The sequence below is a fragment of the Corynebacterium sp. c25Ua_47 genome, assembly GCF_039907205.1.
Classification (GTDB): Bacteria; Actinomycetota; Actinomycetes; order Mycobacteriales; family Mycobacteriaceae; genus Corynebacterium; species Corynebacterium hiratae.
In genome coordinates this window covers 1-57042 of sequence record NZ_JASBOH010000001.1, presented here as the reverse complement: position 1 = coordinate 57042, position 57042 = coordinate 1, and the positions used below count along the sequence as shown (strand labels likewise).

The following is a 57042-nucleotide window of genomic DNA, read 5'->3' as shown; positions in this document are numbered from 1 at the left end:
CAGACGCTGTCAGGCAACATGTGTTCATCCGCCGCGACGACGGTAGTGGGCATGTCCCGCGGGACATAAAACTCAGCCTCCCTGGTGATTTCCACCAAAGCGAAATCCAGCTGGTGCGTTTCCGGCGCGCTGAGATCGGAGTAGATAATGGTGCCGACGGGCTCTGCCGGGTAGACAAATTCACCGTCGGCAGCGCCTGCCCACACGGTATCCCCCGGCTCACCGCAATGGGAAGCGGTGACGGCGATGGTGCGGGCGTCGTCAAGTACGAAGCTCCACGCCACCGTGCACAGGTTGAAGTCAAAGGCTTCGCCGGGCACGGGCTGCGTGGTCGAAATATCCAACGCCGCGCCCGGTGGCACCGGGGAGGCATCCGGCGAATGCACCTGCGGCTCAGCTGGCGCCACGGTGGAGTAGACAGCTGAGCTGGAGGCTGCCTTCTGTACGGGTCCGGCTCCCATCGGCACGGTGCACCCGGCCAGCGCCAACCCCGCTGTGCTCAGTATCCCAAGGAGGCGCCGGCTAGTCTTCCGTCGCGGATGCAGCCTCACCCGAGTCCGCCTTATTCTCCTTATTTTCTTTCTCCATCTCAGCGACCTGCTTCATGTCGCGGATGAACTTCTCCGGATCAAACTCGGTGAAGTACTCCGGGCCCGAGAATTGTTCCTGTCCCATTGTCTTAAACCTCCGTGTTGCTGATGTACTGCGTGATGTAGTCCTTCACCGCCGCTGCATCATTGGGCAGATCCGTGACGTAGCGCTCGGCCTCCAGGATGCCGGCGAAACGCTCCGGCACCTCCGGCTCGCTGCCGATGGCCTCTTTGATGGTCTCCGCAAACTTCACCGGCAGGGCGGTCTCTAGGCAGATGATGGGGGTGTCGACCCCATATTCTTCCTGTACCGCGCGGGCGACCTTGATGCCGTCCGCGGTGTGCGGATCCACCAGCACGTCGTAGCGTTCGTGGACATCCTTAATGGTGGCGAGGCGATCCGCGTGGGTGGAGGAACCGGACAGGAAACCGTACTCGGCGTGGGCGGCGTCAAGTGCCTGCTTATCGACGTTAAAGCCGCCTTCCTTCACCTTCGTCCCGAACAGCTCCTTGATCTGTGCGGCATCGCGGCCCAGCAGATCGAAGGCGAAGCGCTCGAAGTTGGAGGCGCGGGAAATATCCATCGACGGCGAGGAGGTCTTGTGGGTTTGCTCCGAGGAGCGCGGGCGGTAGTTGCCGGTGCGGAAGAACTCATCGAGCACGTCGTTTTCATTGGTTGCCACAATGAGGCGGTCGATGGGCAGCCCCATCTGGCGAGCGATGTGGCCGGCGCAGATATCGCCGAAGTTGCCGGTCGGCACGCTGAAGGAGACCTTTTCGGTGTTTTCCGTAGTGACCTTGAGGTAGCAGTTGATGTAGTACACCACCTGCGCCATGAGGCGGGCCCAGTTAATGGAGTTCACCGCACCGATGCGGTTCTCGGCCTTAAAGTTGGCGTCGGCCGATACCGCCTTAACCACGTCCTGGCAATCATCAAAGACGCCATCGAGGGCGATATTGCAGATATTCGGGTCATCCAGCCCGAACATCTGAGCCTGCTGGAATGGCGTCATGCGCCCAGCCGGGGTCAGCATGAAGACGCGGATGCCCTTGCGCCCGCGCATGGCGTACTCCGCCGAGGAACCGGTGTCACCCGAGGTAGCACCCAGAATGTTGAGGGTTTCGCCGCGGCGGGCCAGCTCGTATTCGAAGAGTTCGCCCAACATCTGCATGGCCATGTCCTTGAAGGCGGCCGTTGGCCCCTCAGAGAGGTGGCCAATGTAGAGGCCCTCCCCCAGTTCGCTGACTGGGACGATCTCCTCGTGGTCAAACTTGGGGTAGGTGTAGGCGCGCTGGGCAATTCCTTCGAGGTCTTCTGCGGGAATATCATCCACAAAAAGCTTGAGCACTTCCGCAGCCAAGGCCGCGTAGCCACCCTCCGCCAGGGTCTGGCGCCAGTTAGTCAGGGTGGCGTCATCGATGCGGGGGTAAGTTTCCGGCAGGTAAAGGCCTCCATCAGGGGCCAGACCTCCGAGGAGGATATCCGTAAAGGAGGCGGGCTGGCGGTCGGTATCGCGGGTCGAAATGTACTTCACCCCCTGCATCTTAGTTGGTGACGCGTAAAGTATCAGCCATGTCGGTTCCTCATCCTCGCAATGTAATTACCACTAAGGCTCTCTCCGTGTGGGTAGCTGCGGTGTTGGTCTACATCGTGGCAATTACCGGCCGCACATCTTTTGGCGTCGCGGGGCTTGAGGCCATTGATCGCTTCGAGGTCGATGCCTCGCGCATTGCTGTTTTCACCTCTGTACAACTGGGCATTTATTCACTGGCGCAGATCCCGACGGGCATGCTTATCGATAAGTTCGGCCCACGGCGCTTGCTCGTCATTGGCTCCATCATTATGGGTCTCGGCCAGGTGCTTCTCGGTTTCACGAGTAATTATTGGGTAGCCATCGCCGCCCGCCTGCTCATCGGCGCGGGTGATGCCACCGCCTTCCTGTCGGTGATGCGCATCCTGCCTTACTGGTTCCCGCTGCACCGCACCCCCATGTTCACGCAGGTCACCTCCTCCCTGGGACAGCTGGGTCAGTTTATCTCTGCCCTACCTTTTGCCATGCTCCTGGGCTGGGGCGGATGGACCTTGGCCTTCGTTACCTTGGGCGCGGTGGGCATTCTCATCGCTGTCGCCGCCGCGGTGGCAGTTGCTGATTCCCCGGAAACGCTCGGAATCGTAAAGAAGCCGAAGGAAAAGCCGAACGCGCAGCCAGAGAGCATGGGCGCACTGCTCTCCCAGGTTTTCCGTTCACCCGTGGCCTGGCAGGCATTCTTCATTCACTGGGTCGGTCTTGCCGCCACCAACGTGTTTGTCATGCTGTGGGGCATGCCCATGATGACGGCGGGCATGGGATTTTCCAAGACCAGCGCCGGTTGGGCCCTGACGTGGTTTACCGTGTGCATGATTCTGGTGGGCCCTGTACACGGCAGGCTATCTTCTAGGACGCGAGGTTTCCGCCCCTGGCTCGCCTTGGGGTTTGTGGCTATCCACTGCGCGGTGTGGGTCCTGTTCTTCCTCTTCGGCGGCAGCTACCTCTCACTGATCATCCTCATCAGCGTGGTGTCCTTGTGCACACCGGTGGCAAATTATGGATTCGACATTGTCCGCGAAAACCTCGACCGTAAGGTGGTCGCCACAGCAACGGGCCTGGGCAACATGGGCGGCTTCTTGGCCACAGTCATCGGCGCCCAGCTGGTCGGCGTAGTACTAGACCACTTGGGCAATGGGCCGAATTATCCGTTCTCTGATTTCCAGCTTGCCGCTTGGGCAGTCTTCGGCGTGTGGTGCATCGGCATAGCAGGTGTCCTCATCACGCACGTCCTGCGCAGCCGGGGCGAGGAGGACGGCCCGCACGCCAAAATCATCCAGGTGAGTTAGTACAAGGCTGGGCTACTGGAGGGACAGGGCGCTCAACGAAGCCTCAAGGGGCACCCCGTTGGCCACTTCGAAGACGCCCAGCCCGCCGCCGATGGGAACGAGGATGGCGATGCTCACTCCCACTGCGGTCCTGAGAAGCTCGCGCAGTTTTCGTCGTTTCTCCACTTCAACGCACCAACCTTTATCGTTTCGTTATCTGTGCGTGTGAGCTTAAGAGCCATGGCTGCAAGGCAAATCCTCGTTGACTGCGCATCTCCTGCCAGTCCCTGTGACTTCAGTGCCAGCGTTGCCAGCTGGGACTATTCAGCCGGGGTCGACTCCACGAAGATCGGCCCCTCCACCGGGGCGACGATGCCAGCGTCGAAGGCAGAAAGCGCCCCCTTGGCCTCTTCCTTGGTGATGGCGCCCGCCTCAACGGCCTTGTCCAGATCGGCTTCGAGGACCTGGCGGGACCTGTACCTATCCGATGCCACTGAAAGCAGGCCACGCGGGACCGATTCCGACGGGATCCCCAGCGCCTCCGCCAGGGCCACGATGCGGTCATTTTCGGTGGGGTCGAGGTGGGCATTCACCGACTGATCCTGCGGCACGCCACCATTGACGACCTGCTCCACCGTCAGTGCTCCCTCCGGTACGTGATTCCTCTCCGTGACCCACCAGCCTGCGCCGACGACGGTGATGACGGCCGCCACCACGAGGACCCATACGGCGATGATCTGCTTGGACTTCACGGGCATAATTCTAGGCTTCCCTATAGCTCATCGGATTAATCCACGCTCGGCCCAAACGTGCCAAAGGAGGTCCCGTGCGGAGGGTGTGGTGGATCGAGGCGCTCGGAAAGTGCATCGATGATGGAGCGGATGGTGGACTCCGCTGCGGAGCGGTCAAGGTTGGTGCGGCGTGATGTATCAGGTTTCGAAACGTCGGGGCGGACGTGGGGCTTGGCGACGTCCACGTGCATCACCGTCCCCTCCACGCTCAGCGCGGCTGCGGGATCGCACCCAGCAGCGCGGGCCGCGGCAAGGAAAGCTTCGAGGTCCGCGAGGGTGGCATCGTTCAGGTCGAGGGATAGGTTGAGGCTCATAGTGTGCTCCTTTGAAGGCTGGGACGGTAACTGCTGCCCAGGCTATCGGCTTAGCACCGGTATGAACAGGGCACGGCACCAAGATCAGGGATAGATCCGGGTAGGCTCAGGGTCCGGCTAAGGGGGTAGGACAGCAGCTCTTAGTCGTGCTCGAAGGATTCCGCCTCCCCCCAGAACACCTCATCGACCACCTTGCGGGCGTGGCGGGTGATCTTGAGGTAATGGTCGAGAAAATCCTGGTTATGTTCGGGATCCCACCCTGCAGCGCCAGCCACCTGCGCCAGCTGCGGCCCCGGTGCCGGCAGCTGGTCCACGCGCTTGCCGCGAACCAATACCAAAGCGTTTCGGGCATCGGTAGCCAGGAGCCAGGCTTCCCGCAGCTCCTGTACCTGGTGCACGGGTATGACTTCATTGTCTTCGAGGGCATCGAGGACGCGCAGCGTGGACGGCTCATGCAGCGCCGGTACCTCGTGGGCATGCATCATTTGGAGCAGTTGGACTGTCCATTCGATATCCGTCAACCCACCGCGCCCCAGCTTGGTGTGGGTATTGCGGTCCGCGCCGCGCGGCAGGCGCTCATTGTCAACGCGCGCCTTCATGCGACGAATGTCACGAATGGTCTTCTCGCTCACGCCCTTCGGCGGATAACGGAAAGCATCCACCATGGTGAGGAAACGCTGGCCAACGTCCTCATCACCCGCCACAAAGGCAGCGCGGAGCAGCGCTTGCATCTCCCACGGCTCGCCCCACTGTGAGTAGTAGCGCTCATAGGACTCAATGGAGCGCGCGACCGCTCCCGAGCGCCCCTCTGGCCGCAAACCTAGGTCAACGTCCAAGGGCGGATCGCCGGACGGTTTTGCCAGGCGGCGGCGCAGCTTCTCAATGATGCCGATGGCCCAGGGCAGCGCCTCCTCTTCGGGGTTGCCTGCAACTGGCTCCGCTACCACGATGACATCGGCATCCGAACCGAAACCCAGCTCCATGCCACCGAGCCGCCCCATGCCGATCACGGCGATGCGAGCCGGTGGTTCGTCATTGTCGTTCTCCAGCCGCCACGCCCTGACCTCGGCGCGGAGCGCTGCCTCCAACACCGCATTCCAGATGGTGGACAGCTCGTAACAGACTTGCTGAACCGGCAAGAATCCCAGAAGATCCGCTGCGGCAATTCGTGCCAACTCCGCGCGGCGAAGAGACCGCGCGACCGAGACGGCCTTGTCCGGATCCGCATGACGCTTGGTGGAATTGACCAAAGCAGAGGACACTTGCTCGGGTTTGGTTTCCAGAAGCTTGGGCCCCGCCGCGCCGTCGGAGAGCTGCTTGACGACGTCTGGCGCCCGAATGATGAGCTCCGACGTAAACGGCGAGGTGCCCAGGATTTTCATGAGGCGCTGGCCGACGACGCCTTCGTCGCGAAGCATGCGCAGGAACCAGGTACGGTCGTAGGCTGCTTCCGAAAGCTTGCGGTAGTTCAACAAGCCCATGTCTGGATCCGCGGTGTTCGAGAGCCACTCCATCAACGTGGGCAGCAAAATGGCCTGGATGCGGGCCTTGCGCGACTGGCCCGCGGCCAAAGAAGTGAGATGCTCGAAGGCTCTGTCCGGATGGCGATAGCCCAGCGCTGCCAGCTGCAGGAGGGCCGCCTCGCGTGACAGCTTGAGCTCGTCCGCCGACATCGATGCCACGGAATTGAGCAGCGGGCGGTAGAACAAGCGCGAGTGGAGCTCAGAGATAAGCAGGCGAATCTTCCGGAGATGGATGTTCATCCGATCTGCCGCCGACTGGTGGCCCTGCGGGTGGAAACCCGAGTTGATGGCCAGCCACTCGAGCGCCGTGTTGTCATCCTTCGCCGGCAACGTATGTGTTCGGCGGAAGCGCTCCAATTGGAGGCGGTGCTCCAGCAGACGCAGAAACTCGTAGGCCTCAATGAGCTGGGTGCCATCCTCGCGCCCTACGTACCCGGCGCGCACGAGAGCGGCGAGCGCATCGACCGTCGCGAGCGTGCGCAACGATTCATCCGAGCGACCGTGCACCAACTGGAGCAATTGGACTGCGAACTCTACATCGCGCAGACCGCCCTCCCCCAGTTTGAGCTCTCGAAGGCGCATCTCTTCCGGGACGTTCTCGAGCACGCGGCGGCGCATAGCCTGTACGTCTTCAACAAAGGACTCCCGTTGCGAGGCAGTCCACACCATGGGCCCGATCTGGCTCACGTAGTCCTTACCTAGGGGCAGGTAGCCGGTCTGCGGTCGCGCCTTCAGTTGTGCCTGAAACTCCCAGGTCTCCGCCCACCGCTTGTAGTAGGCCACGTGCGAATCCAGAGTTCGGACGAGAGCGCCGGGTTTTCCTTCCGGACGCAGGTTGGCGTCGACCTCGAAGAAGCAGGCAGAGCCGATTCGATTGAATTCCGATGCTAGGCGCGTAACCTTCGGCGTCGCCTCCGAGCCCACGAAGATAACGTCCACATCGGAGATATAGTTCAACTCCCCCGCGCCACACTTGCCCATCGCGATAACTGCCAGCTGCGCATCGAGGGGCTCATCGCCATAGACCACACGGACCGCACCCGCGAGTGCGGCCGTCAAGGCGGCATCTGCGAGAGCCGTCGTCAGCCTGGTGACTTCACGAAACCCCACTCGTGGTTGCGGCCGCGACTGCCCCTTGCGGGAGTGGAAGGTACCGGCGAGGTCATGCGCGGCGATGCGCATCATCAGCGTCCGGTATGCCACCTTGAGAGATGCTTTGTGGTCACCAGGGGATGCGCGGTAGGTGCCGGGCGATGTCAGCTCGGGGTTCGCCGTGTCTGGGCGGTCTGGTTGCTCTGCGTACGTCGCCGGTTCCGCCCCCACCTCGCCCAATAGTGTGTTCAGCATTTCCGTTGGGGTAGGCAACGGGCGCTGCAGTTCTTGCCAGGTCTCCGGGTGGGCGGCGAGGTGATCACCGAACGCCGAGGAGCCGCCCAATAGGGCAAGCAGCCGAACTCGAAGGGTTTCGTCTTCACGCATCGCCGGCCCAATCTCGGGCGCTCCCTCGAAAATCCTCATCAAGGTATTGAGGGCCATGTCGGGATCACCGGTTCCGGCCAGTGTCCACAGCAGCTCCAGGGATTCTGGATTATCCCACTCGAGACGGGAAAGATCCTCCGCAGCAGTTGGCCGGGTAAGGCCGAGAGTCGCCGGGGACGGTACTGACGCTGGACGCATGCTTCTCCTAGAAATCCAGGTTGTTGCGCAATTCGAATGCGGTGATCTGTTGCTGATACTCATGCCACTCGTCCCACTTCGCGCGCAGGAAGTATTCAAAGACGTGCTCGCCGAGGACCTCTGCCATGAATTCGGAGCGTTCAAACTCCCGGAGTGCTTGGTCCAAGCTGCTGGGCAGGTCCTTGTACCCCATTGCACGGCGCTCACGGCGGGTCAACTGATGGACATCGTCCTCGGCAGGATCACCGAGCTCATAGCCTTCCCTGATACCGCGCAATCCGGCGGCCAGCAGAACCGCATATCCCAGGTAGGGGTTCATCGCTGAGTCTAGAGAGCGGATCTCCACCCGTCGCGACATTTCCTTGGACAGGCGGTAGGTCGGTACTCGGACGAGGGCCGAGCGGTTGGACACGCCCCAGGTCACCGACCCCGGGGCTTCGCTGCCAAACATCAGGCGCTTGTAAGAGTTGGTCCACTGGTTGGTGATCGCCGTCATTTCCACTGCATGCTCAAGAATGCCGGCGATGAACTGCCGTCCCGTACTGGAGAGGGAAATCTCATCGTCGGGGTCGTGGAAGGCGTTGGAATCGCCTTCAAACAGGCTGAGGTGGGTGTGCATTCCCGATCCCGAGCGGTCTTCGAAAGGCTTGGGCATGAATGTGGCATGCACGCCCTGCTGGGAAGCCACCTCCTTGATGAGGTAGCGGAACGTCATGATGTGGTCTGCCATGGACAGCACATCAGCATGGCGCAAGTCGATCTCCTGCTGCCCGGGTGAGGTTTCATGGTGGCTAAATTCCGTAGCGATGCCCATGGATTCCAGCGCATACATCGACCGGCGGCGAAAACTCGGGGCGTTATCGTGGGTGGCTTGGTCGAAGTAACCGCCGTTGTCGGTGGCAATGAGGTTGTTGATATCGCGCGCATCCTCAAGGAGATAAAACTCGATCTCCGGTGAGGCCTTACACGTGAACCCTTCATTGGCCGCCTCTGTAACCTGCCGGCGCAGGATATGGCGTGGATCCACCAGGGAAGGGTGCCCATCGGGCTGGGTGATGTCGCAGAACATGCGCGCTGACAACAGCTCTGGCTCTTCCTTATCGAAGGGCATGATTTGGAACGTTGAGGGATCCGGCATGGCGATAGTATCGGCCTCTGAGATACGGGAGAATCCCTCCACCGAGGAGCCATCGAAGCCAACACCTTCCTCGAAGGCAGATTCCAATTCGGAGGGGCTCATCACCACAGATTTCAACGCCCCCAGGATGTCAGTGAACCAGAGGCGAATGAAGCGGATATCGCGTTCTTCAACTGTACGAAGGACGAATTCGTGTTGGCTGTTCATGTTTTAAACCCTACCGCCGCGCACCGAAGCCGCGGCTGGGCGTTTGCTCTTTTGCCCCCGCAGCGTCACCTATCGGCCCAGTTGGCAAGAGTATCTCGGGGGCAAATTTTTTCGACCTTCCGAACCCTTGTCGCTATCACATGCTTGAATGGCCCCATATCCAAACTGATGTACGAACAAACATAGGAATGTGATTTCCATGAACACCAACCACGCAACACTGAGCAAGCAAGGACTCGACCTCATTATCCGAGCGGCCCAGCGAGGATGGTCTCCTAAGGATCTTCTTCACGTCGTGGGCAACTTTTGCCACCCACTCATTTATCGTGCCGCCGGCCAGGTGCCCGCACAGATTAGTTCCACTGCGTTGCGCAAAGAGTGGTTAAGCCTCACTCCGCCTGCTTCGATGACGATGTCCACCGATGAACTGACGCGACTCATCGAAGCAACCATGTTGCTTCCCTTACTTCGTGACGTTGACGTGCTCGTGCCTGAGAGAAATAGCTCCCAGTCAGCGCATGGCAGCAAGGAGGATAAAATCCGCACCAAAATCTCCCACCTTCTGCGGAAGGCCGAATCCACTCCCTACGAGGAAGAAGCCAGTGCACTCATTGCCAAGGCACAAAGTCTGCGGCAACGACACCGGATCGATGGCGCTCTCGACGCTTCGCCCAGCTGCGTAGTTTCCACGCGCCTTCATATCAGCGCCCCCTATATCAAGCACAAGACCACACTTCTTAGCGTCATCGCGGATCGCAATGGATGCACTGTGCTGCAACTTCACCCCAAAGGGATCATCACAGTCTTCGGCGCTAAAGAGGACGTCCACCATGTCACCGACCTCTTCGCTTCACTTCTTCGGCAGTGTGAGTGGCACATGCACCACGGAGAACACGCGAAAAGCGCACGCCAGATCGGCAATGTTGCAGCTTTCCGCCGAAGCTTCATTTTGTCCTTTGCCACCCGAATCGGTCAGCTCTTAGATGAGGTAAACACCACGCTGGGGCCACAAAGTACAGACGCGACAGGTTCCGCAGCACGCAATCCGGGGGTTGGGCAAGATGCAGTAGTCCTTGCCCACCAATCTTTATCAGCGGTGGAAGATCGCCGGCGTAGCGCAGAAGCGGTAGTAGATCAGCTCTTTCCCAACGCCCGCACCATATCTTTAGCTATGGGGAGCCGAGCAGGCGTGTCCGCCGGGGCATCCGCTGCGGAAAGGTCTCACTTAAGTGGTGATTCCTCAGGGCTGGCAGGACGGGCCCAACTCACTCGTTAGGGCGGGCTCAAAGGCTGGCACAAGTGCTCTAATGACTAGGTAAACTAGATGGAAGTGTAGAGGTTTTGTGCCTCCTCTTTAAATTTTCGCTCCCCGACGAAGGTGTGTACATGTCTCCGAAGACGTTCCTTGAAATCGAAGCCAAGTTCGCCGTGGATGAAGCCACGCCGGCGCCCGATCTCACCAACCTCGACGAGGTTGCCCGAGTAGCAGAAACCCGCCACCAATCATTGTCGGCGATCTATTACGACACGGAGGACCTTCGCCTTACCCACGCCAAGATCACGCTGCGCCGTCGCACCGGTGGAAATGATGACGGTTGGCACATCAAGATCCCCGGTGCCGAAGGCCGCACCGAAATTCGTGCCGAACTCGGCGAACCAATTGATGGCAAGTACGAGGTTCCCGCCGAGCTTCTCCACCAGGTTCGCTCAGTGATCCGCAATCATCCGCTGGAGCCCATTGCGCAGGTCGACAACAACCGCACCGAATTGCTCCTTGTCAACGCCGATGACCAGCCGGTCGCTGAGTTCTGTGATGACCATGTCACCGCCTTCTCCTTCCTTCCGGGTGGCTCCCAGAGCACCTGGCGTGAGTGGGAAGTCGAGCTCGCTGGGGAGCTCCCTGGATCCAAGGAAGGCAGCGCTCTACTGCGGCACGCCACTTCCCTACTCATTAGCTCTGGGGCTCGGGTTTCTTCCTCGCCGTCCAAGTTGAAGTCGGCATTGGGTGAATCCGTCAACAATGTCGAGCTTCCCCCGTCACTTGCCACGTCCAACGTGGAGCCGGGCTCGCCCGCGGCAGCGGTTGTGGACGCATTGAAAGCCAACCGGGACAAGCTCGTCGAATATGATCCACGGGTTCGCCGCGATGAGTGGGATTCGGTTCACCAGATGCGCGTTGCTACCCGTGAACTGCGCAGCCACTTGCAGACCTTCCACGGCATTGTGGTGGGCCCCGAAATCGAGCGCATTGAGTCAGACCTGAAGGAACTTGCGGCCATGTTGGGCGTCGCCCGTGACGCCGAGGTCGTGGAGGAACGTTGGCAGAACCTCCTCGCGTCCGAGGATTCCGACGTCCTTGATGAAGCCACCCGCGAACACATTGCTCACGACATGGGCCGCGCATACCGCCGCGCGCATCGCCGAGTCATCGCCGCGCTCGATTCCGATCAATACTTGGCTCTGCTCGATGCATTGGATGCCTTCCTCTCCGACCCGCCGGTTGCTGGTGAAGACACGCCCGCTGACGCCGACAGCACCTCTGCCAGCGGCGAGGCGGAAGACTCTGCGGTCGACGATTCGGCGTCTGCTGCCCCCACTGAAGAAAAAGAGGAAGAACAAGAGTCAGCAAAGGTCTACGAGCCGAAGCACGCCAAGCCAGATGAGGACGAAGAGCCCCACGATCTTGATACGGTGATGGCCCTGCACCTCAAGCAGGCTTATGACAAGCTGGTCAAGCGCCACAAGAAGGCAGTCTCCAACTGGGATAATACCGAGCTGACGCTACATGAACGTGAAGAGTACTTCCACGATATGCGCAAGGCAGCAAAGAAACTGCGCTATGCGGCGGAGGCAGCTGGTTCCGCAACCTCGTTGAAGACGAAGAGCCTCTACAAGGCCTGCAAGCAGATGCAGTCAGTCTTGGGAGACTTCCAGGATTCGGTGACCTCTCGCGACAAGCTGCTCGAACTGGCAGAGACCGCACGACGCCGAGGCGAGGACACCTTTGGCTATGGTCTGCTCTACCAGCGTGAGCGCGCCATCGGTTTGGAAGCGCTCAACGCCTACTCGGAGAGCTTCAAGGCCATCAAGTCTGCGTTCAAGCCGCTGCGCAAGAAGCTGCGCTAATTCCTCCCCGCTGGGCGCGCTGCAACGCCCGGCAGGTGGAACAAACATTTCAACGGCCCACTCCGTCGCAATTCTCGCGAGGGAGTGGGCCGTTGACTTTGATTTACCGCCGCTCAATGGGGCGTCCTGCAGGAGTCCTGCAGGACTTTAGTAATCGTCCTCAGCGGCGTCCTCGGCATCAGCCGCAGCAGTGCGGGCTTGCGCGATTTCGATGGCGCGCTCGGCTTCCTCGCGGGAATCATAGGGGCCCATGCGGTTCTCCCAACCAGACACCTTGCCCTGGGTCACCTCACCGGTGGACGGGTCGTAGAACCACTTGTTATCAGCCTCGGCCATTGTTTTCTCCATTCTTTTAGGCGCTAGATCAGTGCACCCCACACTACAGACCGCCCATCGACTACGCCCGTTAGAATAGATAGGTCACCTACCTCCTGCCCCGTTTACGGGCAGGATCTCGCCACCAGCAAAGGAGAACCTTCCCGATGCCCCTGTGGACTGCCCCTTCGACCCCGGCCGTCGACCGCGTTCGCGCCGCGCACAGCGACAACATCGGCGCAGAGCCGGCGCATGTCGCCAGCGCCCCAGCCACCTGGGCACTCATCGGCGAGCACATTGACCACTACGGCGGCATCACCATCATGGGCCTGGCTGATCTCCGCGCAGCGGTAGCTGTAAGCCCTCGCAGCGATGGCATCGTCAACGTTCGCCTCGAGCACACCAACGGCGAGACCGTTGAGGACCAGATTTCGCTAGAGAAAGTCTCCTCCCTCGCCGCGGAACAGCAGCCCGGCGTCGATTCCGAAGGCCAGCCCATCGAGCCCCCAGCGCCCGAGGGCGCCATCGCAGCGCGCCTCGGCGGGATCATCTACACCATGATCAACCGCCAGCTCCTCACCCGCGAGACCGCCGGCGCCGACATCACAGTGGTCAACGATATCCCAGATTCGGCCGGGCTCGGAGCCGCCGCAGCCATCGATATCGCAACCGCTTTGGCCTTGCTCGGCGGCGCGGACGATCTCCACGACGCGCCTCTTCGCGCCCGGATCGCAGAGGTATGCTCCCAAGCTGTCGGCACCTTCGCCCGCTTCCCTGCGCTGCGCGCCCGCCACTCCGCCGCACTGCGTGGCGCGGGTGACTCCATTACCATCATCGACTACGCCGACGGTTCCGTCACCCAGGCACCGCACGTGGTCAACAAGGACATTGCAGCTTTTGCCCTCGCCGTCCCCGGTGACTTCGATTCCGCTGAGGCTGTTGCCGAAATCCGCGCCCGCGAGCGTTTCATTGACGCCGCCTGCCGCGCCTTCGGCACTGCATCGCTGCGCCTCCTGCCGGATGCGCCCCAGCGTGTCCTCGAGTGGCTCGCCGCCGTCCACAAGGTGCACGGCCCCGAAAACCAGCCCACCATCGACCAAGCCACAGCATGGCTCACTTTCTACTCGGAAGAAACCGAGCGAGCCGAGAGAATTGCCCGCGCCTTGCGCTCACGCCGCGGCACCGAGCTCTTCCCGCTGCTGACCCAATCGCAGTCGGCCTTGGCCACGGTCTATGGCTTCAACTCTGCGGAAAAACTCGCACAACTGGCCACCGCTCGTGGCGCCGTCGCCGCGCGCTCCGCCCACGCCGGGACTTCGACCGCGGTTATTGCCTACGTCCCAAGCACCAAGGCCCCGAACTTCGCGGCCGACCTCGCCGAGGACGGCCTGCTTGTCGTCCCCCTATCGGCCGGTGCCCCCGCCATTACCGAGGACTAGTCCGCCGGCCACGCAAAGAGCACGTCGCGCTCGGCAACATCGGCCTTCACCAGCGAGACGGTGGTCTCACTGCCGGTGGGTGGTTGCCCCACGGCCATTCCAATCACCGGCGGATCCAGCACGACGAGGCGCGCTTTCTCGCGCTTTTCTCCGCCGTCGACAACCACGGCCTCAAAGTTGGTTCCTACCCACGGCTCCAAAACCGTAGCCTCCGTAAGGTTGAGACACGCCTTATCCACTTGGGAAGCCAGCTGCGAGGTCGAACGCATCGTGGAAATGACATCCCCGGCGCGCTCGCGTACCCACTCCGGCACCTCATAGCCACCGCTCAGCGCCAAGCACACCTCCGTGGCAAATCGGTCGATGAGGCGGCGCAGCGGGGCAGTCACGTGCGCATAGTATCCGCCGATTCCCGCATGCACGTCCGCCTCACCGTCCTCCAGCCACACGTAGTCCGCCCCGCGCAATAGGCGCTGGGCCTCGCGCATCACCGCCATGCCACGCGGTGAATCCGCGTCCACGGAATGGAGGAATTCCGAAATGCTGCTCTCCCCCAACTCAAAGCCCAGAGCCTCAGCCTCGGTGCGAAACGTTGCCTCAGCTTCCGGCGTGGCCGCGGACAGCGTGCGCAGGAACCCCACTCCGTGTTCTTCCATGAGGCGCCCGGCACACATGCCGGTAAGCAACGAGATTTCGGAGTTATAGTCCATCACCTCATAGCGCGGCTCCATCACCAGCTCGTAGTGCCCCTTCTCCGCATCTTTCGTCTCGGATACGCGCTGCGAGGGAAGGCGCAGGTTGATCGCCTCGCGGCGCAACGAGGAGGCCTGGCGCAGCTTGCCCACCTCCGGCAGCAGGGCGATAGAAGAATGCAAAGTGCCATTCTCCAAGTCCGCATGGGCCTGGTCGTAATCCAGCCGGGCGCGGCTGCGCACGAGTGCGCGCTCCACCGAGAATTCCTCGACCTCACCCGCCGAGTCCAGGTCGAAGGTCCACAGGACGGCGGGGCGGTCGACGTCGGCAAGCAGCGAGGCCCGGTCCTCCGAGAGCTCCGCCGGGTGCAGCCGCGCCGGCTCGTCGGGCAGGTAGATAGTCTGGCCGCGCTTGAGGGATTCCTGCTCGAGCTCGGAGCCCGGTTCGATGAAGGCAGCGACATCCGCGATGGCGTACAGCACACGGTAGCCGCCATCGCGCGCCTCGATGAAGACGGCCTGGTCCAGGTCCATGGAGCCGGCCGGATCGATGGTCACAAAAGGGATGTCGCGGGCGTCGCGGCGCTGCTCGGCATAGTGGTCCTGCGCGGAGGCGGCCTGAGCGGTGACCTCCCCTGGGAAGTCAGTGGGAACGGAGAATTCCTCAGCGATGGGCCGAAAGTCCAAGGGCGCGGCATATAGCTTCATGCCGTCCCATTGTTCCAAAAAATAAAAATGTGGGCGCGAATGAGCCAATCTATAGCTTGACTTAGGCTATGTGGTCGGGTGAGCAAACATCACTCTTAACATTGTTACCTGGTGGTTTTCGTCGGCGGGAAGAGGTTTTCCGCACTACGTGAGTAGTGCCGGGGTGTTCAGTAGTCTGAATTTTGTGAGTGGGCCTCCCTTCACCCGGTCCGCCACCAAACTTTCCAGATAAGGGGAGCGTGCATTTAAGAGGCTAAGCGCCTATTGAGTGAGGCTGCATGCTGCGGAATTTCTTCCATCGTCAGCATTGAGATATTGAGATCGCCACAGAATTCAAGGAACTGCTGGTAGTTCTTCTTCTGTGCTGACGAGTTCGGAGATGTGGTAACAGCGACGATATCCAATTCGCGAGGAACAGAGATTAAAGTCTCACCAGCAGAAAGCTCACCGCCCGCCTGCTGCAACTTGTCCACCTTGAGCGTCCAAGAATCAATGGCCGCGCGCGTGATATTCGCATCAGAAGACCGGAAGTTAAATGCCTGATTAAGTTCGATAACTTCCTCATCATCGACAACCGCCAAAGTTAGATCCAGTTCGCGTCGGGCAACTTGGACCTCGGCGTCAAAGATGGTTGCTTTTTCCAGGCTTGGGAGTTGCTCGTATTGTCTGCGGATAAAGCGTCGTACCTGTCTGACGTCTTGTTGATGCTTGCCGGTGGGGGCTTCGCCAATGAGGGTCGAAAACAGTAGGTCGGTAGCCTCGTTGAGGTTTGCAGCGTCCATGCTTTGCATGGGGTGAACTTTGATGAGGTTGTTCCAGTGTCCGCTAGTGAATTCGAGATAGCTCGACAACGTGTGTTGCCCGTCAAGGTTGAGCGGCTCGGTTGTCGTTATCAGCTTCTTGAGGTCGGCTTTGAAATGTTGCAGGGCTCGCCGGATGGCCTCGGGAAAGTCGGAATCGTGGTGGATACCGCGGTTGATGCGGAAACGGTTCTTTGTTTCGCCTGTTGCGGCATCGATGACGATGACACCGACGCCAATCCTGGTGATGCCCATGGGGCGGGGAACCACGCTTACGGTCCAGTAGTCGAATCTCATGTCATTGTCCTTTGCGGTGTTTGTACGAGCGTAGGAGCTCCCGAGCGTAGTCCTTGCGAGAGAGGACGTAGTTCATGAGTTTGTCAGTCTCATGCGCAGGTATTGCCCATTCTATTGGTAGTGCTTCTTGCAATTCTTCTCGTAGGGTGGTGTCGAGGTTGTCGAGTGCGTTGATGGCTTTGTCCCACGAGCTGTTGGGAATTTCGGTGCGCAGTAGAGGAATGCGTGCAGTGCCGCCTGCGCGTTCTGGCGGGGTTAGTTGCCAAGGGTAGGGCTCCGAGTCGAACCAGAGCCCGTGGTCGATGGACCAGATGGAGTTATCGTCATCGTTGTCCGTGAGGATTTGGAGGTCTTCCTGAACATTGCACAACAACCACAGTGCTATCAGCTTTGGGATGTGGTTGTAGTTGGCATCGTCGTTAACGTACGGGATGACTCCGAACCCTTGGTGCAGTGTTGCGGTGTGGAGATTGAGTGAGCCGAAGAGCGGAGTTCCGGTGAGCCTGTATCTCCATATTGATTCTCCGATCATGTGTCCGTGTAGTGACTCGGGGACGTAAATAATTTTCCATGGGCGGATGTGGGCGCCCAGGCGCAGGCCGACGATGCTTGCAGCTACTTCGTTGACTACGGCTTCGCGCCCATGGTCACTTTCTATGCGTTTGCACCAGTATTCGTTGCCGTCGTCGGCCTTGCCGAGGAACGGACGGGTGCCAGTGCGTAAGGCGACTCTTCCGGGGATTTGTAGGTAGGTCTTTTCTTCACGGTTGCGTCGGGCATCGATAGAGATGACGTTGTTGGTGTTCATTGCAAAACCTTTACGAGAGGGAGAGCGGAGTACAAGCCTGCGGGTCTAATGGGAACAGGAAATCTGGGCGTAGTTGCCTATTCGGGGATTAACCGTGTCTACCGCGGCCGTTTTGTGGTCGTGAGGTTTAGAGCGCCAGTAGTGGCGGCTACGACCGATGGGATGAGGATTAGGGCACTCAGTTCCGTAGTGAGGGTTAACCTGAACGCGACAATTCCAGAGACGATGCCAAGGGCTAGGAGGATAACACTGTAGATGTCGATGACCTTTTCTGAGCGCGGTGAATCGGGGTTGGGCCTATTCACCTGAGTCCGGTTCTTGAGCGTCACGGGTCCTTTCCTCCTTTTGGATTTTCAGAATAGTCCACTTTTTGTTGGTGCGACCATTCTTTGTGACTTTGTCCTCACGGATTTTGAGGTCGTATGAATCAGTTCCATTGAGGTTAAGACCTTTACTAACTTCCGTTAGAAAGTCCTCGTCTTCGACTGTGGCCACACGTGTTTCGAAGGCAGTCTTAATTTTCCACCGGTCTGGGTCGTCGAAGTCTATAGCTGAGAGCTGGCCTGTGGTTTCGAAAATGTCAAAGTCTTCTTGTTCATCTTCACTTGGCTCTACTGCTTGATAATCTTCCTTTGTGAAACTTGCGAGTGGTTCATCGTTGAGGTTTGAACTGTCTCGAGCCTCTAATGAGGTGACACGTCCATCTTCAAGAGGGCGCATGATCTTGCGGAGCTGCTTTTTCCTTCGTCGTTCACGCTTATTGAGTTCGGCCCAAACATCAGCAGATACCTCGGAGGCAGTGCCGTCTGTCCAGTTAATCTTTACGTTGCCATCGTCGAGCTTTTCGAAATCTTTTACTTGGTCCTTGAAGATTCGAATTGCAGTCCATACGATTTGTCCGATTGTTGGTACTCCTAATGCCGTTGCCACTCCTGCGGGGTCTTCGGCCGCGGCTTCTGCGAGCGGACTATCGACAATTACTTGGATGAGCTCGATTATGAAGGAGCCTTCTTTGGCAGGTCGGACGAAAAGATCCCTGTTGTTGGGGCCTGCATTGTGAAAAGCGCCCGCTTTATCGAAGTCCTGGACCAGTTCTGATATTCCTTCTAGGACATCGGAAACGTGCTCTGCCCGTAACTCGTGAAGGGTTCGTCCATGTGGGTTGCTGCCATTGAATCGGAGCGTCAGGACTTGCTGTTCTCTGATATTTGCGCCTGGTTGGATGAGGGCGTCGTTGTATTCTTCGGAGTTCATTTCTTCGTCTTTCTCTGGTTGGGGTAAAGGGGCTCTCTAATTCACGCGATAGATATGCTCTGATCTGGCTGTCGTAAATGATGTTTACACCGATGTGCTAGCTCAAGTGCTTAAAGTGGTTGCCTGGGTGCTGTCACCGGAGCTCGTGCAGTCGGTTCCTGGCTGCGGGGCCGCGGTGGTGAGCGGGGAGAAGCTTTTTCATAGGTGGTTCCTTGGAGTTGGTGAAAGGTTAGAAAATCATGCAGCTGTAGGGGCTGTGAGGTGGGATTCGGCCGACTCCGTAGAGATGCATCCAGATTCGTAGTAGTCATGGGGTGTTCCCTGGCTCGGCGGCGATGAGGTTCCTCGCGGCTGATTCATCTGCGAGGCGTTCGTCCCGCGCGGTGGAGCAATCAACCTCGTTGAAGGAATGAAACACCGCCAACCACCGCGGATGAACCCGAAACTATCCAAACCCCGGCCCAAACGCAGGCAACAACCATAAACCGCTAGAAGTGTCCAAGAACTCCATGGATTCCGTGTCCAAAAAGACACCGGACTCCGTGTCCAAGAACCCTATGGACATAACAAAAATGGCCTAAGTCGGGAAATCAGTGGGAACGGAAAACTCCTCAGCGATGGGGCGAAAGTCCAGGGGCGCGGCATACAGCTTCATGCCGCCCCATTGTTCCAAAAAATAAAAGTATGGGCACGAATGAGCCAACCTATAAGCCGGATTCTGTGCCGCGCACCAAGGCGCGGTGGTAAACATCCATCCAGGCCAACCGTTGCCAGTTGGCTCAAGCAGCTACCTTCAGGCTTCGACGAGCAGCCTACTAACGCCTGATCGGGCCCGCTTTCCAGCGGGCCGTGATGCCTTGCTCCCAGTGGGGTTTACCCAGCCACCGCCATCGCTGACGGTGCTGGTGCGCTCTTACCGCACCCTTTCACCCTTACCGCTTGCCTATCGCCACACCGAAGCGAAGCGAAAGGCGCGGCGGTCTACTTTCTGTTGCACTTTCCCGCGGGTCACCCCGGGTTGCTGTTAGCAACCACCGTGCTCTGTGGAGTCCGGACTTTCCTCGGCCCGCGCCTAGCCCCAGAAAGGGGCCGGTTCGACGGAACGCGTTTACCCGGTCGGCTCATTCGCGCCTGTTAGTTTATCGCAGCGCGCCCAGATGCCCCACATCGTTAAATCGGTGCAGGGTGCTACCGCCATCGAAGAACTCAACTTCGCTCAGCGAAGCCAGCTCCAGGAACAGATGGTTGGGGGTCTGCGGTCCAGAGTCGAGCGCTTGGCGCACGAAGGACTTGATGGGGTTGACGTGGGAGACCACGAGCACGGTTTGCCCCGCATAGCGCTGCTGCAGCTCGCGGCGGGCGGCGCTGACACGACGGTGCACGGCGCGCAGGGACTCCCCACCCGGGCAGGCCACGGACGTATCCTTCAGCCAACGCGCGTGGAGCTCGGGGTCGGCGGCATCGGCCTCGGCAAAGGTCTTGCCTTCCCAGCGCCCAAAGTCCACCTCGATGAGGTCCTCAACGGTCTCCACCCGCAGGTCCCGGCCCTCCACCACGGCCGCGGCTGTTTGCTGGCAGCGGCGCAGCGGCGAGCACACTACGGCATCGATGTGGGTATCCGCTAGGGCTTGGGCGGCGGCGAGCGCCTGCTTCTTGCCCAGCTCGGTGAGCTCGGGGTTTGCGCGCCCGGAGTATTGCTTGGCGGCGGACATCGCTGTCTGCCCGTGGCGCAGCAGGATGAAGCGTGTGGCCGGGTCACACTCAGGGCGCCAGTCGGCCGCGGTCGATGACGCCGCGCTTGACGACGCCTCCCCCGCCTCCCCGCCAGGTTCTACACCGCCCGCCGCATCGACCGCAGCGCCGGCTTCAGCGGCGTCGCCGGCCCCCATATCGAGGATGCCCACGGGCTCGCCCTTCGCGGCGGCGTCCATAGCGACGTTGGAGAGCTCATCGGCCACCGAGTTCTTGGCGCGCGGTACCCACTCGAGGCTAAAACGCGGAATCTGGTTGAGCAGGCGGCGCGCCTCGATGGCGAGCTTCTGCATGTCCGGATGCTTGATCTTCCAGCGCCCGTTCATCTGCTCCACCACGAGCTTGGAGTCCATGTAAAACTCCACCTCGTCCGCGCCCAGTTCCACCGCGGCCTCGAGGCCGCGCAGCAGGCCGTGGTATTCGGCCACGTTATTAGTGGACTTCTGCCCCACGACGTAGGCGATTTCCCTAAGCAGCTGCGAGCGGTCCTCGTTGTAGACTGCAGTGCCAGAACCGGCGATCCCGGGGTTGCCGCGGGAGCCGCCGTCAGCGAAGATGACTAACTTCATGAGGCCGGGCGTACCAGGTAGGAGCCGCAATCAGAGCACTGCGGGACCTCGTCGGCCGCAGCGTTGCGCACCGCGTTCTGCTCGGCCGGCGGCAGAATGATGAAGCACCCGCCGCAGCCGCGCCCGGTGAAGGCAGCGGCACCCACACCGTTTTCTTCACGCACGGTCTCGTACTCTTCCAAGACATCCGCGGGCAGCTGCTCGCGCAGCTCGCCGATGCGCACCTGCGGATCCGGTCGGTTCGCCGCGGCCTCCTGGGCGGCCTCGGCCGCGCGCTTGAGCACTTCGAGCTTGCGCTCGGAATCGGAGACTTTCGCGCCGTGCACATCCAGGTTGGCACGCAGGGCGTGGATCTCGTTGTGGGCTTCCTGCAGCTCGCTCATGAGATCCGCGATGCGGGACTTAGCCGCGTAGAGATCGTGTTCCAAGTCCTTGCGGGTCTCCGGGTCGGTCGCGGCACCGAGCTGGGCCTTATCGTCGCGCTCGCGCTGGCGCAGCTTGCGCTCGTCGGCCTGGATGCGCAGGATCTCCATCTCCATATCGTCGACGGCGAGCTGGGCGGAGCCGGAGGCGTCGAGAAGCCGGGCGTGTGCAGCCTGTGCCTTCTCGTATTCCTCTTGCTCCGGGATGGTGGGGGTTCCACCGTGCGCCTGGGAGCGCTCGAGGGTCGCCAGCTCCAGCAAGATGCTCTGCAGATCCTGTGACAGTTTCATTTAGTTCTCCTTATGCGCAGAAATCGTCCATGGGTCGGTGCGGACATCGATGATCTCGGTGTTCACGCGCAATGCGTTCTCCACAATATCGCGCGCCTGGGTGGTCCAGGGAAACTCGCTGGCCCAGTGAGCGGTATCGACCACGGCTGGGCCTTCAGGATCGGCCAGGTGCGCAGCGCGCAGATGTTCATCTACCGGGTGGTGGCGCAGATCGGAGGTGACGTAGACGTCCACGCCGAGCGCTGCTGCTTGGTCCAGGAAGGAGTCACCCGAGCCACTGGAGACGGCCACGCGCTTCACCACGCGCTCCGGATCACCGGCCGCGCGAACTCCCCACTCGGTTTCCGGGAGGGCATCGGCCACGCGCTGGGTGAATTCCCGCAGCGTCATGGGTTGCTCAAGCTCGCCCACGCGCCCCAGGCCCAGCGCCTCGTCGAGGTTCTCGTAGGGCTCGACAGGGACGATGGGGCGGCCGGGCGTGATGCCGACGAGTTCGGCCAGCTTGTCGTTGACACCCGGGCGCGCCTTATCCGCGTTGGTGTGCGCTGCCAGGAGGGCCACACCGTTGCGGATAAGAGTGTGAATGACCTTGCCCTTCGGGGTATCCGCCGCCACCGAGGTCACCCCGCGAAGCAGCAGCGGGTGATGCACCACGAGCATCTGCGCGCCGAGCTCCACGGCCTTATCTGCCACCTCCTGGGTGCAGTCCAACGCGAAGGCCACGGTGCGCACCTCGTCCGCGGGGTCACCGCACACCAGGCCGACTGCATCCCACGACTCAGCGAGCTGCGGCGGGTAGGCCTCGTGGATAACGCGGCGAATCTCGCCGACGGTCGTGTGTTCTGCCATCTCGTTTGCTCCTTATACGGCTTCAGGTTTCACGTCAGTCGCGTCGCTGCTATATCCTAGCTTTCGTTCGTCAGCGCACCCCTCTAGCTTAAGGAGCCTTTGCATGACGCCTCCGGAGAACGACAACCAGCTCCACATCGTCTTCGTGTGCACGGGCAATTTTTGCCGCTCACCAATGGCGGAAGTCATTACCCGTGATGCCATGGAGACCGACATGCTCGATCTCCTCGCCCGCGTGGACTCCTGCGGCCTCGGCGGCTGGCACGTGGGCCAGGGCGCTGATGAGCGCGCTGTGGCTGAGCTGCGCCGCGGCGGGCACGATGGCGCTGGCCACCAGGCCGCCCAGCTGGGTCCGGAGCACATGGACGCGGACCTGTTCGTGGCCATGGATACCGGCCACCGCGATGCCCTTATCGAGCGCGGCATCCCGAAGGACAAGGTGCGCCTCATGCGCAGTTTCGACCCGAATTCTCCGGAGGACGCCATCGTGGAGGATCCGTTCTACGGCACGGAGGAGGACTTCGCCCGTACCCGCGAAGAGATCGACGCCGCCGTTCCAGGTCTGCTCGAGTGGATTAAGACGAACCACGGCTAGATAATCTTTTGCGGCTACTAGACTGATCATCATGCTCAAGACATTCCTCAAGCCTGGGTGGGTGCTCTTTCTCATCTTCATCGTCGCCTTTTCCTATTTGTCTTTCACGGTGCTCGCACCGTGGCAGCTGAATAAAGACGACCAGATTGTGGAGCGCAACCACCTCATTGAGGAGGCCTACGACGCCGACCCCCAGCCGGTCACCGAGGTCTTTTCCACCGATGGCTCCCTGCGCAAGGAGTGGGAACGCGCGGAGCTGACCGGCCACTACCTTCCGGAGGATGAGGTGCTCTTGCGCCTGCGCCCGGTGGAGTCCGCTCCGGGCTTCCAGTCGCTGGTTCCCTTTGAGACCGACTCCGGCGAGACTTTCCTGGTCAACCGCGGCTGGGTACCCACGGATGAGGGCAATTCCGTTCCCCACATCGATCCGGCCCCCTCGGAGAGGGTGACCATCGTGGGCATGGCGCGCTACAACGAGCGCGAGCACACCTCCGCCCCCATTGAGGAGCAGGGCTACACGCAGGTCTACTCCATCAATACGGAGCAGATCGCAGAGCTTGTCGACGTCCCCCTCGCCCACGACTACCTCCAACTCTCCCCCGATCAGCCAGGTGAGCTGCATGCGCTGCCGGTGCCGAAGCTGGACCGCGGCAACCACCTCTCCTACGGCTACCAGTGGATTGCCTTCGGCGTGATGGCGCCACTGGGCTTTGCGTATTTCGTGTGGTCCGAGATTCGGGAGCGCCGCCGCGCCCGTGAGGAAGAGGCCCTGATGGCTGAGGCCACTGCGGCAGCTATTGGCACCGGCGCCGGCTCCCCCGATGCGACTGCGGACACTGACGTCTCGGAGCTTGATCACGGAGACCCCTCCGGCGAGCACTCCGACGCCACAGCGCCTTCTGCCCCGCCTTCGACGCCAGCAACTACCTCGCAGCCTTCGCGCCGCTCCCGCTCGCGCTATGGCTCTGCCAAGCCGGACTTCTACGAGAAGATCCGTGAGCGCGGTCAGGAGCGCTACTAGCCTCGACCCCCAAAGGGGACGATCATGAACGCGATTGCGTGGACGCGAGAAGCGACCGAAACCGAGATTGCCGACAGTATTCTTGAAGCCGCTGGCTGCACCGCTGAGAACTGCGTTCCCAACTGGGACGAAGACATGCCAGAAGCAGTGTGGCCAATCAACGGTAGTGAAGAAGAATGTCTCCGAATCGGCAAGCAGGCAAACGGACTCTACTGTGTCAGGATCTTCTCCATGAGATTCTATCCAGGGCACTGCCAAGGCATCTACGGTGACGAATATCGTAAAGAAAACGTCGCACTCAACCAGATCGAAGAAACAATCTTCCAAGCGCTCAAAGAAACCAACCGGATCGATCTCCGCGAGTGGCCAGGCGAACACTAAGACAAACGGTGCGAAGCAGGATCGACACTCCCTACTAGAGCAAAAAGCATCTTTCGCCCAAGCGCAAAGCCTTCCTTCTCATTCACGCCCGACGCTGCTAAATATGGGTCAATGCGGATACCGATGCACCTTCCTGTGCTCGAACCAGGCCCAAATCAAAGAAGCCAAGAACAACAGTGGCGTAACCCATGCCAGACGATGCCACCAATGTGCTCCAAAGTATGATTCATCAGCACTTAATCCTGCTAGATAATTGATTACAAGCGTTGCGATGAACAGCACTACAACGACAGTAACGCTCCACCAGTAGGCTGTGCTTTTCTGTTTACGCATCAATGTCATCTTCAGCTTGCACTGAAAATGTCGAACTCAGCGCGAACAATGCCGTAGCGCTCACGCACGCCAGCCCTTTTTTGAACATGATGACCCCTTTTCCAGATTTCCAAGATGCCCGGCTCATCACCGGCTTACCTCAAACCTATGACTAATGAAAAATGCAGTCAATAACCATTTGCCAACAATGATTATTCATCTGCATAAACACTGGTCATGCTTTTGTGGCCTAAGTCATTTTCGTAAGTATTAGTTCCACTTGTACATGGAGCACCGTTACGCATCCGTTCATTCGTAGAGGGGAGCGAATATCGGATTGGGGCGAGTGGTGCCCTTTTGAGGTATATCCCAACCGAACACTCCACGGCCATTGCCGGCCAAATCATCGGCTACGCCCGCGTCATCACTGCCGTCCCAAATCCTGAACGCCAAGACACCCAACTAAAACAGACGGAGCAGTCCACATCTACACCGACCACCAAAGCGGCTTTCACCCTAGGGCACCCGCGGGCGCCCTCCGAGCACGACGAAACCCCTCTCCGACTTAACGGAAAGGGGGCCTGACCTGGTGCGGCCTGAGGGGATCGAACCCCCGACCTACTGGGTGTAAACCAGTTGCTCTTCCAGCTGAGCTAAAGCCGCAGTGCACTTGGTGTGCTCGAACAAGATTAGCCCATGGGCACCCGCAGCAACAAATCGGGGTGTGATTCGCCGCTGCGAATGCCGCGTGAGCAGGTACATCCTGCGATTATTCCTTAGGGCTTCTTGGTGTAGCCGCGGGCCACGAGGCAGGACCCCTGCCACTCGCCGAGGCGCTCGGCCTTGGTCTGTACGAGGCCGGCCAATTGTGCAGATTCGGAGATCTCGCCTGGCTCCAAGTTGCCTGGCTTTCCAGCCCCTGGGGTCAGCAGCCAGATGCGGCCGGAATCGCCCAAGGGACGGGTGGCATCCACCAGCCCATCGACCAAGTCGCCGTCCTCCGCGCGCCACCACAGCAGCACAAGGTCGCACAACTCGTCGGTCTCTTCCTCGAGGAAGTCCTCCCCCAACACGTCCTCGATGGACTCAGAAATCGTGGAGTCACAGTCTTCGTCCCAACCAAGTTCTAGGGCAATCTGCCCCTCCTCGATGCCGAGCTTGGCTGCGAATCCCGTCACTCGTTGAGTTCCTTCCGATGAAGTAGTTGATGTCATGCAGAGTATTTTAACGTCTACGGTGCACTTTTTCGCGTCAAACCTCCCCCGTTCCTCCCCAGAGGTGGACATTTTCCCCCATAAAACCACCCGTGGGGGCCTCCGAGTGACCCACCGCGAAAGGGGCGCGTATCCTAGAGCAAGATCTGTGTACTACGACCCAGGAGGATTTAATGGCCGACTTGGACGCCCACAACGGCGACTCCAACTTTCCCATCGTTCGCGATGGCGTGGCAGCATACCTGCATGACTCCGACCCCGAGGAGACCCGCGAGTGGATGGACTCCCTCGACGGTCTTCTAGATTCTTCCGATCCGGAGCGCGCCCGCTACCTCATGCTGCGCCTTCTTGAGCGCGCTACCGCCAAGCGCGTGCCGTTGCCGTCGCTGACGTCCTCGGATTTTGTTAACACCATCCCTACCTCCCTGGAGCCAGAGTTCCCGGGCGATGAAGAGTTGGAGAAGCGCTACCGCCGCTGGATCCGCTGGAACGCGGCCATCATGGTGCACCGCGCACAGCGCCCGGGCATCGGCGTCGGTGGCCACATCTCCACCTACGCAGGCGCTGCCCCGCTGTATGAGGTGGGCCTGAACCACTTCTTCAAGGGCAAGGATGATCCCTCCGGCGGCGACCAGGTCTTCTTCCAGGGCCACGCCTCCCCGGGTGTCTACGCCCGCGCCTTCATGGAGGGCCGCCTGAGCGAGGAAGACCTCGATGGCTTCCGCCAGGAGCACTCCCGCGGCGAGGGCAATGGTCTGCCGTCCTACCCGCACCCACGCCTGATGCCGGACTTCTGGGAGTTCCCCACCGTGTCCATGGGCCTGGGCCCCATCAACGCCATCTACCAGGCACGCTTCAATAAGTACCTGGAGACCCGCGGCATCAAGGACACCTCCAAGCAGCATGTCTGGGCCTTCCTCGGCGACGGCGAGATGGATGAGCCGGAGTCCCGTGGTCTGCTGCAGATGGCTTCCCTCTATGAGCTGGATAACCTGACCTTCGTGGTGAACTGTAACCTGCAGCGTCTCGATGGTCCGGTGCGCGGTAACACCCAGATCATTCAGGAGCTGGAGTCCTTCTTCCGCGGTGCCGGCTGGTCCGTCATCAAGATTGTCTGGGGCCGCGGCTGGGACAAGCTGCTGGAAGCCGACAAGGACGGCGCCCTGGTCAACATCATGAACACCACGTCTGATGGTGACTACCAGACCTTCAAGGCTAACGACGGCGCCTACGTGCGCGAGCACTTCTTCGGCCGCGATGAGCGCACGCTCAAGCTGGTGGAGGACATGTCCGATGATGAGATTTGGGCACTGCGCCGCGGTGGCCACGACTACCGCAAGATCTACGCCGCATACGACAAGGCGTTGAGCTACGCGGGCACCGGCCGCCCGACGGTCATCCTGGCCCACACCATTAAGGGCTACGGCTTGGGCCACAACTTCGAGGGCCGCAACGCTACCCACCAGATGAAGAAGCTGACGCTGGAGGATCTGAAGCTCTTCCGCGACAAGCAGGGCATCCCGATCAGCGACGAGCAGCTCGAGGCCGATCCGTACCTGCCGCCGTACTACCACCCGGGTAAGGACGCCCCGGAGATCAAGTACATGCTGGAGCGTCGTAAAGAGCTGGGCGGCTTCCTGCCGGAACGTCGTGAGAACTTCGAGACGCTGACCACCCCGGATCTGTCCAAGCTGCGCTCGGTCCGCAAGGGTTCCGGCAAGCAGGACGTCGCCACCACCATGGCGCTGGTGCGTACCTTCAAGGAGCTCATGCGCGACAAGGAGCTGGGCAAGCGCGTCGTGCCGATCATTCCGGATGAGGCCCGCACCTTCGGTATGGACTCTTGGTTCCCGACTCTCAAGATCTGGAACCCGCGTGGCCAGAACTACGTTCCGGTGGACCACGACCTCATGCTCTCCTACCGCGAGGCCACGGATGGTCAGATTCTGCACGAGGGCATTTCCGAGGCCGGTGCCGCAGCCTCCTTCACCGCGGCTGCTACCTCCTACGCCACCCAGGGCGAGGCGATGATTCCGCTGTACATCTTCTACTCGATGTTCGGTTTCCAGCGCACCGGCGATGCCTTCTGGGCTGCTGCCGACCAGCTGGGCCGCGGCTTCATCATCGGTGCTACCGCCGGCCGCACCACCCTGACCGGTGAGGGCCTGCAGCACATGGACGGCCACTCCCCGATCTTGGCGTCGACCAACCCGGCCGTGGAGGTCTACGACCCGGCCTTCGGCTACGAGATCGCTCACCTGGTTCCGCGCGGTATTGAGCGCATGTACGACGAGGACAACGAGCCGATCATGTACTACATCACCGTGTACAACGAGCCGGTCAAGCAGCCTGCTGAGCCGGAGAACCTCGACGTCGAGGGCCTGCACAAGGGCATCTACCACTACAACACCGCCGAGTCCGGCTCCATCCCAGCCAACATCCTGGCCTCCGGTGTGGGCATGTACGAGGCCCTGCGCGCCCAGGAGATCCTGGCTGAGGACTTCGATGTCAAGGCTTCGCTGTTCTCCGTCACCTCGTGGGTCAACCTGGCTCGCGACGGCGCCGCCCGTAACCAGGAGGCACTGCGCAAGGGCACGGAGCCGACCGAGGCTTTCGCTACCTCCCAGCTCAAGGGCTTCGAGGGGCCGTTCGTCGGTGTCTCCGACTTCGCTACGGACCTGCAGGAGCAGATTCGCCCCTACGTCCCGGGCGACTACATCGTCCTGGGCGCAGATGGCTTCGGATTCTCCGATACCCGCGAAGGCGCTCGCCGCTACTTCAACATCGACGCCGAGTCCATCGTCGTCGCCGTTCTCGAGGGCCTGGCCCGCGAGGGCAAGGTGGAGCGCAGCACCGTGGAGAAGGCAGCTCGTGAGCTGAAGCTCGACGACCCGACCGCCACCATCTCCACCTCCTCCGACGAGGATTAAGGCTGATGAGGATTAAGGCTTAGGGCTTAACAGCCCCAAGCCCTCCGGCCCCTTCTGCCCCATTGTGGGTAGGAGGGGCATTCTTTTTGCCTAAACCCAGGGCGGCCAGCTGTCGTTGTTGCCAAAGTTCGAGCCAGATCTTGCATCAGAGGCTCTAACTTTGGCAGAACGGGCAGTTCGACCACCGCGCGGGTCTCAGCCACCGCCAACAAAAGGCCCTGCCGCCGTCGACAAAGGACTTAGCCGGCATTAGCGCGGCTTAGTCGCCATCGAGCACGCGGTCGAGCACCCGCCCCAAAGCCTTGGACACCTCGCTGGGCTCTTCCAAGATGACCATGTGGCCCGCCCCGTCGACGACGGTCAGGGTGGAGTCCGGCCAGTGGCGGGCAATCACCTCCGATTGGCGGTGCGGGGTCACGATGTCATGCTGGCCCACCACGATTTCGCCCGGCACGCTGCGCAGCCGGGCCGTTGCGCCGAACTCAGAGTGCTCCACCAAGTCATCGAAGAAGCCCGCATAGCTCGACATCGGCGTATCCAGCAGCATCGCCACGTGGAATTGCAGCTTGTCCATTTGTGGAAAGCCCTGCAGCAGCGCCGCGAAAGCCGGGGCGATGACTGCCGCTACCTCAAAGCGCACCCGGTTGAGCCGACGGGGCAGCTTCAAGCACGCGCGGTAGACCGCGCCGAGGGTCTTCGATTCCAAGATGCGAGCCACGCCTGCGGCGGCAAAGCGCTGCATAGAGGTGGCCACCAGCGCCATCCCCTCAACGCGGTCAAAGATCTGGCGCGGTGCGCGGCGCAGCAGGTTAAGCGCAATCATTCCGCCCATCGAGTGCCCAAGCAGCACCAACGGCCCCTCGGCGGCACGCTCAGCGATGACGGCCAGCACATCGTCGGCCGCGCCCCGAACCGTGCACTGCGCGGGGGCGACGTGGGTGGATTGGCCGTGGCCGCGGACGTCGACAAGCAGGCAGCGCACCGTGGGATAGTTGCGGCGCACGTCGTTGACCTGGGAATAGAAGCTCTCAGCAGACAGGCAATAGCCGTGGATGAAGACCGCGGTGACCTCCGCATCCGCAGGGCCCACCTCGTACCACGCCACGCGCACGCCGTCGTTGTCGACGAAGCCCGAGTCGCTCACCGCAGTCAGGCCCGGTTCAGTCGTGAGATCATGCAGCTCATTGTGGACGGCGTGCTCGATGGCACGCATGCGGGGGCGAACCCGGCGCGACCAGCTGCGCGCGACGGCGGAGGAACGTGCTCGAATAACCATGACATTTCAATACTAGACTGGGCCCCATGGCTAATGACCTTTCAGCGCAACTCCAAGCCCGTTTCGGCTCCGCGCCGGCCGAAGAGCAGGATTCTGCACCCGCCGGCGACGCCTATAGCGAACTGACGCGCCTCATCACGAAGGTAACCGGCGTGGAGGAAGGACTAGAGCGCGAAGCAAAGCTGGAGGACCTGGGGGTTGAATCACTCGAGCGCATCGAATTAGCCGTGCGCCTCGAGGAAGCCTGCGGGGTCCGCCTTAATGAAGAAACCATGCTCTCCGTAACCACGGTGGGCGAACTTGCTGACTACGTGGAGGAACACTCGTGATTTCTTACCTCTCTGACATGGACGGCGTCCTCATCAAGGAAGGGGAGATGATTCCCGGCGCGGATAAATTCATCCAAGCGCTGAAGGACAACAACATCGAGTACATGGTGCTGACCAATAACTCGATGTCCACTCCGCGGGACCTGTCAGCACGCCTGCAGAACACCGGCTTGGACATCCCGGCCGAGCGCATCTGGACCTCAGCGACGGCCACTGCGGCCTTCCTCTCCAACCAGGCGGGGCTGTCCACGGCTTATGTCGTGGGCGAGTCCGGCCTGACCACCGCGCTGCACGAGGCCGGCTGGATCCTCAATGACCGGGACGCCGATTTCGTGGTCTTGGGCGAGACCCGCACCTATTCTTTTGAAGCCATCACCACGGCCATCAATCTCATCCGCAACGGAGCGCGTTTCATTGCCACCAACCCGGACGTCACGGGCCCCGCGCCGCAGGGCGTGCTTCCGGCCACGGGCGCTGTCGCGGCACTCATCACCGCGGCGACCAACCGCGAGCCCTACTACGTGGGCAAGCCGAACCCGGTCATGATGCGCAGCGCCTTGAACAACATCGGCGCACACTCGGAAAACACCGTCATGATCGGTGACCGCATGGATACCGACGTCAAGTCAGGCCTCGAGGCCGGCATGCGCAGCATCCTGGTGCGCTCCGGCATCAGCGATGACCGCATCATCGAGCGCTATCCTTTCCGCCCGACGCGCATCATTGACTCCGTGGCGGACCTGCCGGAGCGCATCTTCGATCCCTTCGCGGACTAGGCCTTCACCGACTTAGACCGCACGCTTGACGACGCCCCGAAAACCGTACTCCCCCGCCAGCATCTCCACCGCGCGGCCCAGCGCTTCCAATTCGCTGGGCGTTCCGGTGAGCACTTGCTGGCAACCGATTCCGGTGCAGCCTGCGTTGTCGGCTTTTATGCCGACAACGTCCCACAGCGGGTCCCGGCGCCAGCGGGTACACCACTGGGCGGTCAGCGGGTCATCGCCGGGGACGATGAATTCGCTTTCGCTGCGAATACAGCGAGCCATGGCGCGCTCGATGGCCGGGCGCAGGCTGCGCGGCATGCCCGAGATCTGCAGCACGGCGGTGCAGACCTCACCGCAGGCGCGGTTGGGCCACGTATCCGCTGGGCTGCCAAGTGGGCTGGCTGAAGGGGCCGGCGCGGTTGCACCGGCTACCTGCGGGTGAACGCGTTGATTCACTCCTTAAACTCCTTTGACGTGCGAGTGATGGCACGCCGGCATGCGCCGACGCAAGACGAGCTTCGTCTTCCCCTACGAACTAGTCTTCATCACGCCACTCGCGCCGAGGCGCGAACACCGATTGGTGTGGCCACGGTATGTGGCCACTCGGTGCGTCGTTGTGTGCCCACGATTTTCCCCCGCCACTTAGGCCACAACAACCCTCAACCTGCACTTAAGCCCCCGCTGCCTCAATATCAGGTTGAGACTTTCGCCCGGAAATTCACCCCATTAACCACATTCGCCACATGAGGGCTCACGAGCATCATGTGCGCGCGGTCGCCACAGGTGCCCCACTACCCCCGTTGTGGCGCCTGTCGGTGCGCCGCTACGCCATCCAAGTTCTTCACCGCGGCTATGGCTAGCGCGCCTGGCACTCCTCCCAGATCGCCGTATTGGTCTCGGCCCACAGCGGCTTGCACCAGTGTCCGAAGTCGCGGTCCGTGAGCGCCACCATCGCCCACTCACCGGCCACCCACAGGTAGGTTCCGCTCATGCCGAAATGCCCCACGGCATCGGCTGGCAAGCCGCCCATCCATTGCTTCTTTTCGCCATGGATTTCAAAGCCCAACCCCCACGTGCAGTCCTTGAAGCTGCCGTAGCCCGGCACAATCCCGCGCAGCCCGGGGAACTGGACGCTGCGCATGTCTTCCACGGTGGAGGAATCCAGCAAACGCGGCGCGTACACCTCGGCGGCAAAGGCGGCTAGGTCCTCCACACTAGAAACCAAGCCGTGCCCGGCCGAGCCTTCCAGGGTGGTGGCCTGCATACCCAGCGGAGCGCACACGCCTTCCGCAAGGTAGTCAACAAAAGGAATCTCGGTTGCAGACTCGACTACCTCGGCGGCCCACTCATAGCCCGCCGAGGAGTAGATACGGCGCTCGCCCACCGGTTTTTGAGGCTCGCGTGTATCAAAGCCCACCCCCGAGGCATGGGCCAACAGGTGGCGCAGCGTGGAGCCTTCAGGACCGGCAGGCTGATCCAGCTCCACAGCGCCCTCCTCCACTGCCACCATCACCCCATAGGCGGCCACCAGCTTGGTCACGGAGGCTACTGGGAAGCGGCGGGAGACATCACCGACCTGTTCTACTACCTCACCGCGGTGCAGCAAGGCACCGGCAACGGTATCGACGGGCCAGGACTCAAGAGAAGAAAAAGCGCTCATGCGCTCCAGCTTAACGAGGATCGCGCTCGCAGCCTACGCCATCACCATCGCGGTCAAACTTGGATCGGAAGCCCGGGTCACTCGGGTAGATGGGGCGGCCCAGCGCGTTCCACACATCGGCGCAGCGAGAGTAGTAGGCCGGAGCCGGTGCCGGCTTCGGTGCGGGGGCAGGTGCAGGCGCAGGGGCGGGAGCCGGCGCAGGAGCCGGTTCCGGAGCTGGCTGCGGTGCGGGGGCAGGTGCAGGTGCCGGAGCAGGTGCGGGCTCCTGTGCCTTCGGCGAAGGAATCACGCCCGGCAGCGGGTTCGGGATGATTCCCTGCTGCACGGCCCAGAACACGCCGCCGGCGATGGCCGCGAGAAGCGCTGCGCTAATGCCCAGGCCCAAGGCAATCCTCTCACCCTGGGAAGACTGCTCGAATTCGGCGTCATCTTCCTCCTTGCTGGAGGAGCCAGTGCCTTCGGTGGAGGAGCCCAGCTCCTTGCTGGAGGATTCAACATCCAGCTCCGAAGACAGGCCGGACTCGAGGTCGCCCGTATCAGACGGAGAGGAAACCGCGGTGGGGGCCTCCTCGTAGGAAGCACCGGTCTCCGCCTGAGCGGGGACGACAACGGACAGGGAGAGAGAAACAGAGACAGAGGCGGCGAGAACCGCACGAGAGAACTTCTTCATAAGCATAAGTTATAGCCCGTAACTCACCCCGCAAGAAATTACTCCACCCCAAGGGGTAAAGCACACGTGAAGCCACGGAAAACCACACCTGACCGGCGGGCGAATTCTCTGCCCCCAAGTTGCGACACCGCCTCAGCGGAGAAACCGTAGAGCCATGCGCCGCTCTCTGACTCGTCGCCGCCTCCTCCACGCCTCCGGATTAGCCACAGCCACCGCTGCCTCCCTCGTCGCCTCTTCAGCCTCGGCAGCCGATCCCACGTCCACCTCCTCCCTCGGGCTAGTAGAGCCGCCCGCGGGCACGCTGCCCTTCGTGCACGGAGTGGCATCCGGCGATCCGATTCCGGATTCAGTCATCCTCTGGACGCGCATCACGCCCACCGAGGAGGCACTGCCGGGCAGCGGCGTAGGGCCCTCGGTCACCGTGAAGTGGGAGGTGGCAGCGGATGGGGAGATGAGGGACGTTGTCAAGCGCGGCACTGTGGTTGCCTCCGCAAGCCGTGACCATACCGTCCACGTGGACCCGCACGGCCTGCAGCCGGACACCGTGTATTTTTATCGCTTCCTCGTCGATGGTGTCTCCTCCCCCATCGGGCGGACCAAGACCGCACCTGCGGCCACCTCCTCGCCGGAGCAGCTCACGTTTGGGGTCGCCTCCTGCGCGAACTGGGAGTCGGGCTTCTTCAGCGCTTACGCGGACATCGCCCAGCGCGCGCACTCCGGGCAGCTGGATTACATGGTGTTCTTAGGCGATTACATCTACGAGTACGCCGCCGGCGAATACTCCGGGTTTGGGCCGGTGCGCCTGCACCACCCAGCGCACGAGATCACCACGCTGGCGGATTACCGCACGCGCTACGGGCGCTACCGCACCGACCCCGACCTGCAGGCAGCGCATGCCGCTCTGCCGTGGATCGTGGTGTGGGATGACCATGAAACGGCCAACGATAACTGGGCCGGCGGCGCGGAGAACCACGACCCCGCCACGGAAGGAAGCTGGCAGGAGCGGCAGACGGCGGCCATGTGCGCCTATTTCGAGTGGATGCCCGTGCGCGCCACCGCGGCTTCCGAGGACGGGCATCTGTACCGCTCACTGACCTTCGGCGATTTGGCGGAGCTGACCATGATGGACCTGCGCACCTACCGCGACCAGCAGGCGCAATGGAACCCGGTGGCGTTTATGAAAGAGGGCCGGAGCATGCTGGGCTCGGAGCAGTATGACTGGCTGCTGGGAAAGATTGAGACCTCGCAGGCCACGTGGAATCTGCTGGGCAATTCGGTGATGTTTGCCCCGCTGAACCTGGTGTCACTGCAGGAGAATTCGCTGACCGCACAGGTGGCTGCTGCCCTGACGAAGAACATCACAGGGATTCCCGTCAACGGGGACCAGTGGGATGGTTACTCCGCAGAACGCCGCGCGCTTATCGACGCCCTCCGCGCCTCCCCTGCCCACGCCCTGTTCCTCACCGGCGATATCCACACCGAATGGGCGCATACGATTAGCAAGGGCGAGGAGGTGGTTGCCGCGGAGATGGTGTGCGGGTCCGTGTCGGCGCCCAATATCAACGAGGCGCTCAACCTACGCGCGGGCAATACTGTCTCCCGCCTTGCCGAACAGGTATTACGCCAGGCCAACCCGCAGTGCCACCACGTCGAGCTGGATAGCCACGGCTATTGCTTCGTCACGCTGAGCCGCGAGGAGGCGCAGATGCACTGGCTGCGCGTGGATGATGTACTCAGGCCGGGTTCCCCCGTGAGGCAGGCGCATGCGCTGACCTATAGGCCGGGCGCGGGAGTTGTGAGCTAGCTTGCTTGCGTTAACGATCGGTGGCGATGGGCCGATACATAAGGTGTAGCGCATTACGCCGCTGCACTTCCCTATCACTCATATCTCTCGTGCGCCCTCTCCAAGCGTCTCTCTCACCTCTCTCTGTGCAGCGCCTCTCGGCCCCCTTCGGGTCTACATCTCGGCGGAAGGCTCCGAGGCCCCTTCAGTAGCGGTAGCCTGTGCGCCCTCAGTGGGCGCGGGAGTTTCGGAGACCCCTTCCTCCGCTGGTGTTTGGGTTGTCGGTTCCCCTGGATTCACAGGTGCGTAGACGGCTTCACTGTCCGGGGTGTTTTCAGTGACTGTGCCCTGCACGCTTTCCACCGGCTCCTCGGGCGTCGAGACATAGGTAGGCTCGTCCTGTGGCGCGGTTTGTGGCGTTGGCGAAGGTTCGGAGGGCTGAGTGGACTCGGACGTTGTCTCTGATTGTCCCATCCAGCGCGAGGGTGATAGCCACCCGGCATTCTCCACGCCGTCTGGGTTGGCGGACGCTAACAGCAGCACACTGATCGCGCCGAGCCCGGCGATAAGCCCTGTGGTGGAGCGACGCACGCGCCCGCCAAGCGTCCAGAAGGAGTCCCACTTGTTCTCCGGCTTATCCGCGCGCCAGATACCGCGGCCGTAATCATCCTCTTCCTCGTCGTCGGGTTCGGCCGAATAGGCCGGGCGCCCTGGGCCGTCATCCTTGCTGTCTTGCGCTTCGGCGGCCGCGTCAGCGACAGCGTCAGCGGCGATAGCTTCCGTCTCGGACGCCGAGCTCTCTTGTCTCGACTCGGTGTTAGCGCCTGCCGCCGGCATGACGGTGGTGGGGGCATCGGCATCCACCGCGCCGCCCAGCACCTCCAGGACTTCACCCGCGACGTTTTCAGTGTTAGGCAGCTTGTACAGATCCCAGAAGGAAGAAAGCAGCGCCGAGCGGATCGCGCGCTCCACCGCCCACTGGCGTGCGGGGTTGACCTGCACCAAGACGCGGTACTTCACCTGCCATGGCTGGCCGGCCACCGTGGGAGCAACCAACCCAGTAGCGGGCAGAACGTCGAGCTCACCAGCCACGTCCGCGCGGATGTCCGGGGTATCGATGGCGCGTTGTGAAATCTTCTCTACCTGTTCGGTCAGCTCCTGCACGGAATCGCCCTCATGGACCGGGATGGCAATATCCACCACCGCGCGCGACCACTCTTGCGAGTAATTTGTGACCACGCCCGCCGAACCGTTCGGCACCATGACAACTTCACCGGTCGGCGTACGCACCGTCGTCGTGCGCAAGGTCAGCGAAACGACGGTGCCCTCCACGCCGGTCACTCCGTCGAAGCTGACATAGTCACCCACACCGAATTGCTTTTCCGAGAGGATAAAGAAACCGGCGAGGAAATCACCGATGATCGACTGGGCGCCGAAACCGACGGCAGCCGAGACCACGGTTGCCGGGATGGCCGCGCCCAGGGGAGGCACTCCAACGTTGGCCAGCGCCGCCAACACGAGCAGGAAGTACGCCACCGCCTGTGCCACATAGACCAGCGCGCCGGCCAGCGCCAAGCGCGCCTTGGTGGACTCTTGGTTTTCATCGAGGCGGGACTCAATAACCCGCACCGCCAAGCGGCCGATGCGCGGGATGAGAATCGCCAACAGCAGCATTCCTAGCAGTGGCAAACCATGGTCAACGAAGGCCTGCCAAATGGCGAAAAAGTAATACTTCAGCATTGCGCCAAGCCTAGTCCTACAGCCTGACAGAACCCTTGGAATCTCAAGCGCGGTGGATGAGATAGTAGTTCGGAGTGGGCTTCCACGTGTAGCCAGCAGGGATGATGTCCTTGCCGTAGGCGCTGAATGCCTTAGTCGTCCACAGCGGAATCGCCGGCATCTTCTCCAGCAACAGCTCCTGGGCCTGCAAGTAGTACTCCTGGGCCTCCTCCCGGTCCTTCGCCTGGCCTACCTTCTTCAGCAACTCGTCATATTCGGTGCTGCGAAAACCTGACTCGTTTTCTGAGGAATAGGAGGCAAACAGCGGCACCAGGAAGGTCGACTCATCCGGAAATTCCGCCTGCCAAATCGTCCTGAAAGCACCGGTAATGTGCCGCGCTGTGACCTCTCGACGCAATTCCTTCAAGGTCCCAAATTCCTTGCTTTCGGCGAGCACACCGAGGGTATCCGTCACCTGCTGAGCCACCGCATCGACCCACGTCTTGTGGCCGCCATCGGCGTTAAACGCGATGCTGAACGTCCCCTTAAAGGGGTCTAGCTTCTCCGCCTGTTCCCACAGCTCGCGGGCTCTATCCGGCTGGTAGGTCAGCACGTCAGCACCTTCCGGCGCAGGCGGTGGGGAGCCGAAGAGCGGCGCTACGAAGCTGTTGGCCGGAGTCACTCGGTCGTGGAAGATGTCCCGCGCAATCTTTTCTCGGTCTACCGCCATGGACAGGGCCCGGCGGCGCAGGCGGCCAGCCTCGCCGCGGAAATTGGCATCGTTGGCGGGAATGGTGATCTCCATGATCGAACCGCCAGGCTTAGTAAGGGCCCGCGCGCCGAGCTCCTTTTCGAAGCTTCCGAGCTTCTCCGCCGGGATGCGCGTCAGCACGTCCAGCCGGCCCGCCACAAGATCCTCGTAGGCCTGCTCCTCCGAGGCGTACACGACGAACTTAATGCCCTCATTCTGCGGGTGTCGCGGCCCTTTATAACGCGGGTTCGGCACGAGGGTCAACGCCTTCTCACGTTCCCACGAGGCCAACAGGTATGGCCCGCTGCCAATCGGGTCCGTGCCGCGCTCACTCAGCTTGTCCTGATCCGCAGAGCGCATGGGGAAAAAGACGGAATAACCCAAGCGTTCAATGAAGCCCGCCGTGGGGCGCGAGAGCTCAATGCGGAAGGACTTCTCCCCCGTCACCGTCAGCCCGCGCATCTCCTTCCTGCCTTCATTGAAACCGAGAATCGGCGCAAAGTGATGTGCGGAAAGCAGGGACTGGCGCACTGCCGTATTCCACGTATCGACGAAGTCCTGCGCGCTGACCTTCGAGCCATCGGAGAACACCGCGTCTTCACGAATCTGCACGTCAAACGTGGTGTCATCAACCTGCGTGACGGATTCCGCCATGTCGTAATGGGCGCCGCCGTCCTTATCCAGGTACATCAGGCCCGAGTACACCAGGTTGATGATGGTTTGGCCTGGCACGTCGTTGGAATCGGCCGGGATGAGGGAGCGCTGCGGCTCCGAGATATCGGTAGTAATGAGATTCATTCCCGAGGTATCCATGCGCTCCGGTTCCGTTCCGCAGCCCGCCAGGGTGGGGGCCGCAACGCCCGACACCGCCAGCGCCGCGAGCATACCCAGAAAAGAACGCCTCGACGTCACGCGTCCATCACCTCACTTTCATCACTAGGTTAAAGCATTTCTCAGGTTCTAATCATCTCTTTTTTCATATCGGCGCATGAGTCTTTCCACCAATTCATCGGTGAGCTGATCATCAGCCAAGATGCGATCCAAAAGCTCGCGCGGCGTTGGCCCCTCAGCGCTCTGTTCCTCGTAGGAGTCACCGCTTAGGTCCACACCGAAGTCGGAGGACTCCGCTTCCGCGACGGCCGGCTCCATCATCTCCGACATCTCTGCGACTTCCTCGTTGAAGGAGTCGAGGAACTCGGAGGCATCGATGGCGGCTTCCGCACGGCGCTTGCCGGCTCGGACTTCGCGCTCGATGCGGCGTTGCAGGGCCTTTTCCATCTGGTTGTGGCGCCAGGAGCGAAGCTTCGTGGGCTCTAGACGACGCCCCACGGCACGCCCCTTGCTTTCCGCCTTGCGCGCCATGACCATGACGTAGGCCGCGGTGTCATTGACCGGCGCCCACTCCTGGCGTGCAGGCACGCGCCAGCCCGCCCAGATGCCCAGCATGGTGAGGACAAAGGACACAACCGGCCCGAGAATAACCCCCCACGCCAAGTAGCCGACCGAGTCTGCGCCCAAGACCACCAGCGCGCAGGCCACCGCGGGGATCACGGTGGGGGTGTTATCACCAAAGACGGCGGGCTCGCGCCCCATGGCGATGTCACGGATCATGGAGCCGCCCGTAGCCGTGAACACGCCCATCATGATGCAGGGAATCAGGGGCAGGCCGTAGGCGATGGCTTTGAGCGCGCCTGTCGACGCCCACAGGGCCGAGACCACCGCATCACCATGCGACTGCACGTAGTCCCATGTCTTGCCCTTGAAGTAGACAAAGCGGGCGATGATAGCACCGGTGAACGCCAGGTAGAGATACTCCGGCTGGCTCATCGCGGCGACGGTGCCGCGGTTGATGAGCACGTCACGGATCATGCCGCCGCCGAGGGAAGAGAACATCGCGATGAAGAAGAAACCCACGATGTCATAGCCGCGCTGCCGGGCCATGGTGCCACCGATGATGCCCATGAGGAGGACACCTATGATGTCGGACCAGTAGTACAGCGACTCGATCAACGGGTCCATCTCGACAACGCTCATGGTGGTCATCGTATCGGGTGCTAAGCAATCTCTCGCATTGAGGAGCTATTCCTTGCAATGCGCCGCCTAGCTGGCGGACCGCTAAGGCTCAGAAAATGAGCTAATGCATGTAGAGCTCGTTGTAGGCTTTCTCAATCCAAATGACATAAAACACTTCCCCGTCTTTCCAGCCCGCGAAAGGAAGATTCCCTTTGTGACGGTAAACCCGGAATTTCTCCACATCCTGAAATTGCCGCGGAATCTGAGGCTTGATAGCGCTTGCCGGAATAAACTCTGAGCCGAGTCCGTGCCTGGGATGCTGTGCCAGCTCTTTCCATGAAAGCACTGACCGCTTGTGCCACTTTTCCAGAAACTCTGCGCGCATTGAATCATCTAGTTCTTCGAAGCCCCACCCCTGCTGCAGGAATCGCGTTGACAGGAGCGGATAGTCAGCCCGCGAGCTACGAAGAGCATCCACGACGCTTGAATCTGGGGCGCTCCTCACCCCTCTGGTTGGCCTACTCCCCCGTCGTTTACTTTTCGTGCCCACAGCTAGCAGAAGTAGTTCTTCAGATCGGCATCAGTTATTTCTAACCCGCGTTTGCCCTCCACGAAGTTCTTTTTCCACGGCGACTCGGTGTGGGTTTTATTCCGCAGAGCCCATGCAGAGTAGGGGCCATACTTATCCCATACCTCAATCAAGTCCTGCTCAACGTCGCGGTAATCATCCCAGTCGAAATCATCCGAGACGAACTCATCGGGGTCTATGGGAAGCTTTCCGTAGTGCTTAACGTCATGGTAGACGTCCACGACTACTGGACCATGAGCCCAGGCTTCCATTCGTTCAGGAAAAAGCGGCAGGCCGTCGGAGGAGCGCATATGCAGCCCTTTGGCGTAGTAGAGAAGCTTTTGAAGCTTGAGCTGCGTAATGTCAGCATCATCAGTTTCATCAGCCCACGCTACAAACCATTCGGCTATTTGCCGCGCCGTAAATTGCTCCATGCTTGCCCTCCTTCCGCTTCCCGCTAAGAGTACAACAGGCCCAAGACATGTGAACATCTCAATGTTGGATCGAGCGCGAAACACCTGCTTAAAGGAGAGCATAGAAGCTCTAAATTGTGGGGCCACCGGGGCTCGAACCCGGGACCAACGGATTATGAGTCCGTAGCTCTAACCGACTGAGCTATAGCCCCGCGTATTCCCTACCCACGCAACCCACGCCAGTACTTAACTGGTGCGCCACGTACGGCAGCGAATCCGCTCCCAGCAACATTAATCGGCAGGCCCAGAAAACGGCAATTTAGGGCTCGTCCTGGCCGAGCTCCTCGCCTGGGTTTGCCTCGTCCAGGTCTCCCGGGCCTGAACTCTGCGCCTGGTCTTCGTCAGCGACCTTCTGCCCCTTCACCGACACAACGACCCCGATAACGTAGGAGGCGATCACCCCGAAAACGCTGAGCCAAAAGAGTATCGAGGACAGGTCTAAGGCCCACCGACCGACAATCTGGGTGAAGGCGGATTTCACGCTCTCGTCGGTATCGCCGTAATCGACCAAAAAGAAGCCGGCCAGGAAGAGGAACACGGTCACAGCAATGAATGCCCACGACTCGCGCCACCCGAAGGCCTTGTACGTTCCGCCCCCTTCATCTTCCTTCGGGGTACGTACGGGGATGAGCCACAAAACTAACAGCGCAAGGACCACGATGCCGCCGGCCGGAAGGGTAAAGAATGCGAGCCATCCGCCGACACCAAATATGACCCGCCCCAAAGCAAAGAACGCCGCGCCTAACAGGCTCATGACAAGCGCCGCGACGGAGCTGATCTGAACGTTCCGATACTTCATGCCAAAAGCCTAGCGTGCATCGCCGCTACTTTCACCTACAAAACTGACGACGCTCAGCCCTAGACCCACTACATACTGGCTTCGGCCTCTGCGTCAGTTACCAGGCCTATTCTTTCTTTTTCATTTTCCTAGCTTGCCTGCGCTCGCGTCTCCGAGCACGTTTTGCTTTGCGGATATCCACTACCCAACGCGGAACAAATGGCCACGGAAGCGGAATCCCGAACGCGCCTGTAAAACCAATGACTCCGATGACGAAAGCTGCCATGATCGGGGCAAGCAGCACCGTTTCGGCGGACTCTGGGAGGTTCATATTTGCGACCAGCCCTGTGGCACCGGCAGCGCCCATGATGAGCGTGCCGTAGGGATAAATGAAGAGCACACCATCACTTTCGGCGCCTTCCGCATCGGCTGAGTCGTACCATCTTTCCGACCTGGGAGTTTTTCGCACGCCCCGGATGTAATAGGTCCAATAAAGAGCCATGACAATCACTAACCCGAAACATACGAGCAGCTCAGTAGTATCCCCACCCATAGGACGTGGCCTCCTGTGGTTGCTTTTGCGGTACGCAACAAACGCTACCAGCGCCGGCTGGGTTAAGGCATGGGGCGAGAACTCAGCGCCCGAACCTAGGACAGAATTGTCTGATGAAGAATCTGGGAGCTTGTAGTCTCGTGATCATGAGGCTCCTTTCCTTTAGCGTGTCCAACTTCCGCAGCATCCGCGCCACCCAAACGCTCACGCTCTACCACGACTGGCAGCACTCCACCGCCCCGGAAGAAGGCTGGGCGCAGGTTAGCGATCCCATCACCGTTCTCATCGGCCCCACCGCTTCCGGCAAGAGCAGCATCCTCAACGCCCTCGCTTTCGCTCTGCTCGCCATCGAGTCCTCCGCCACCGCCTGGCTTGCCGACGCCCCACCCAACCAACTCCCCCACGCCCCGTACCGCCTCAACCCCCGCACGCAACGCCTGCCCAGCACCTTTGAGCTGGAGTTCGAACTCGATGGCGTGCGCTACCTCTACGGCTTCCAGTGGAGCTTTACCGGCGTGCACGCCGAGTGGCTCAGCCGCGTGCCCTCTACCCGCTGGAGCCCCTGCTTCGCGCGGACTCGCGGGGAGGAGGTGCAGTGGACTAAGTCCTTTATGGATGAGGGGGACGTCGCCAAGCTTGGCCCCGTAGATGACACCGAGCTGCTCTTGTCCGCCGGACTGCGCGATGAGCACCCCATCCTCGCCCCGCTGGCCCGCGCCCTGGTGCACGACGTGTCCTACCTGCCGCACGGCCATACCTCCATGAGTACTGCCTCCCGCATCACCACCCTCATCCGTGAGGGCAAGCTGCACCTGCATGAGGCTGCCGCGCTGCTGCGCGCGGCCGATTCGGGAATCCACTCCGTGCGGCTGAACCAGGACCACATCCCCGAGCACGTCTTCCGCCAGATGCGCCCGGTCATTGATGCGCTCAGCCGCAGCGCCGGCAGCATCCCCCGACCAGACGAGTTCCAGGCTTACTCCGATGCAGAGATCGAGTCCCTACTGCACTCCATCATCGTGGAGCACAAAGTTGGTGACTCCTACTACGCGCTGAAGTTGACCGATGAATCCGGGGGCACGCAGAATTGGATGGCCACCGCTCCCCTGGTGTTGGACACGTTGCGCCGCGGTGGGATCCTAGTGGCTGATGAGCTGGATTCCGCCCTGCGCCCAGCGCTGTTGGATTTCATCATCTATGCCTTCCGCGAGCCCAGCATCAACGTCAACGGCGCGCAGCTCATCTTTGCCTCCCACGCCTTCAGCGTGCTTGAGCGCTCCAGCGAACTGGGCCTGCGCCCGGAGAGCTTTTGGTCGGTGGAAAAGACCGATGCCGGCGAATCGGAGCTACACAACCTCAGCGAGACATCCGTATCACTCGACAACCCCGACGCCACCCACCGCTTCCTGCGCGAGCGCTACGGCACTGCCTCCCGTGAGGCTCTCGGTGCGCTGCAGGAGCTTGTTAGGGCTTAAGAGTGCGGGCTATAGCACCACCGACCACTGGAAAGTCTGCGGCTACAAGCGCTGAGCGGATGAAACTAGCGCTGCGCGAGCGCCTGCAAGGCTTCACGCACAGCGCTGGCAAAGTTGTCGCAACCCGCTCTCCTCAGCGCATCGTCTAGGCCCTGAAAGCCCTTCCTTTTCTGCCAATACTCCAGCTGCTGACTCGTACATTCAATCACTAAGTTTGGAGCGGAATCGCGAATGAGCATGAGGAATGCATCCGCATTCATTATCTCGTAGCGCTGCTCGCTGGCAGTTATGGTTATATCCTGGGGCGAGTTATCAGTAAGGATGATGTCGGCTTGTGAGGTGAAAGCCGCCGCGTGGACATGGTAGTCATGACGATCCAAACCGTCGAAAGGCATGTCTCCGGGAAAATCATCAATGATTTCCTCCATCACCGCACCGATCTTCTCGACACGGTCCTTGATAATTCTCCCAGGTGCTGTGGGATGTTTCCGCCGCAGCGCCCGTACCGTTTCCGCAAGCACGTCTTGAGACGTATAGAACACAAACATGTCTCCAGATAAAATCTGCAGCGCAAAAAGCCAATCTAGGATTGTACGGCTCACTAAAATGTTTGCGTCAACGAATACCTTTTGCGGCATGTTCTCGAGGATAGTAACCGCGTTAGCCCAGTGCAGTTTCTAGCAGTTCACAATGCACCTAGGACTGTGAAAAGAAACTCTCGTTCTCCTCTTCGAATGCACGCCATTCTTGGAACGCTTTCACGCGTTCCTCAGCGCGCTGGCGCTTCAACTGCAGGACATCCTCACGCTTAAACCGCGTATGTGTTCCGCGCTTGTGGGTAGCTATCCTTCCTTCCTTTGCCCATTTCATGAGCGTTGGACGCGAGATGCCTAACAGCTCGGCAGCTACTGTACTGGTGAGCTCCTCAGGAATGCGAGAGATTGTGACTTCCCCTCGCTGCGCAACAGAAGCCAAGACCTGAGAAATCAATCGCTGAACATCACGCGACAACGGGACTGGGCGCCCGTGCTTATCTGCTACCCGAAAGCTCGCTGCCTCGAGAGTCTGCAGCGACTTCAGCTCTTCGAGAGTAGTTTCTTCGATTATGAGCCGATCGTTGATGAGTGCAGAGGCAGTCATCAGCACTCCTTTCCCAGCGTGACACTTACACCTGAAACGCCTTTCGCTTACAAGTGAAACTTCCCTCAAGGATAACCAAGTTGCGCACGAATGGCTAGAGGCCACCTCAATGCTCCACATACTGCGCATGTCCGGCACACCTGTCAGAATCAAGGCTTGTCTTTTGAAGCGCGCAGCCTATCACTGCGACCCCAGTCGCCCTCTGCAAAAAGCTCTGGAGCCTACGCGGCTCCAGGCGACAACGTTCCGGTGACCGGATCGTCGTGCGATTAAGTCTAAGCAATACAACGCCAAACCGACAAGGCATTTAGCCGCATGCCGTCATATAAACTAGTTCCGACGCACAAGGAACACACGCCATGACTGAACAGGAACGCCTCGAAGCGCTTGAAGCTCGCGTTAGCGAACTAGAATCCCAGGTAGCCCAGCTGCTGCAGGCCCTCGATCATGCGCCCTCGCGCCCTAGTCCCGCAGACACACCGCCGCCGGCTAACGTTCATTCTGAAAGGCGCTCACCGGAGGAGAAGATTGCGCTCTTCATGGATTACTTCGCGGGGAGGACAGACGTCTACGCAGTGGCTAAAAATACTGCGGAAAAGAAGGCCTGGTATCCGGCCAGCAATGGCTACTATGACCGAAGAAACCCCGACCTGAAACCCTTAACACCGAAGGTGATCGAAGGGCATTTGCGCCGGGACAACCACTTCCACGTTGGTCTTTACCCACTGTGCACAGATGATAGCTGCCGGCTGTTAGTCTGCGATTTCGACGATGACGACTTCAAGCAAGCCGCCCGCGCCTACTCCGAAGAATGTAAGAACCATGGACTCGATCCACTCATAGAGGTTTCACGCTCTGGGAACGGAGCTCACGTCTGGGTATTCTTCGACGAACCTATTCCTGCCAGCCTCGCCCGTTCCGTGGGCATCGGACTTCTTGCCAAAGCTAGCCCGGATTCCTACTTCTCCAGTTTCGACCGTTTCTTCCCTTCCCAAGACACTCTGCCGGCGAAAGGCCGCGGTTTCGGCAACCTGATTGCCCTCCCATTGGCTGGCCACCATCGATCCGAAGGCACAACGGTCTTCGTCGACAGTGATTTTCAACCTTTGTCAGACCAATTCGAGGCTTTGGCAAGTACGAAGAAGTCAACACTTTCCGAGCTCAAGAGAATCTACGCTGCGCTTCAGCCTGATCCCGAGACATCCCTCCCCCAGGCACCCACCCGCGCAGAACTAAAGAGGCTCAAGGCTTCTGGGAAAGTCCACGTCACCCACGATTCGCACGTCCACGTCGATTTATCGGGCGTCGACGCCACCACTCGTTCGGCCCTGCGGCACCTCGGCGCTATTGCTAACCCGCAGTTCTATATCAAGCAAGCCCAGCGTTTCTCCACCTTCGGAACTCCACGGATCATCGTGCGCTTTGATGAGAAGGACCAGATCCTCACGCTCGACCGCGGCACGCTCGATGACGTCCTCGATATTCTGAAAACCGCAGGATATACCGTCACCCGCCGCGGCCATACACCGAAACCACAGCGCATCGATGCATCCTTCGCCGGCGAACTACGCCCCTACCAGCATTCCGCCGTCACACAGATGCTCAAGCACAAGTCTGGAATGCTCATTGCTCCTCCCGGCACCGGTAAGACCGTCATGGCCTGTGCAATCATCGCGCAGCGGTCAGTGCCCACCGCAGTTATCGTCCCTTCGAGGGAGCTTGCTACCCAATGGCACAAAGCCCTCAAACAGTTTCTTCCAGACGTCCACGTTGGGCAATACTCCGGCGCTAAGAAGAAGCTCAGCGGCGTGGTAGACATTGTCACAGCTCAGTCCATCAGCCGTAGCGATTCCAAGACTGACTTTCTCTCCGGCTACGGCCACATCATCGTTGACGAATGCCACCGGGTCGGGGCTGCAGGTTTAACCAATGTCCTCGCGCAACTCAACGTTCGTTTTATGCTCGGCATGACTGCGACTCCGTACCGTTCCGACGGTCTTGATAAGTTACTGCCTCTCATTTGCGGCCCTATCCGCCATACCGTCGAGCTTGATCGCCCTGGGCAACGCAACTATGTAGTCCACAACACGGACTTCACCTACGATGCTCCTTACCTTTTCTGGCCCGACCTCGACACCGCTCTGGCGGTGGATGAGCACCGCAACCAGCTCATCGCCGATGTCATCACACAAGCCGCGCAGGGCGAGCACACTGTCCTCGTCCTAGTGAAAAGACGCGAACACCTCGCTGCCCTCAGCGCCTTGCTTACCGACGCCCCCTTCCCCGTCCTCCAACTCCACGGCGGACAGAAAGCCACTGAACGGCAGGCCGTGCGTGAACAGCTTGCCACCACACCGCATTTCGTCCTTTTAGCCATGTCCCAGGTAGCCGGCGAAGGCATCGATCTTCCCGCACTGGACACTCTTGTGCTGGCCGCCCCAGTAAGCTTCCGCGGCGTTGTCATTCAGCAGGTTGGCCGAGTCACTCGCGATACCGATGACAAGGAAAGCATCTCTGCCACCGTCCACGACTTTCTCGATGCCAACGTCCCTGCCCTCGCCTCGGCTTTCAGGAAGAGGAGCTCGACCATAGCCAAGCAGGGATTCACTCGCAACAACAGTTAGAGCTGCCCCATGGTTGACTGATTGCTACTAAGTTAGGGGATATGCACAACTGAAATCATTGTGCGTTGCTCGGGGGAAAGGTTAAAAGTGAGCAATGAAACAAATACGGACGCCACGTTCCTTTGCAAAAAGCGTCCCTTCTCAAATTCACAAATTGACAAGTTAGGGGAGTTCTATGTAGGAAAGCGCAGTACACCGCCCGATTGCCAAGAAGAAATCATCGCTTGGTACGAATGGCTCAAAGACGAAACTACGAAGCTCGTTTCGTCTGCGGTTCAATCCATAGACGCTGACGGTCGAGGACCTTTCGAGGCAGTACAATCTGCCCGAGTCAAAACTAGGTCAAAACTAGGTCATCCATCGCAGACAAATTAAAGAGAGGATCCCGCTTATCGGCGATGCAGGACTTCGCCGGTGTTCGTTTCGATTTGGGCGCGTCTCACTCTGTACTGCTAGATATTGCCAAGGCTATCGAGGTTCTAGTCAAGCAAGTCAATGCCGAAGTAACCATCAAGAACTATCTCTCTAATCCCCAGCGAGGATACCGTGCGGTGCATGTATGGATTACCAGCAAACCTACCGGTCGCGTGGAGATTCAATTGCGTACCCAGCTCCAAGCCGAATGGGCGAATACATTTGAAAAACTGGCAGACCTTACCGGCCGACGAATTCGCTACGAAGATGACTACCGCCCAGCGAATCCGGACTTGCAATCTATTTGGGCAAACTTGCTCGAAGTCTCCGACAAGTTCTACGGCATAGAGACAGATCTGGAGGAGGGATACGAATCAGCACAAAGTGGTTTGCAGACCATCGCCGCGACATCACGAGCCATCCCAGTAGACCCACGAGTACACAGAGAACGAGCCAAGTTCTATATGCACATGGCGAGCTATGAGTTAGAATTGGCAGACACTGCCGAGAACAACAATGAGACCCTCAAAGCGCTGAGAAAACTACAAGACGCCCTTCCTGGCCTGCCAATCGAAAGCGAACAGATTAATGACTGATTTCATAATCACTTACAAGCGTCGCTCAGGCGAGTCTTTCATCAAACAATTCTCGGACTCGACGCAAGCGCTTAAGGAACGCCTCCGCCGCGAAGCAGCGATCGACGATCCTGATATTGAGATCGCCCATATTTCAGCACCTTCCCTGGAATCCTTGAAAAAGTCGCATTCCCGGTATTTCATGGGCCGCGTAGAGATAGAAGACGACCAGGTGAACGCAGCTTAAAGCTTCACTCATGGCCCGCCGCCATGGGCGTGATTATTTCGACCTGCACTCTGCAGGTCGAATGCCAGACAGCGGGCTTCGAATATTTGAGCCAGTCTTCGCTGCGCATGTCCGGCACACCTGTCAGAATCAAGACATGTCTGTTGAAGCACGCGCCCTATCGCTGCGGCGTTTGATGCGCGATTCCGCCGCGATCCGGCTCCTGGCCGCGGATAACGCTCCCGTGATTCTGGCGTTGATCGCGGAGTACTTCCCGCGCGGCACCAGGGCACGCCCAGCGGCGGAGGTGTATGAGCTCATGGTCACCGATTTCGAGGTGTTGGCCAGTGAGTTTTCCATGCCTCGCACGCCGCAGAATTACTGCAATGACTGGGTCAAGGCCGGGTGGCTCATCAGAAAATCCGGAAAGAGCTCCCACGGTGAAACGCTCGAACCCAGCGAGGAGGCCCTGTCCGCGCTCGAAGCCATTGAGCGCTGGGAGGCACCGGTGACCACGGTGACGGCGTCACGCGTGGAATCGATTAGCTCCGCGCTGCAAAGGCTAGCGCGGGATACGAACGAGGACATTGCTAGCCGCGTAGCCAGCTTGGAGGAAGAACGCGACCGCATCGACCGTGAAATTGAGAAAGCCCGCCGCGGGCAGTTCGAAAGGCTCACCGCCGCGGAGGCAGAAGAACGCGTCCAAGACGTGTTGAACATGGCCATGGCCGTGCCGAGCGATTTCGCCCGGGTGCGCCACGAGCTTGAAGCCCTCAACCACCAGCTGCGCCGCCAGCTTTTGGATCCAGAGGGCTATCGCGGCGAGGTGCTGGAGGAGATCTTCAACGGCGTCGACCACATCGCGGAGTCGGACGCAGGGCGCAGTTTCCGCGGCTTCTATTCCCTCCTGATGGATAGGGAGCGCAGCGCCTGGTTGGACCAGTGGATCACGGAGGTCCTCGACAGCGAAGCCGGACAGGCGCTAGCCCCGGACAGGCGGCAGCAGCTGCGCAGGCTTTTTCGCGATATGGAGGACACCAGCTTCGAGGTCAACCAGACCATGACGGGGCTGGCACGCAGCCTGCGCAACTACGTCTCCTCCGAGCAATTCGCGGAGGACCGGCGCATGATTGAGCTGCTGCGGGAAGCCCGCGGCATGGCTATCGATGCCGCACAGAACTCCGAGCTCAAAGCCTTTCACCGGATGGAGACACCGCTGCAGCGCATCGGCATGTCGATTCACTCCGTCTCCCGCATCCGCCTGGCCAACCCGGGACGGGAAGTCGTGGAGGAAACCCCGGTGGCATACCAACCGGAGGCAGAAGACCCGCAAGCCCTGTATGAGTTGGTGCGCGAATCGGAGATTGACTTCGAGGAATTGCACGAGGCGATACGCGGGGCCGTCGCCCAGTCCGGCCCCTGCACGATTGGCCAGGTGCTGCAAGCCCATCCACCAACCCAGGGCCTTGCCAGCGTGGTGGGCTTGGTGCACATCGCCGACCAGCACCCGGTGCCCGTGCTACGTCCATCGCGTGAGAAAGTCACGTGGACCGAGGAGGACGGCACCGTGCGCTGCGCCCATATCCCTGCCAAGTATTTCGATCACACCACCGTTAAGGAGCTACAGTGACCGCCGCACACACTCCCCGCGTCGATTCCGCACACGAGCCACCGCTGTGGGAGCACGATAAAGGCTCGCTGACCTACCACTCGCGGCGCGCGTTAGTGCAGCTCCTGCAGGGCCCGCTCATTCGCGCGCAGAAGGAACCGGTGCTGTGGGCCGCCATCATCTCGGATGAGGAGAACCTCCGCGCCCGGCTGCATGAGGTGTTTCTGGAACTCGTCGTGGACGAGACCGAGGGCTTCGCGTTTACCCGGATGGTGGAGGAAGAAACCTTGAGCATCCCGCAGGTGCTGCGCACGGACAAGCTCAAGCACATCGACACCGCGATCCTGCTGAACCTGCGCCAAGAGCTGGGGCTTGCGCTGCCCGGCGAGCGGGTCATCGTGGACGTCGAGGATCTCCGGGAGGGAATCGGTTACGTCCGCGCAGTGGACAACCGTGATGAAGCCGGTTTCAACCGCCGCTTCAACGCCGCCATCAACCGCATTCACAACGACTACTCCCTGCTGAGTGCTACCGAGACCGAAGGGCGCTTCGAGGTCTCACCGGTGCTCCGCCAGCTTTTCGACGCCTCCACCGTCACCGCCATCCGCGATGAATACGCCCGCCTGGCACAAGCCGATGAAGAGCAGGTAGACGAGGAAAAGGAGAAGGCTTCCGATGACTAGCCACACCAGCCTGTACCCCGGCCAATTCCGCATCAGCCGCATTCAGCTGATCAACTGGGGCACCTTCCACGGCTACTTCTCCATCCCGGTGGCGCGCAAAGGTTTCCTCATCACCGGCGGTTCGGGCTCCGGCAAGTCCACGCTGCTGGACGCGATGTCGGCGGTCTTGGTTCCACAGAGCCACCTGAAGTTCAACGCGGCGTCGCAGCAGGACCTAGGCCGGCACAACGGGCGCAGCCTGGTCTCCTATGTACGCGGTGCCTGGCGGCAGCAAGAAAACGCGCAGACCGGTGAGATCGCCCCCGAATACCTGCGGGAGGGCGCTACCAACTCGGTGGTTGCCCTGACCTACGACAATGGCGCGGGCAAGCAGCACACGCTCATAGCTATCTTCCGCCTCAACGGCGGTGAGAACTCAGTCGGCCAGATCAAGAAGTTGTATGGGCTGGTGCCGGGTGATGAGGACGTCGATAAGCTCAGCCCTTTGCTCACCCGCAGCCTGGACACCCGCAAGATCAAGGCCCTGTACAAGGGACCCGGCGTGTCCTTTACGCCGACATATGCCACGTTTGCGGATCGTTTCCGCAAACGCCTTGGCATCAAGAACGTGGAGGGCCAGCTGCTTCTTCACCGCACGCAGTCCGCGAAGTCGCTCTCCAGCCTGGATCAGCTCTTCCGGGACTACATGCTGGACAAGCCCTCGACCTTCTCCAGAGCGGAGGAGGCCGTGGAGCAATTTGAGGATCTGCGCCAGGCGTACCTGCGGGTCGAAGACGTCAAGGCCCAGATTGATACGCTCGCTCCCCTACCCCAGCTGCATGCCCAGCGCGCAACCGCGGAGGCAGATAAGCACAAAGCCGAGGCCATGAACGAGGCGCTGCCAGCCGTGCGCTCCCGCCTGGTGGCAGAAGAGCTGGACTCTCACATCCGTGCGCTGAGCGCCCAGCAGGTAGAAGCTCAATCCGAAGTGGAATCCCTCGAGGCTGACGTCGCCCACCTTGATGATGCAGAGCGCCGCGCCGCGATGGCCGTCTCCCAGCTCAGCGCCGGCGAGCTCGATGCCCTGCGCGCCAAAATGGAGACCGCCGACATAGAGATTGAACACCGCTCCAAAGAATTCCAGCGCCTTGCGGCTGCCGTGGGCGAGTGGACCGAACACTATGAGCTCAGCCCGCAAGGATTCGCAGAGCTGCAGGCCAACGCCCAGCTGCGCCTCTCCGACTTCGAAACCGACTCCGCCAATCTGACGAACCAGCAGCAGGAAGCCGGCGTGGCCGCCCGCGATGCGGCCACCGCCTGCGCCCGGCTCGATAGCGAGCTGCGCTCTTTTAGCTCGCGGCGCACCAACATCGACAAGGCCCTGGTGGAGCTGCGCTCCCAACTTGCCCGCGATACCGGCTACGCCGAATCCGAGCTTCCCTTCGCCGGCGAGCTCATCGACATCAGCCCGCAGCAGGCGGACTGGGAGCCGGTCATCCAAAAGCTACTGCACGGCTTCGCCGCTACGCTGCTCGTGCCTGAGGACGCGCGGCAAGCCATTAACCAGTGGGTCAACTCCCGCAACGTGGGTACCCGTCTGGAATACCGCACCATCCCGGAGTTCACGTCGGCGCCAGCCTCCGCGCGCAGCCCGCGGCAGCTCATCCACAAGCTGGAATTCCAGGATCACCCCATGACGGCGTGGGTACGCCAACACATTTCCCGCCGCTTCAACTATGAATGCGTGGAGTCGGTAGCGGAACTGGACAAGGTCACCACAACTCCCGCCGTTACCCGCGATGGCTTGGAAAGCCGCCCCAAGGACAAGGACGGCTCCACGCGTTTCATCAAGGATGACCGCACGCGCTTTGCCGGTACCGCATGGTACCGGGTGGGTTCCACCAACACCGCCAAGATTGAGCTACTGCGCTCCCAGTTAAAGCAGGCCAAAGCCACCGCCAGCGCCACCGCCAGGCAGGTCCATAACCTCAACCGGAAGATGGACATCCTGCGCACCCAGCGCGATAAAGCCCAGCAGGTGCTGGACTCGAGATTCCAGGACATTGACACCGCCTCCGCGAAAGCCCGCAAGCAGGACCTGCAAGCGCAATACGATTCCCTGGCATCCTCCCCCGAAGCCCAAGCCTTGGCCGCCGCACATCAGCACGCGAAGGAAAAGCTGGAGGCTGCCCGCACCCGGCTCAACCAGGCACAGAAACACCTCGGTGACGTCGAAGGCGAGCTGAAGCGCTCCACCGAGCGCCGCCGCATCATCGGCACCGTGCCGGAGATCGCCGACAAGGACATCGCGAAGGCCGTCGAGGAAGCCCTGCACAAGGGCAAGCGCACGCTGACCATCGATAACATCGATGCCCGGCGCGACGAGGTCCAGGCCGACCTGCAGGACGCCGCCCGCACCGCCGCGCGCCGCATTGAGGAGGCCAACGGCAAGATCGTCTCCGTCCTCCACGCCTACCTGTCTCAGTGGCCAGCAGAAGCCGCCGACCTGGAACCGCAGGCCAGCTTCGCTGGCGAAGGCATAGAGAAGCTGAAGTACCTACGAGCTGACCGCCTGGCAGATTTCCGCGCCCGCTTCCTGGAGCTGCTCAACGGCCAGACCGTCCAGAACCTGTCCCACCTGGCTTCCTCCCTGCGCCATGCGCGCAGCGATATCGAAACGCGCATGGAGTTCATCAACAAGTCCCTGGAGCGCTCGCCCTTCAACGGTGAGCGCACCCTGCGCATTGACGTCAAGGACGCCCGCGGCCAGGTGGTCCAAGATTTCCAGCGAGACCTGGATGCAGCTACCTCCCACAGCCTGGCCGAAATCAGCGAGGATGAGCACGATGCCGCCCTGCGGCGCTACCACGCCCTGGACAAGATTTTGAGCCGACTGGGCTCCAGCCACCCGGAAGATATCCGCTGGCGCAACGTGGTCTTGGATACCCGCCGGCACGTCAGCTTCATCGGCCGCGAGCGCTACCCCGATGGCACCACGGCCAATACCTATCAGGATTCCGCGTCGCTCTCCGGCGGCCAGGCACAAAAACTCGTCTTCTTCTGCTTGGCAGCAGCACTGCGCTTCCGCCTGGCGGAGCCGGACCAGGATGTGCCTACCTATGGCTCCATCATCTTGGATGAGGCCTTTGACCGCGCCGATCCCACTTTTACCCGCACGGCCATGTCCGTCTTTGCCTCCTTTGGCTTCCACATGATTCTGGCCACGCCGTTCAAGCTCATCCAGACGCTCTCGCCCTATGTGGATGGCACCATCGTGGTCAATTACGACGAGCCAATCATCAACGGCCGCCCACAGGCGCGCACGGGCTATTCGCTTATCGACGCCTCCACTCTCTCCACCCCCAACCCCGAACAGCCCCGCCCCGAGGAGCCCACCGATGCGGATGCCTAAAGACCTGCAGGTGCACGCGGCGAAATACCTGCGCAACCATTTCGCCGAAGCGCTCGCTGAACCGGATTCGCTGCACCTGGCGTGGCCGCTTCACCCGCCGACAGCCACGGCCGCCGCCCGCGATATTGGCACCACCCAAGACTTCATCCGCGCCTGGCAGCGCTGGCCGCACCAGGAGGAAGTCATCTACGAGTCACGCAATTGGTCGCGCGCGGGCCTGGGCACCAATAACGTCCCGACCCGCATCACAATCAACGGCGCCGAACGCATTGCCGCAGCCGCGGGCTTGGAACGCGAGTATTCCACCGCCCGGCAGCGCGCCCAGGACATCGCCGCCATCTTCCCGGAGTCCCCGGACTTCACCCACACCGTCCACCGCTCCTACAACCAGTGGAAAGACTTAAGCCCGTACGACCTGGATTGCCTGGGGCCGTGCCTGACCTGGCTGCGCGCAAACCCCAATTCCGGTGAGTGGGAGCGCGCCGTGCCGGTCGAAGGCGTGGATGGCAAGTGGATAGGCAACCACCGCCGCCTACTCCTCACGCTCCTCGCGCCCTTCGGCATCACGGACTTGGGCCTGCGCCGCAGCGACACCCGCCTGCGCCTGCGCTACCTCAACCACGCCCCGGCACTCCCCGATATCGAAATCCCCCTCGCCGACGCAGCCAAGCTCTTCCCCGACACCCCACCCCGGGTACTCATCGTGGAAAATAAGCAGACCTTCCTGGCCCTGCCCACGCTTGCCGACACCTCCCCTCCCACCATCGCCCTCCTCGGTGCCGGCACCGCCGCCCACCAATTCCAGGCACTGGACTGGCTCAACCACGCCGACATCACCTACTGGGGCGACCTCGATGCCGCCGGCTTTGCCATCCTCAACGCCGTGCGCGCCCACTTCCCCCACACGACGTCACTGCTCATGGACACCGCCACCGTTACCGAATTCCAGCACCTGGCCGTCCCCGACCCCGGCGACGGCTCCGCCACGCTTACCCACCTCACCACCGAAGAGCAGCGCGCCTACCGCCTGCTCTTCACCGAGGGCCGGCTGCGCATTGAGCAGGAGCGGATTCCGTTTGCGTATGCGAGCGAATCGGTGCACACGATGTGAATTCAAGACACTTCAAACTATTATCCCCGAAGCGCCATCTCCCAACGACAATCAGAATCACTGATTTACACCACTTAAACCGTCAGTGATTCTCCTCGACAAGCAATTTGAGATGATCCCATTCATCCTTGCCCAGAAGTCTATGCACCATCCGCTCCAAATGCACCGGATCGAAATAGTAGATGAACGTCAAAGTGGTGGATATGGCTGAGATAGAGGAGTGGCGAGTCCAGAGCGGATTATCCTTACTCAAGTAAGAATGACAGAGTTCATTTATGTTCCTAACCAGATTTGCCGGCAAGGGTTTCTGGGAAGTGTCCTGCATCAACATCTCGTTAACTCTGTTCCCAAATTTATCGTGGCCAGGTCTTTTGAATTCCGAAAAGACCTCCAAGATCTTCCGGCAGTAATTTCCCACGAGCAGGTCGACACTTTCGGTATTCGCGTCTTTCTGTATCGCGATCGCCGCGGAGCACACCTTGTATAAGGCTAGTTCATAGTCCGTGTTTATCTTCAAAGCTTGCTTAGGCCAAGGGGCTACTGCGGTGATCGGCAACCGTTCGTCAATTCTCGGCTTCTTATAGACTTCATATACCGCCACATTCGGTATTTTATGTGCTCTCTCACTTTTATTTACCCTGTGTCGAAAATTCGGTAGCTTTTGTCGGAGAAATTCACTGCTATGCGTGAAGTAACAAACCGACAAACGCCTCACGTCAAGACCGTCAATCACATCATCAATCAATCTAGAAATGTTGGCCTGTCGAGTTTCATCAAGCTCCGAAGCCAAGTCATCAAAAATTACAATTCCTTCCCCTATAGTGTCCCTCTTTTGCGGCTCATACAAGGTAGAACAAAAATACAACAAAGCCACCAGTTTCTTTTCCCCCTCGGACAGGTAGGTGGCTTTTTCGCCTAACCTCTTTAGTTCATACCGCGTTTCATCCTTAGATTGCTCAACTGTAAGGTTTCCCTCTCCTAAAACGAGCTTCAGCCCCTCGTCAATAAAATCCGCAACCCACTTTGTAGTTGATAATTTCCCTTGAGCTTGCCGTAGCGCAGCTTTCGCACTAACAAAGTCTTTTTGCGCCTGCTCCGCTTCAGAATCTGCTATTCTCCGCGCCCTCATGAGCTCGATCCATCCCGCTCCATCTTTGGAACAGCAATGCGCCTTTAGCTTTTCAACCGATTGAGCTTTTCTCTCTTCCAAACTTAGCCGATTCCTATTCACGGTCGCTACAGCCTCAACAAAACCTTGATAGTCGGAAGACTGATCAAAACTTTCGCCTATTATACTGGGGCACGCTATTGTGTCGGACGGATTGTCACGCCGTTTTATGGCACAGTCCCTAAATTCCTCAAGATAATTAGCATAGTCAGCCGCCGTTTCCAAAACTTTAGCTTTAAACATCTCGAAGCTATCAACTTCATCCCCATCACCAACCTGAAGCCTCCGGACGCATTTGACCCAGTCACTCAGCCTCCCCAACGATTCATCAGCAGAGTTGATTGCAGACTGAACCTTATTGCTTAGAGAAGCATTAGCTGCTCCAATTGCGTTTTCCAATAGTTCTAGACGATCTTTGGT

The 57042-nt window shown here is 60.4% G+C and carries 48 protein-coding genes, 2 tRNA genes, 1 other RNA gene and 1 pseudogene (1 of these 52 only partly in view); 19 read left to right on the top strand and 33 right to left on the bottom strand.

What is annotated here, in order from left to right:
- The 3 genes from QKE52_RS00260 to thrC all read right to left on the bottom strand — a co-directional run.
- On the bottom strand, window positions 1-461 hold the 5' portion of the coding sequence (locus tag QKE52_RS00260) for a trypsin-like serine protease (RefSeq protein WP_347947807.1). It extends 319 nt beyond the left edge of the window; the window shows 461 of its 780 coding nt (coding positions 1-461); it begins with the start codon at window positions 459-461; the stop codon falls past the left edge of the window.
- 61 nt (window positions 462-522) lie between these two features.
- Window positions 523-675 (bottom strand): hypothetical protein, encoded by a 153-nt coding sequence (locus QKE52_RS00255; RefSeq protein WP_168162647.1) that lies wholly within the window; start codon window positions 673-675, stop codon window positions 523-525.
- A 4-nt stretch (window positions 676-679) separates the two neighbouring features.
- Window positions 680-2125: a threonine synthase gene (gene thrC / locus QKE52_RS00250; protein ID WP_347947804.1), complete on the bottom strand. Its 1446-nt coding sequence runs from the start codon at window positions 2123-2125 to the stop codon at window positions 680-682.
- Between the two features lie 38 nt (window positions 2126-2163).
- On the opposite strand from thrC, the gene QKE52_RS00245 reads away from it, so the two are divergent.
- Window positions 2164-3465, top strand: a complete 1302-nt coding sequence (locus QKE52_RS00245) for an MFS transporter (protein WP_347947802.1) — start codon at window positions 2164-2166, stop codon at window positions 3463-3465.
- Between the two features lie 299 nt (window positions 3466-3764).
- Here QKE52_RS00245 and QKE52_RS00240 read toward each other — a convergent pair whose 3' ends face one another.
- The 4 genes from QKE52_RS00240 to QKE52_RS00225 all read right to left on the bottom strand — a co-directional run bounded on the left by QKE52_RS00240 (window position 3765) and on the right by QKE52_RS00225 (window position 9094).
- Window positions 3765-4202, bottom strand: a complete 438-nt coding sequence (locus QKE52_RS00240; protein ID WP_070517377.1) for a hypothetical protein — start codon at window positions 4200-4202, stop codon at window positions 3765-3767.
- Between the two features lie 29 nt (window positions 4203-4231).
- Window positions 4232-4549 carry a hypothetical protein gene (locus QKE52_RS00235; protein ID WP_347947800.1) on the bottom strand — a complete coding sequence of 106 codons (318 nt, stop codon included), beginning with the start codon at window positions 4547-4549 and terminating at the stop codon, window positions 4232-4234.
- A gap of 140 nt (window positions 4550-4689) precedes the next feature.
- Window positions 4690-7749, bottom strand: coding sequence for a bifunctional [glutamine synthetase] adenylyltransferase/[glutamine synthetase]-adenylyl-L-tyrosine phosphorylase (locus QKE52_RS00230; protein WP_347947798.1), 3060 nt, complete (start codon window positions 7747-7749; stop codon window positions 4690-4692).
- Between the two features lie 7 nt (window positions 7750-7756).
- Window positions 7757-9094 carry a glutamine synthetase family protein gene (locus QKE52_RS00225; protein ID WP_175974528.1) on the bottom strand — a complete coding sequence of 446 codons (1338 nt, stop codon included), beginning with the start codon at window positions 9092-9094 and terminating at the stop codon, window positions 7757-7759.
- A gap of 199 nt (window positions 9095-9293) precedes the next feature.
- Here QKE52_RS00225 and QKE52_RS00220 point away from each other — a divergent pair, with 199 nt between their 5' ends.
- On the top strand, window positions 9294-10370 hold the full coding sequence (locus QKE52_RS00220; protein ID WP_102233660.1) for a DUF2786 domain-containing protein: 1077 nt from the start codon (window positions 9294-9296) through the stop codon (window positions 10368-10370).
- A 110-nt stretch (window positions 10371-10480) separates the two neighbouring features.
- Window positions 10481-12220, top strand: coding sequence for a CYTH and CHAD domain-containing protein (locus QKE52_RS00215; RefSeq protein WP_070753965.1), 1740 nt, complete (start codon window positions 10481-10483; stop codon window positions 12218-12220).
- A gap of 147 nt (window positions 12221-12367) precedes the next feature.
- On the opposite strand, the gene QKE52_RS00210 is transcribed toward QKE52_RS00215, so the two are convergent.
- On the bottom strand, window positions 12368-12556 hold the full coding sequence (locus QKE52_RS00210) for a hypothetical protein (RefSeq protein ID WP_046647736.1): 189 nt from the start codon (window positions 12554-12556) through the stop codon (window positions 12368-12370).
- A 146-nt stretch (window positions 12557-12702) separates the two neighbouring features.
- Between QKE52_RS00210 and QKE52_RS00205 the strand changes: the two genes are divergently transcribed.
- Window positions 12703-13974, top strand: coding sequence for a galactokinase family protein (locus QKE52_RS00205; RefSeq protein WP_070700675.1), 1272 nt, complete (start codon window positions 12703-12705; stop codon window positions 13972-13974).
- Here QKE52_RS00205 and QKE52_RS00200 read toward each other — a convergent pair.
- The 8 genes from QKE52_RS00200 to QKE52_RS00165 all read right to left on the bottom strand — a co-directional run bounded on the left by QKE52_RS00200 (window position 13971) and on the right by QKE52_RS00165 (window position 22416).
- Window positions 13971-15374, bottom strand: coding sequence for an RNB domain-containing ribonuclease (locus QKE52_RS00200; protein WP_347947796.1), 1404 nt, complete (start codon window positions 15372-15374; stop codon window positions 13971-13973). The two genes, QKE52_RS00205 and QKE52_RS00200, sit on opposite strands and share 4 nt — an antisense overlap.
- Window positions 15375-15619: 245 nt before the next feature.
- On the bottom strand, window positions 15620-16471 hold the full coding sequence (locus QKE52_RS00195; protein WP_049154522.1) for a DUF3037 domain-containing protein: 852 nt from the start codon (window positions 16469-16471) through the stop codon (window positions 15620-15622).
- 1 nt (window position 16472) lies between these two features.
- Window positions 16473-17279 (bottom strand): HipA family kinase, encoded by an 807-nt coding sequence (locus QKE52_RS00190; protein ID WP_065422015.1) that lies wholly within the window; start codon window positions 17277-17279, stop codon window positions 16473-16475.
- A gap of 297 nt (window positions 17280-17576) precedes the next feature.
- Window positions 17577-18533: a hypothetical protein gene (locus tag QKE52_RS00185; RefSeq protein WP_049154517.1), complete on the bottom strand. Its 957-nt coding sequence runs from the start codon at window positions 18531-18533 to the stop codon at window positions 17577-17579.
- 691 nt (window positions 18534-19224) lie between these two features.
- An RNA gene (rnpB, locus tag QKE52_RS00180) (RNase P RNA component class A) lies at window positions 19225-19657 on the bottom strand.
- A gap of 15 nt (window positions 19658-19672) precedes the next feature.
- On the bottom strand, window positions 19673-20854 hold the full coding sequence (locus QKE52_RS00175; protein ID WP_347947793.1) for a bifunctional RNase H/acid phosphatase: 1182 nt from the start codon (window positions 20852-20854) through the stop codon (window positions 19673-19675).
- Entirely contained in the window at window positions 20851-21567 is a 717-nt protein-coding gene (locus QKE52_RS00170) for a C4-type zinc ribbon domain-containing protein (protein ID WP_046647732.1), read from the bottom strand. Before QKE52_RS00170 ends, QKE52_RS00175 begins: the two co-directional genes overlap by 4 nt.
- A complete protein-coding gene (locus QKE52_RS00165; protein ID WP_046647731.1) occupies window positions 21568-22416 on the bottom strand; it encodes a Nif3-like dinuclear metal center hexameric protein in 849 nt (282 codons plus the stop codon).
- 103 nt (window positions 22417-22519) lie between these two features.
- Between QKE52_RS00165 and QKE52_RS00160 the strand changes: the two genes are divergently transcribed.
- The 3 genes from QKE52_RS00160 to QKE52_RS00150 are packed head-to-tail and all read left to right on the top strand — an operon-like array spanning window position 22520 to window position 24413.
- Window positions 22520-23011, top strand: coding sequence for a low molecular weight protein-tyrosine-phosphatase (locus QKE52_RS00160; protein ID WP_347947791.1), 492 nt, complete (start codon window positions 22520-22522; stop codon window positions 23009-23011).
- Window positions 23012-23042: 31 nt separating this feature from the next.
- Window positions 23043-24032 (top strand): SURF1 family protein, encoded by a 990-nt coding sequence (locus tag QKE52_RS00155; protein WP_347947789.1) that lies wholly within the window; start codon window positions 23043-23045, stop codon window positions 24030-24032.
- A 24-nt stretch (window positions 24033-24056) separates the two neighbouring features.
- The gene (locus QKE52_RS00150; protein ID WP_347947788.1) at window positions 24057-24413 is read left to right on the top strand and encodes a hypothetical protein; all 357 of its coding nucleotides are present in this window, start codon (window positions 24057-24059) and stop codon (window positions 24411-24413) included.
- Between the two features lie 899 nt (window positions 24414-25312).
- Here the strand turns inward: QKE52_RS00150 and QKE52_RS00145 are convergent.
- Window positions 25313-25388, bottom strand: a tRNA-Val gene (locus QKE52_RS00145).
- Window positions 25389-25501: 113 nt separating this feature from the next.
- Window positions 25502-25939 (bottom strand): DUF3052 domain-containing protein, encoded by a 438-nt coding sequence (locus QKE52_RS00140; RefSeq protein ID WP_046647091.1) that lies wholly within the window; start codon window positions 25937-25939, stop codon window positions 25502-25504.
- Between the two features lie 173 nt (window positions 25940-26112).
- On the opposite strand from QKE52_RS00140, the gene aceE reads away from it, so the two are divergent.
- Window positions 26113-28869 (top strand): pyruvate dehydrogenase (acetyl-transferring), homodimeric type, encoded by a 2757-nt coding sequence (gene aceE, locus QKE52_RS00135; RefSeq protein WP_347947787.1) that lies wholly within the window; start codon window positions 26113-26115, stop codon window positions 28867-28869.
- Between the two features lie 259 nt (window positions 28870-29128).
- Here the strand turns inward: aceE and QKE52_RS00130 are convergent, their stop codons facing one another.
- The gene (locus QKE52_RS00130; protein WP_347947785.1) at window positions 29129-30145 is read right to left on the bottom strand and encodes an alpha/beta hydrolase; all 1017 of its coding nucleotides are present in this window, start codon (window positions 30143-30145) and stop codon (window positions 29129-29131) included.
- Window positions 30146-30171: 26 nt separating this feature from the next.
- On the opposite strand from QKE52_RS00130, the gene QKE52_RS00125 reads away from it, so the two are divergent.
- Together QKE52_RS00125 and QKE52_RS00120 are read left to right on the top strand one after the other, a co-directional pair.
- A complete protein-coding gene (locus tag QKE52_RS00125) occupies window positions 30172-30474 on the top strand; it encodes an acyl carrier protein (RefSeq protein ID WP_071407336.1) in 303 nt (100 codons plus the stop codon).
- Window positions 30471-31250, top strand: a complete 780-nt coding sequence (locus tag QKE52_RS00120; RefSeq protein WP_046647087.1) for an HAD-IIA family hydrolase — start codon at window positions 30471-30473, stop codon at window positions 31248-31250. Before QKE52_RS00125 ends, QKE52_RS00120 begins: the two co-directional genes overlap by 4 nt.
- Window positions 31251-31262: 12 nt before the next feature.
- Here QKE52_RS00120 and QKE52_RS00115 read toward each other — a convergent pair whose 3' ends face one another.
- The 3 genes from QKE52_RS00115 to QKE52_RS00105 all read right to left on the bottom strand — a co-directional run bounded on the left by QKE52_RS00115 (window position 31263) and on the right by QKE52_RS00105 (window position 33568).
- Window positions 31263-31694, bottom strand: a complete 432-nt coding sequence (locus tag QKE52_RS00115) for a hypothetical protein (protein ID WP_144013795.1) — start codon at window positions 31692-31694, stop codon at window positions 31263-31265.
- Window positions 31695-32094: 400 nt separating this feature from the next.
- On the bottom strand, window positions 32095-32898 hold the full coding sequence (locus QKE52_RS00110; protein WP_175974515.1) for a serine hydrolase domain-containing protein: 804 nt from the start codon (window positions 32896-32898) through the stop codon (window positions 32095-32097).
- 10 nt (window positions 32899-32908) lie between these two features.
- Window positions 32909-33568, bottom strand: a complete 660-nt coding sequence (locus QKE52_RS00105) for an excalibur calcium-binding domain-containing protein (protein ID WP_071407342.1) — start codon at window positions 33566-33568, stop codon at window positions 32909-32911.
- A gap of 154 nt (window positions 33569-33722) precedes the next feature.
- Between QKE52_RS00105 and QKE52_RS00100 the strand changes: the two genes are divergently transcribed.
- On the top strand, window positions 33723-35372 hold the full coding sequence (locus tag QKE52_RS00100) for an alkaline phosphatase D family protein (RefSeq protein WP_158380962.1): 1650 nt from the start codon (window positions 33723-33725) through the stop codon (window positions 35370-35372).
- Between the two features lie 153 nt (window positions 35373-35525).
- Here QKE52_RS00100 and QKE52_RS00095 read toward each other — a convergent pair whose 3' ends face one another.
- From QKE52_RS00095 to QKE52_RS00060, 8 genes are all read right to left on the bottom strand, one after another.
- A complete protein-coding gene (locus QKE52_RS00095; protein WP_070821147.1) occupies window positions 35526-37091 on the bottom strand; it encodes a mechanosensitive ion channel family protein in 1566 nt (521 codons plus the stop codon).
- A 43-nt stretch (window positions 37092-37134) separates the two neighbouring features.
- The gene (locus tag QKE52_RS00090) at window positions 37135-38733 is read right to left on the bottom strand and encodes an ABC transporter substrate-binding protein (RefSeq protein WP_232745382.1); all 1599 of its coding nucleotides are present in this window, start codon (window positions 38731-38733) and stop codon (window positions 37135-37137) included.
- Between the two features lie 48 nt (window positions 38734-38781).
- Window positions 38782-39855: a trimeric intracellular cation channel family protein gene (locus QKE52_RS00085; RefSeq protein WP_049156865.1), complete on the bottom strand. Its 1074-nt coding sequence runs from the start codon at window positions 39853-39855 to the stop codon at window positions 38782-38784.
- Window positions 39856-39955: 100 nt separating this feature from the next.
- Window positions 39956-40312, bottom strand: coding sequence for a hypothetical protein (locus QKE52_RS00080; RefSeq protein ID WP_070510638.1), 357 nt, complete (start codon window positions 40310-40312; stop codon window positions 39956-39958).
- A 74-nt stretch (window positions 40313-40386) separates the two neighbouring features.
- A complete protein-coding gene (locus tag QKE52_RS00075; RefSeq protein ID WP_070517348.1) occupies window positions 40387-40836 on the bottom strand; it encodes a type II toxin-antitoxin system antitoxin SocA domain-containing protein in 450 nt (149 codons plus the stop codon).
- Window positions 40837-40953: 117 nt separating this feature from the next.
- Window positions 40954-41027, bottom strand: a tRNA-Ile gene (locus tag QKE52_RS00070).
- A 107-nt stretch (window positions 41028-41134) separates the two neighbouring features.
- Window positions 41135-41674, bottom strand: coding sequence for a hypothetical protein (locus QKE52_RS00065; RefSeq protein WP_347947781.1), 540 nt, complete (start codon window positions 41672-41674; stop codon window positions 41135-41137).
- 106 nt (window positions 41675-41780) lie between these two features.
- Entirely contained in the window at window positions 41781-42155 is a 375-nt protein-coding gene (locus tag QKE52_RS00060) for a hypothetical protein (RefSeq protein ID WP_230308877.1), read from the bottom strand.
- Between the two features lie 197 nt (window positions 42156-42352).
- Here QKE52_RS00060 and QKE52_RS00055 point away from each other — a divergent pair, with 197 nt between their 5' ends.
- Window positions 42353-43681 (top strand): AAA family ATPase, encoded by a 1329-nt coding sequence (locus QKE52_RS00055; protein WP_347947779.1) that lies wholly within the window; start codon window positions 42353-42355, stop codon window positions 43679-43681.
- A 65-nt stretch (window positions 43682-43746) separates the two neighbouring features.
- Here QKE52_RS00055 and QKE52_RS00050 read toward each other — a convergent pair whose 3' ends face one another.
- Together QKE52_RS00050 and QKE52_RS00045 are read right to left on the bottom strand one after the other, a co-directional pair.
- A complete protein-coding gene (locus QKE52_RS00050) occupies window positions 43747-44319 on the bottom strand; it encodes a PIN domain-containing protein (protein WP_049156827.1) in 573 nt (190 codons plus the stop codon).
- 58 nt (window positions 44320-44377) lie between these two features.
- Window positions 44378-44821 carry a helix-turn-helix domain-containing protein gene (locus tag QKE52_RS00045; RefSeq protein ID WP_347947778.1) on the bottom strand — a complete coding sequence of 148 codons (444 nt, stop codon included), beginning with the start codon at window positions 44819-44821 and terminating at the stop codon, window positions 44378-44380.
- A 359-nt stretch (window positions 44822-45180) separates the two neighbouring features.
- On the opposite strand from QKE52_RS00045, the gene QKE52_RS00040 reads away from it, so the two are divergent.
- From QKE52_RS00040 to QKE52_RS00010, 7 genes and pseudogenes are all read left to right on the top strand, one after another.
- Window positions 45181-47445 carry a DEAD/DEAH box helicase gene (locus tag QKE52_RS00040; protein ID WP_293776525.1) on the top strand — a complete coding sequence of 755 codons (2265 nt, stop codon included), beginning with the start codon at window positions 45181-45183 and terminating at the stop codon, window positions 47443-47445.
- Window positions 47446-47798: 353 nt separating this feature from the next.
- A pseudogene (locus QKE52_RS00035) lies at window positions 47799-48455 on the top strand (hypothetical protein); the annotation flags it as partial.
- Window positions 48448-48681: a hypothetical protein gene (locus QKE52_RS00030; protein ID WP_070545535.1), complete on the top strand. Its 234-nt coding sequence runs from the start codon at window positions 48448-48450 to the stop codon at window positions 48679-48681. The pseudogene QKE52_RS00035 and the gene QKE52_RS00030, both read left to right, overlap by 8 nt.
- A gap of 136 nt (window positions 48682-48817) precedes the next feature.
- Window positions 48818-50290, top strand: coding sequence for a DUF3375 domain-containing protein (locus tag QKE52_RS00025; RefSeq protein WP_046647073.1), 1473 nt, complete (start codon window positions 48818-48820; stop codon window positions 50288-50290).
- Window positions 50287-50952, top strand: coding sequence for a DUF4194 domain-containing protein (locus QKE52_RS00020; RefSeq protein WP_046647072.1), 666 nt, complete (start codon window positions 50287-50289; stop codon window positions 50950-50952). Before QKE52_RS00025 ends, QKE52_RS00020 begins: the two co-directional genes overlap by 4 nt.
- A complete protein-coding gene (locus tag QKE52_RS00015; RefSeq protein WP_347947777.1) occupies window positions 50945-54343 on the top strand; it encodes an ATP-binding protein in 3399 nt (1132 codons plus the stop codon). The genes QKE52_RS00020 and QKE52_RS00015 overlap by 8 nt, the downstream gene beginning before the upstream one ends.
- Window positions 54330-55454, top strand: a complete 1125-nt coding sequence (locus QKE52_RS00010) for a DUF3322 domain-containing protein (RefSeq protein ID WP_347947776.1) — start codon at window positions 54330-54332, stop codon at window positions 55452-55454. Before QKE52_RS00015 ends, QKE52_RS00010 begins: the two co-directional genes overlap by 14 nt.
- Before the next feature lie 82 nt (window positions 55455-55536).
- Here QKE52_RS00010 and QKE52_RS00005 read toward each other — a convergent pair.
- A partial coding sequence (locus tag QKE52_RS00005) for an AAA family ATPase (protein ID WP_347947775.1) occupies window positions 55537-57042 on the bottom strand: 1506 nt, incomplete at its 5' end.

Excerpts from the sequence above, each read along its gene's own strand:
- QKE52_RS00255 (WP_168162647.1), bottom strand. The coding sequence starts at position 675 with ATGGGACAGGAACAATTCTCGGGCCCGGAGTACTTCACCGAGTTTGAT.
- QKE52_RS00245 (WP_347947802.1), top strand. The coding sequence starts at position 2,164 with ATGTCGGTTCCTCATCCTCGCAATGTAATTACCACTAAGGCTCTCTCC.
- QKE52_RS00240 (WP_070517377.1), bottom strand. The coding sequence starts at position 4,202 with ATGCCCGTGAAGTCCAAGCAGATCATCGCCGTATGGGTCCTCGTGGTG.
- QKE52_RS00235 (WP_347947800.1), bottom strand. The coding sequence starts at position 4,549 with ATGAGCCTCAACCTATCCCTCGACCTGAACGATGCCACCCTCGCGGAC.
- QKE52_RS00230 (WP_347947798.1), bottom strand. The coding sequence starts at position 7,749 with ATGCGTCCAGCGTCAGTACCGTCCCCGGCGACTCTCGGCCTTACCCGG.
- QKE52_RS00225 (WP_175974528.1), bottom strand. The coding sequence starts at position 9,094 with ATGAACAGCCAACACGAATTCGTCCTTCGTACAGTTGAAGAACGCGAT.
- QKE52_RS00220 (WP_102233660.1), top strand. The coding sequence starts at position 9,294 with ATGAACACCAACCACGCAACACTGAGCAAGCAAGGACTCGACCTCATT.
- QKE52_RS00215 (WP_070753965.1), top strand. The coding sequence starts at position 10,481 with ATGTCTCCGAAGACGTTCCTTGAAATCGAAGCCAAGTTCGCCGTGGAT.
- QKE52_RS00210 (WP_046647736.1), bottom strand. The coding sequence starts at position 12,556 with ATGGCCGAGGCTGATAACAAGTGGTTCTACGACCCGTCCACCGGTGAG.
- QKE52_RS00205 (WP_070700675.1), top strand. The coding sequence starts at position 12,703 with ATGCCCCTGTGGACTGCCCCTTCGACCCCGGCCGTCGACCGCGTTCGC.
- QKE52_RS00200 (WP_347947796.1), bottom strand. The coding sequence starts at position 15,374 with ATGAAGCTATATGCCGCGCCCTTGGACTTTCGGCCCATCGCTGAGGAA.
- QKE52_RS00195 (WP_049154522.1), bottom strand. The coding sequence starts at position 16,471 with ATGAGATTCGACTACTGGACCGTAAGCGTGGTTCCCCGCCCCATGGGC.
- QKE52_RS00190 (WP_065422015.1), bottom strand. The coding sequence starts at position 17,279 with ATGAACACCAACAACGTCATCTCTATCGATGCCCGACGCAACCGTGAA.
- QKE52_RS00185 (WP_049154517.1), bottom strand. The coding sequence starts at position 18,533 with ATGAACTCCGAAGAATACAACGACGCCCTCATCCAACCAGGCGCAAAT.
- QKE52_RS00175 (WP_347947793.1), bottom strand. The coding sequence starts at position 20,854 with ATGAAGTTAGTCATCTTCGCTGACGGCGGCTCCCGCGGCAACCCCGGG.
- QKE52_RS00170 (WP_046647732.1), bottom strand. The coding sequence starts at position 21,567 with ATGAAACTGTCACAGGATCTGCAGAGCATCTTGCTGGAGCTGGCGACC.
- QKE52_RS00165 (WP_046647731.1), bottom strand. The coding sequence starts at position 22,416 with ATGGCAGAACACACGACCGTCGGCGAGATTCGCCGCGTTATCCACGAG.
- QKE52_RS00160 (WP_347947791.1), top strand. The coding sequence starts at position 22,520 with ATGACGCCTCCGGAGAACGACAACCAGCTCCACATCGTCTTCGTGTGC.
- QKE52_RS00155 (WP_347947789.1), top strand. The coding sequence starts at position 23,043 with ATGCTCAAGACATTCCTCAAGCCTGGGTGGGTGCTCTTTCTCATCTTC.
- QKE52_RS00150 (WP_347947788.1), top strand. The coding sequence starts at position 24,057 with ATGAACGCGATTGCGTGGACGCGAGAAGCGACCGAAACCGAGATTGCC.
- QKE52_RS00140 (WP_046647091.1), bottom strand. The coding sequence starts at position 25,939 with ATGACATCAACTACTTCATCGGAAGGAACTCAACGAGTGACGGGATTC.
- aceE (WP_347947787.1), top strand. The coding sequence starts at position 26,113 with ATGGCCGACTTGGACGCCCACAACGGCGACTCCAACTTTCCCATCGTT.
- QKE52_RS00130 (WP_347947785.1), bottom strand. The coding sequence starts at position 30,145 with ATGGTTATTCGAGCACGTTCCTCCGCCGTCGCGCGCAGCTGGTCGCGC.
- QKE52_RS00125 (WP_071407336.1), top strand. The coding sequence starts at position 30,172 with ATGGCTAATGACCTTTCAGCGCAACTCCAAGCCCGTTTCGGCTCCGCG.
- QKE52_RS00110 (WP_175974515.1), bottom strand. The coding sequence starts at position 32,898 with ATGAGCGCTTTTTCTTCTCTTGAGTCCTGGCCCGTCGATACCGTTGCC.
- QKE52_RS00105 (WP_071407342.1), bottom strand. The coding sequence starts at position 33,568 with ATGAAGAAGTTCTCTCGTGCGGTTCTCGCCGCCTCTGTCTCTGTTTCT.
- QKE52_RS00100 (WP_158380962.1), top strand. The coding sequence starts at position 33,723 with ATGCGCCGCTCTCTGACTCGTCGCCGCCTCCTCCACGCCTCCGGATTA.
- QKE52_RS00095 (WP_070821147.1), bottom strand. The coding sequence starts at position 37,091 with ATGCTGAAGTATTACTTTTTCGCCATTTGGCAGGCCTTCGTTGACCAT.
- QKE52_RS00085 (WP_049156865.1), bottom strand. The coding sequence starts at position 39,855 with ATGAGCGTTGTCGAGATGGACCCGTTGATCGAGTCGCTGTACTACTGG.
- QKE52_RS00075 (WP_070517348.1), bottom strand. The coding sequence starts at position 40,836 with ATGGAGCAATTTACGGCGCGGCAAATAGCCGAATGGTTTGTAGCGTGG.
- QKE52_RS00065 (WP_347947781.1), bottom strand. The coding sequence starts at position 41,674 with ATGAAGTATCGGAACGTTCAGATCAGCTCCGTCGCGGCGCTTGTCATG.
- QKE52_RS00060 (WP_230308877.1), bottom strand. The coding sequence starts at position 42,155 with ATGGCTCTTTATTGGACCTATTACATCCGGGGCGTGCGAAAAACTCCC.
- QKE52_RS00055 (WP_347947779.1), top strand. The coding sequence starts at position 42,353 with ATGAGGCTCCTTTCCTTTAGCGTGTCCAACTTCCGCAGCATCCGCGCC.
- QKE52_RS00050 (WP_049156827.1), bottom strand. The coding sequence starts at position 44,319 with ATGCCGCAAAAGGTATTCGTTGACGCAAACATTTTAGTGAGCCGTACA.
- QKE52_RS00045 (WP_347947778.1), bottom strand. The coding sequence starts at position 44,821 with ATGACTGCCTCTGCACTCATCAACGATCGGCTCATAATCGAAGAAACT.
- QKE52_RS00040 (WP_293776525.1), top strand. The coding sequence starts at position 45,181 with ATGACTGAACAGGAACGCCTCGAAGCGCTTGAAGCTCGCGTTAGCGAA.
- QKE52_RS00030 (WP_070545535.1), top strand. The coding sequence starts at position 48,448 with ATGACTGATTTCATAATCACTTACAAGCGTCGCTCAGGCGAGTCTTTC.
- QKE52_RS00025 (WP_046647073.1), top strand. The coding sequence starts at position 48,818 with ATGTCTGTTGAAGCACGCGCCCTATCGCTGCGGCGTTTGATGCGCGAT.
- QKE52_RS00015 (WP_347947777.1), top strand. The coding sequence starts at position 50,945 with ATGACTAGCCACACCAGCCTGTACCCCGGCCAATTCCGCATCAGCCGC.
- QKE52_RS00010 (WP_347947776.1), top strand. The coding sequence starts at position 54,330 with ATGCGGATGCCTAAAGACCTGCAGGTGCACGCGGCGAAATACCTGCGC.